At 42.0% G+C, this 51812-nt stretch carries 42 protein-coding genes, 1 tRNA gene and 3 pseudogenes; 23 read left to right on the top strand and 23 right to left on the bottom strand.

Annotated features, from left to right (window positions below; all coding sequences use genetic code 11):
• Positions 1–244 precede the first annotated feature (244 nt).
• Positions 245–334: pseudogene (locus tag ACM0OX_RS20760) on the top strand (nicotinate-nucleotide diphosphorylase (carboxylating)); the annotation flags it as partial.
• Between the two features lie 266 nt (positions 335–600).
• Here the strand turns inward: ACM0OX_RS20760 and ACM0OX_RS20755 are convergent.
• Together ACM0OX_RS20755 and ACM0OX_RS20750 are read right to left on the bottom strand one after the other, a co-directional pair.
• The gene (locus ACM0OX_RS20755) at positions 601–975 is read right to left on the bottom strand and encodes a response regulator (protein WP_414516884.1); all 375 of its coding nucleotides are present in this window, start codon (positions 973–975) and stop codon (positions 601–603) included.
• A gap of 106 nt (positions 976–1081) precedes the next feature.
• Positions 1082–2641 carry an ATP-binding protein gene (locus ACM0OX_RS20750; protein ID WP_414516883.1) on the bottom strand — a complete coding sequence of 520 codons (1560 nt, stop codon included), beginning with the start codon at positions 2639–2641 and terminating at the stop codon, positions 1082–1084.
• A 182-nt stretch (positions 2642–2823) separates the two neighbouring features.
• Between ACM0OX_RS20750 and ACM0OX_RS20745 the strand changes: the two genes are divergently transcribed.
• From ACM0OX_RS20745 to ACM0OX_RS20725, 5 genes and pseudogenes are all read left to right on the top strand, one after another.
• Complete coding sequence (locus tag ACM0OX_RS20745; protein ID WP_414516882.1) at positions 2824–3276, top strand: cupin domain-containing protein; 453 nt, start codon at positions 2824–2826, stop codon at positions 3274–3276.
• Positions 3277–3383: 107 nt separating this feature from the next.
• On the top strand, positions 3384–3941 hold the full coding sequence (locus ACM0OX_RS20740; RefSeq protein ID WP_414516881.1) for a hypothetical protein: 558 nt from the start codon (positions 3384–3386) through the stop codon (positions 3939–3941).
• A 294-nt stretch (positions 3942–4235) separates the two neighbouring features.
• A complete protein-coding gene (locus ACM0OX_RS20735; protein WP_414516880.1) occupies positions 4236–4718 on the top strand; it encodes a hypothetical protein in 483 nt (160 codons plus the stop codon).
• Positions 4719–4931: 213 nt separating this feature from the next.
• Positions 4932–5177 (top strand): annotated as a pseudogene (locus ACM0OX_RS20730) (IS630 family transposase); the annotation flags it as partial.
• Between the two features lie 53 nt (positions 5178–5230).
• The gene (locus ACM0OX_RS20725; protein WP_414516879.1) at positions 5231–6415 is read left to right on the top strand and encodes an anion transporter; all 1185 of its coding nucleotides are present in this window, start codon (positions 5231–5233) and stop codon (positions 6413–6415) included.
• Positions 6416–6592: 177 nt separating this feature from the next.
• On the opposite strand, the gene ACM0OX_RS20720 is transcribed toward ACM0OX_RS20725, so the two are convergent.
• Genes ACM0OX_RS20720 through ACM0OX_RS20710 form a run of 3 tightly spaced genes read right to left on the bottom strand, consistent with a single transcriptional unit; the run spans position 6593 to position 9557 of the window.
• On the bottom strand, positions 6593–6820 hold the full coding sequence (locus tag ACM0OX_RS20720; RefSeq protein ID WP_414516878.1) for a hypothetical protein: 228 nt from the start codon (positions 6818–6820) through the stop codon (positions 6593–6595).
• A gap of 25 nt (positions 6821–6845) precedes the next feature.
• Positions 6846–8246, bottom strand: coding sequence for an RNA polymerase subunit sigma-54 (locus ACM0OX_RS20715; RefSeq protein WP_414516877.1), 1401 nt, complete (start codon positions 8244–8246; stop codon positions 6846–6848).
• A gap of 54 nt (positions 8247–8300) precedes the next feature.
• Positions 8301–9557 carry a sigma-54-dependent transcriptional regulator gene (locus ACM0OX_RS20710; protein ID WP_414516876.1) on the bottom strand — a complete coding sequence of 419 codons (1257 nt, stop codon included), beginning with the start codon at positions 9555–9557 and terminating at the stop codon, positions 8301–8303.
• A gap of 74 nt (positions 9558–9631) precedes the next feature.
• Between ACM0OX_RS20710 and ACM0OX_RS20705 the strand changes: the two genes are divergently transcribed.
• On the top strand, positions 9632–10135 hold the full coding sequence (locus ACM0OX_RS20705) for a hypothetical protein (RefSeq protein WP_414516875.1): 504 nt from the start codon (positions 9632–9634) through the stop codon (positions 10133–10135).
• Between the two features lie 178 nt (positions 10136–10313).
• On the opposite strand, the gene metK is transcribed toward ACM0OX_RS20705, so the two are convergent.
• A complete protein-coding gene (metK, locus tag ACM0OX_RS20700; protein ID WP_335200899.1) occupies positions 10314–11588 on the bottom strand; it encodes a methionine adenosyltransferase in 1275 nt (424 codons plus the stop codon).
• A 262-nt stretch (positions 11589–11850) separates the two neighbouring features.
• A complete protein-coding gene (locus ACM0OX_RS20695) occupies positions 11851–12855 on the bottom strand; it encodes a phosphoribulokinase (RefSeq protein WP_292734934.1) in 1005 nt (334 codons plus the stop codon).
• A gap of 1226 nt (positions 12856–14081) precedes the next feature.
• On the opposite strand from ACM0OX_RS20695, the gene petH reads away from it, so the two are divergent.
• Both petH and ACM0OX_RS20685 read left to right on the top strand, forming a co-directional pair.
• Complete coding sequence (gene petH / locus ACM0OX_RS20690; protein ID WP_414516886.1) at positions 14082–15428, top strand: ferredoxin--NADP reductase; 1347 nt, start codon at positions 14082–14084, stop codon at positions 15426–15428.
• Positions 15429–15656: 228 nt separating this feature from the next.
• A complete protein-coding gene (locus tag ACM0OX_RS20685) occupies positions 15657–16943 on the top strand; it encodes a homoserine dehydrogenase (protein WP_414516874.1) in 1287 nt (428 codons plus the stop codon).
• 574 nt (positions 16944–17517) lie between these two features.
• Here ACM0OX_RS20685 and ACM0OX_RS20680 read toward each other — a convergent pair.
• The 7 genes from ACM0OX_RS20680 to ACM0OX_RS20650 all read right to left on the bottom strand — a co-directional run bounded on the left by ACM0OX_RS20680 (position 17518) and on the right by ACM0OX_RS20650 (position 25464).
• A complete protein-coding gene (locus ACM0OX_RS20680) occupies positions 17518–17940 on the bottom strand; it encodes a hypothetical protein (RefSeq protein ID WP_414516873.1) in 423 nt (140 codons plus the stop codon).
• A gap of 300 nt (positions 17941–18240) precedes the next feature.
• Positions 18241–18312: transfer RNA gene (locus tag ACM0OX_RS20675), tRNA-Lys, on the bottom strand.
• A 63-nt stretch (positions 18313–18375) separates the two neighbouring features.
• On the bottom strand, positions 18376–20625 hold the full coding sequence (locus ACM0OX_RS20670) for a GAF domain-containing protein (RefSeq protein ID WP_414516872.1): 2250 nt from the start codon (positions 20623–20625) through the stop codon (positions 18376–18378).
• A 344-nt stretch (positions 20626–20969) separates the two neighbouring features.
• Entirely contained in the window at positions 20970–21533 is a 564-nt protein-coding gene (locus ACM0OX_RS20665; protein WP_414516871.1) for a hypothetical protein, read from the bottom strand.
• A complete protein-coding gene (locus ACM0OX_RS20660) occupies positions 21533–22771 on the bottom strand; it encodes a glycoside hydrolase family 10 protein (protein WP_414516870.1) in 1239 nt (412 codons plus the stop codon). The genes ACM0OX_RS20665 and ACM0OX_RS20660 overlap by 1 nt, the downstream gene beginning before the upstream one ends.
• A 271-nt stretch (positions 22772–23042) precedes the next feature.
• Positions 23043–24515, bottom strand: coding sequence for a glycolate oxidase subunit GlcD (gene glcD, locus ACM0OX_RS20655; RefSeq protein WP_414516869.1), 1473 nt, complete (start codon positions 24513–24515; stop codon positions 23043–23045).
• A gap of 94 nt (positions 24516–24609) precedes the next feature.
• On the bottom strand, positions 24610–25464 hold the full coding sequence (locus ACM0OX_RS20650; protein ID WP_414516868.1) for a WG repeat-containing protein: 855 nt from the start codon (positions 25462–25464) through the stop codon (positions 24610–24612).
• Between the two features lie 171 nt (positions 25465–25635).
• Between ACM0OX_RS20650 and ACM0OX_RS20645 the strand changes: the two genes are divergently transcribed.
• Positions 25636–26340, top strand: coding sequence for a Uma2 family endonuclease (locus tag ACM0OX_RS20645; protein WP_414516867.1), 705 nt, complete (start codon positions 25636–25638; stop codon positions 26338–26340).
• A 55-nt stretch (positions 26341–26395) separates the two neighbouring features.
• On the opposite strand, the gene miaA is transcribed toward ACM0OX_RS20645, so the two are convergent.
• Positions 26396–27301: a tRNA (adenosine(37)-N6)-dimethylallyltransferase MiaA gene (miaA, locus tag ACM0OX_RS20640; RefSeq protein ID WP_414516866.1), complete on the bottom strand. Its 906-nt coding sequence runs from the start codon at positions 27299–27301 to the stop codon at positions 26396–26398.
• A gap of 215 nt (positions 27302–27516) precedes the next feature.
• Between miaA and gyrB the strand changes: the two genes are divergently transcribed.
• The 3 genes from gyrB to rpoD all read left to right on the top strand — a co-directional run bounded on the left by gyrB (position 27517) and on the right by rpoD (position 33148).
• A complete protein-coding gene (gene gyrB, locus ACM0OX_RS20635; protein ID WP_414516865.1) occupies positions 27517–29454 on the top strand; it encodes a DNA topoisomerase (ATP-hydrolyzing) subunit B in 1938 nt (645 codons plus the stop codon).
• Positions 29455–29824: 370 nt separating this feature from the next.
• Positions 29825–30454 carry a fasciclin domain-containing protein gene (locus tag ACM0OX_RS20630; protein WP_414516864.1) on the top strand — a complete coding sequence of 210 codons (630 nt, stop codon included), beginning with the start codon at positions 29825–29827 and terminating at the stop codon, positions 30452–30454.
• Positions 30455–31978: 1524 nt separating this feature from the next.
• Positions 31979–33148 carry an RNA polymerase sigma factor RpoD gene (rpoD, locus tag ACM0OX_RS20625; protein ID WP_094353188.1) on the top strand — a complete coding sequence of 390 codons (1170 nt, stop codon included), beginning with the start codon at positions 31979–31981 and terminating at the stop codon, positions 33146–33148.
• Between the two features lie 123 nt (positions 33149–33271).
• Here rpoD and ACM0OX_RS20620 read toward each other — a convergent pair whose 3' ends face one another.
• Together ACM0OX_RS20620 and gyrA are read right to left on the bottom strand one after the other, a co-directional pair.
• Positions 33272–33457 carry a chlorophyll a/b-binding protein gene (locus tag ACM0OX_RS20620; protein WP_334896117.1) on the bottom strand — a complete coding sequence of 62 codons (186 nt, stop codon included), beginning with the start codon at positions 33455–33457 and terminating at the stop codon, positions 33272–33274.
• 459 nt (positions 33458–33916) lie between these two features.
• The gene (gene gyrA / locus ACM0OX_RS20615; protein WP_414516863.1) at positions 33917–36403 is read right to left on the bottom strand and encodes a DNA gyrase subunit A; all 2487 of its coding nucleotides are present in this window, start codon (positions 36401–36403) and stop codon (positions 33917–33919) included.
• A gap of 285 nt (positions 36404–36688) precedes the next feature.
• Here gyrA and ACM0OX_RS20610 point away from each other — a divergent pair, with 285 nt between their 5' ends.
• Complete coding sequence (locus tag ACM0OX_RS20610) at positions 36689–37093, top strand: response regulator (protein WP_289796406.1); 405 nt, start codon at positions 36689–36691, stop codon at positions 37091–37093.
• Between the two features lie 190 nt (positions 37094–37283).
• Here the strand turns inward: ACM0OX_RS20610 and ACM0OX_RS20605 are convergent, their stop codons facing one another.
• The gene (locus ACM0OX_RS20605) at positions 37284–38177 is read right to left on the bottom strand and encodes a tetratricopeptide repeat protein (RefSeq protein ID WP_335187172.1); all 894 of its coding nucleotides are present in this window, start codon (positions 38175–38177) and stop codon (positions 37284–37286) included.
• Positions 38178–38601: 424 nt separating this feature from the next.
• On the opposite strand from ACM0OX_RS20605, the gene ACM0OX_RS20600 reads away from it, so the two are divergent.
• The 6 genes from ACM0OX_RS20600 (at position 38602) to ACM0OX_RS20575 (ending at position 45001) form a co-directional block, all read left to right on the top strand.
• Complete coding sequence (locus ACM0OX_RS20600; RefSeq protein ID WP_414516862.1) at positions 38602–39159, top strand: hypothetical protein; 558 nt, start codon at positions 38602–38604, stop codon at positions 39157–39159.
• Between the two features lie 101 nt (positions 39160–39260).
• Positions 39261–40880 (top strand): efflux RND transporter periplasmic adaptor subunit, encoded by a 1620-nt coding sequence (locus tag ACM0OX_RS20595; protein ID WP_414516885.1) that lies wholly within the window; start codon positions 39261–39263, stop codon positions 40878–40880.
• 22 nt (positions 40881–40902) lie between these two features.
• Positions 40903–42183: an ABC transporter permease gene (locus ACM0OX_RS20590; protein WP_414516861.1), complete on the top strand. Its 1281-nt coding sequence runs from the start codon at positions 40903–40905 to the stop codon at positions 42181–42183.
• A gap of 174 nt (positions 42184–42357) precedes the next feature.
• Entirely contained in the window at positions 42358–42636 is a 279-nt protein-coding gene (locus tag ACM0OX_RS20585; protein ID WP_414516860.1) for a hypothetical protein, read from the top strand.
• A gap of 163 nt (positions 42637–42799) precedes the next feature.
• A complete protein-coding gene (locus ACM0OX_RS20580; protein WP_414516859.1) occupies positions 42800–43471 on the top strand; it encodes an ABC transporter ATP-binding protein in 672 nt (223 codons plus the stop codon).
• 117 nt (positions 43472–43588) lie between these two features.
• Entirely contained in the window at positions 43589–45001 is a 1413-nt protein-coding gene (locus tag ACM0OX_RS20575) for a TolC family protein (protein ID WP_414516858.1), read from the top strand.
• Positions 45002–45270: 269 nt separating this feature from the next.
• Here the strand turns inward: ACM0OX_RS20575 and ACM0OX_RS20570 are convergent, their stop codons facing one another.
• Positions 45271–47535 carry a cation:proton antiporter gene (locus tag ACM0OX_RS20570; RefSeq protein WP_414516857.1) on the bottom strand — a complete coding sequence of 755 codons (2265 nt, stop codon included), beginning with the start codon at positions 47533–47535 and terminating at the stop codon, positions 45271–45273.
• A gap of 177 nt (positions 47536–47712) precedes the next feature.
• The gene (locus tag ACM0OX_RS20565) at positions 47713–48531 is read right to left on the bottom strand and encodes a class I SAM-dependent methyltransferase (RefSeq protein WP_414516856.1); all 819 of its coding nucleotides are present in this window, start codon (positions 48529–48531) and stop codon (positions 47713–47715) included.
• A 6-nt stretch (positions 48532–48537) separates the two neighbouring features.
• On the opposite strand from ACM0OX_RS20565, the gene ACM0OX_RS20560 reads away from it, so the two are divergent.
• Both ACM0OX_RS20560 and ACM0OX_RS20555 read left to right on the top strand, forming a co-directional pair.
• Entirely contained in the window at positions 48538–49287 is a 750-nt protein-coding gene (locus ACM0OX_RS20560; RefSeq protein WP_414516855.1) for a class I SAM-dependent methyltransferase, read from the top strand.
• Between the two features lie 75 nt (positions 49288–49362).
• Positions 49363–49635: pseudogene (locus ACM0OX_RS20555) on the top strand (Uma2 family endonuclease); the annotation flags it as partial.
• Positions 49636–49645: 10 nt separating this feature from the next.
• Here the strand turns inward: ACM0OX_RS20555 and ACM0OX_RS20550 are convergent.
• The 3 genes from ACM0OX_RS20550 to ACM0OX_RS20540 all read right to left on the bottom strand — a co-directional run bounded on the left by ACM0OX_RS20550 (position 49646) and on the right by ACM0OX_RS20540 (position 51117).
• On the bottom strand, positions 49646–49942 hold the full coding sequence (locus ACM0OX_RS20550; RefSeq protein WP_414516854.1) for a hypothetical protein: 297 nt from the start codon (positions 49940–49942) through the stop codon (positions 49646–49648).
• 93 nt (positions 49943–50035) lie between these two features.
• Complete coding sequence (locus ACM0OX_RS20545; RefSeq protein WP_414516853.1) at positions 50036–50614, bottom strand: Uma2 family endonuclease; 579 nt, start codon at positions 50612–50614, stop codon at positions 50036–50038.
• Between the two features lie 35 nt (positions 50615–50649).
• Complete coding sequence (locus tag ACM0OX_RS20540; RefSeq protein WP_334896145.1) at positions 50650–51117, bottom strand: VOC family protein; 468 nt, start codon at positions 51115–51117, stop codon at positions 50650–50652.
• 75 nt (positions 51118–51192) lie between these two features.
• Here ACM0OX_RS20540 and ACM0OX_RS20535 point away from each other — a divergent pair, with 75 nt between their 5' ends.
• Positions 51193–51666, top strand: a complete 474-nt coding sequence (locus ACM0OX_RS20535) for a DUF4385 domain-containing protein (protein WP_414516852.1) — start codon at positions 51193–51195, stop codon at positions 51664–51666.
• The last annotated feature ends 146 nt before the right edge of the window (positions 51667–51812 follow it).

Below are 51812 nucleotides of genomic sequence, written 5' to 3'. Positions count from 1 at the left end.
CGCAATACACTTGCTGTATAATCGCTTTCAAACTATAATATTTTCAAGGTTCGGTATCCCTGTAAGCGTCGCTATTAAGCTCTCCGCTTCAGGCACTTATTCAATATAGCGAACCCACTTCATTGTGTCAACTATTTTTTCCAAAATAACTTGGGACTTCTTCTGCATCATTATCAAAGCCTTGGAAACTAAGGGGTTTAGGCTATAGTATTGCTGGAAGTCTCTAAGGAAGCATTTTAAAGTTGTGAGCTATTCTGCTGTTTTGCCGCCAAGGCTAGTTTTAGATCCTCTGTTGCGTAGCTGGTTGCTGGAGGATGTTGGTCGGGGCGATCGCTTTCCTAGCGCTTAAATATTTAAATATATTGATAGATCAATTCCTTTGCGCTTCAGTCTAAACAGATGCTATCCAACGCCCAATACATATATATAGAGTAAATGGTCTGATATCCCAAGTGGGTGGGTATGAGAGAAGTAATGCCATTACTTAGCGTGGCGATATCATTGATATCAGACTGTGCATTCGGAATGGCCCGATCGTAAATATTTTTCTCTGCTACCCCCGATTATCGATGGGATACTAAATAAATATCTATTTGATTATCAGCCCCAGCCTAATGCTTCACTGATTTGTGCTGCTAGTTTCAAGGGACGGAAAGGCTTGGCAAAGACAGCAGCTACATCTAAGTCAGTAAAGCTTTCTTGATCGGACTCCTGGACTTTGGCAGTTAGTAAAATTACTGGAATTGACTTAGTGATGGGGTTAGCCTTCAATAGTTGCAGAGTGGCGCGCCCATCCATATCAGGCATCATCATATCTAGTAAAATTACATCAAGCTTAGAGTTGACAGCTACATTCAACGCTTCTCGACCAGAGCAAGCTGTCAATACGTTCCAACCAGCACCCATTTCTAATCCCAATTTTGCGATCGCCTGCACATCCTCTTCATCATCAACAATCAAGATATTTCTGCTCATATTGTCACTCTCGCATGATATGTGATGCTGATTAGCTTGATTAGTCTTCAGCTATTCTAGAATGCAATCGGGCAGAAGTAGGGGAGATTTGGGTAATTAAAGGTTGCTATTGAGAGTCTACTAAAGGTAACAGTACATAAAAGGTGCTACCTTTGCCTAAAATGCTCTGAACCCAGATTTTACCATTATGTTGCTGTATGATATCTCGGCAAATAGCAAGTCCTAAACCTGTTCCTCCTTTGTTGCGGGAGTCAGATGCATCTACCTGCTGAAAACGCTCGAAGATTATTTGCAATTTATCTTCAGGAATTCCTCGCCCTTCATCTTGGATCGTAATTAAAAGGAAGTTGGATGATGAAGGCTGATTTTCTTCAGACTCAACGCCTCTAGATTCTGAGAGAGTGGCGCTTATCCACACTGTGTCACCTGGTTCAGAAAACTTAATCGCGTTGCTCAGTAAATTGGTGAGGGTTTGCAGGAGGCGATCGGGATCTGCCCAAAGTTCTACTGCTACGGGATTTATAATCAGTCTGACTTGTAATTTATCTGCCATTGCTTGCATCGCTTCCGTTGCCGTAATTAGCAAGTCTGCGGCGTTGCACTTCGCTTTTCGGGTGAGGATTTTGCCCGATTTCATCCGCTCTAAATCGAGAATATCGTTCACTAAACGAATCAGGCGTTCAGTATTAGTTGTGGCAATGCTGAGGACTTTTTGTCCCTGTTCAGTTAGAGTTCCCAGTTGTCCTGAACTCAATAAATCTAATGCTCCCATTGTGGAAGTTAAAGGTGTACGCAACTCATGGCTGACTAAAGAGATAAATTCGTTTTCTAGGCGTTTGCGTTCGGTAATGTCATTGGCAATTAATAAAGCACATAGCACTCCACCTAAGTCAATTAACTCGAGAGATATCAGTATGGTTTTGAGTTCTCCAGACTTAGTAGAAAATTCAAATTCTAGATTGTACAGTGAGCCAGTTTCCGGCAGAAGTTGAATTGTTTGAGCGATCGCGGCTGTGTTTTTACCTAAATTCAGTCCGGTAGCAGTATCTCCAATTACTTCCTCTAAACAGTAGCCGCTCATCTTCAAGAAACTGGGATTGACATCAATAAAACGAGCTTCCGAAACTGTAGCGATCGCAATTGGGTTGGGACTAGAGCGAAAAACTTTAGCAAACTTCTCTTCTGCTTTGGCGCGTTCAGAAATTTCCTGCTGCAACCGCTCATTTTGGGCTTGGAGTTGTCGTTGCAGTTTCCAAATGGTCAAGTGATTTTCAATTCTTGCTAAAACCTCTTCTAGCTGGAAAGGCTTAGTAATGTAGTCCACACCACCAACTGTAAAGGCTTTTACCTTATCTAGCACATCACCCAAAGCACTGATAAAAATTACCGGAATTTCACGGGTGCGATCGTTTGCCTTCAGGTGTTGGCAGACTTCATAGCCATTCATCTCAGGCATATTCACATCCAACAAAATTAGGTCGGGAGGAACTGCATTTGCTCCCCGTAAACCCGTAGAACCTTTAGTTACACTCCTAACTTTATATCCCTGTTCCGTCAACATGGCAGATAGGAGATTCAGGTTTTCTGGCGTGTCATCAATCACCAGTATGTCTGCTTTGGGGAAGTTAAGTGACTCTTTAGGCATGGAAATATCGACTTTAGCCACAATAGGCTACTAATTGTTTTTAGAGATTTTAACCTTAGTTCAATGTCTTAATAATCAGTTACAGAAAAAATAGCAATTACCAATTTTTCTCCCCTAGTTCTCTCCGATTAATTTCTAATGTTAAAAACATCAAATCAAGTTTGTAAGTCACTTATTAAATTACACAACAAGGAGTAACTTGTATGCAAAGTGCAACCATGCATAAACCAACTATTCTTGCATCAGGAGAAGGGAATCAATTTTCAGTTATTGGTGCACAGTTCACAACAAAAGTAACCGGAGAAGAGACTAATCAAGCGTGGACAATTTATGAAATTACAGATACAGAGGAAAATGGTCCACCACTTCATACTCACCCTTGGGAAGAGGCGTTTTATATTCTAGAAGGTGAAATAGACATCCAAATTGGTACAGAAACAATTTTGGCATCACCAGGCTTTTTCGTTAACATTCCTCACAATACACCACACGGCTTTAAGATTCTTTCTGCTACTGCGAAATTTCTGGTTTTAATTTCACCCAAAGGCGCGAAAAAGTTTTATGAAGAAATGAGTCAAGTAGCAGATAGTACATCGCTAAATATGGAAAAAGTACAGCCTGTTTTGAACAAATATGGATTGCAGTTTATTGCATGAAATTTTGCTTTGGGTGGATTTGAGCGCACATTTGTGTACCCTTACACGCAGAGTTCACGTTGTAAATCGCTCTCGTTGATAAATCAATCTATTTCTACAAAAATTCGATGTACTCAATAACCAACAAGCAACTCTATTCCATACCAAAAACTGTCCGCTTTTTCGCTACTACTGCCCTGAGTTTGGGTTTCACCGCTAGCCTTGTTTTTTACCCAAGCGCGAGTCAGGCAGGTAACGATAATGGAGTGCCTGCTGAACTCCAGGGCGAGTGGCGGTACGGTCGAATCTCGTCCATCCAATACCAAGACAGTTACACAGGGCAGTCAGCAGCACCAAATGGCTCTAGCGACCAATTCCAACTTGCATCTAATGGAAACTACAAGCGAAATAGGCTGATTCAAATCAACACCTACAACTGTGCGTCCAATCTCTTCATAGAGGAAAAAGGCAAAGTTAAGATTGAGGCTCAACGTCTTACTTTTCAACCCAGCGACAGCACATCCAAAGGGCAAATCTGCAATAGCGGGCGCACCTACTCCAGCCGCAATACAGCAAAGCCTGAGACTTACCAATGGTCGATTGAGATGAATGATTATGGACAGCAAGTTTTAGTACTTGAGACTGCCGATGGTAAGGGTCGCGCTCATTATGGACGACCTCAATAAGCTAATGAGCATTCAATTTGCATAGGGAGCATCCACTTTTGGAAGAAACACCGGGCGATTGGAAATCGCGGCTACACAAACTCTCGTCCGCCTACGCGGACTCTCTGAAACCCGCGCAGGCGGGTTTAGTTTGTATAGCCCCAGACTTCTAGTCTGAGGGCGATCCGCCAAAAGTGGATGCTCCCTTTGCATAGAACCCAATACGCTGAAGTTAAGAATTTTTTCTTTCCCTTACCTCCCCTAGTTCTACCCGATTGTTTTCTAATCTACAAGATATCGAACTGAGGTTATTCTATGATTCACCATATTTCAATTGCTGTTAGAAACCCTAGTCATGTTGCTCAAGTTCTGGGGGAAATCTTAAAAGCGCAAGCTGTTCCCTTTCCTCCTAACCCAGGAAGTTATATGGTTATACCTTTTGATGAATACGGTACAGCCATTGAACTTTATCCTTTAGGTTCTCAAATAGAACCTGGTGAAGGTGATGAAGAATGCGTATTTGTACATACTGCTATTACTGCCAGTTATACAGATATTCATGCAGCTATCTCTGTACCAATTAGTCAGCAAGAAATTGAAAAAATTGGTGTGCGTGAAGGTTGGCGTATAGTGCGCTGTAACCGTGATTCTTTCTTTGATGTGATTGAGTTCTGGGTGGAAAATAGATTAATGATTGAATTGCTAACACCAGAAATGGCATCTCAATATTTGAAATTTGCTACCCAGCAAGAAAATCTGAAATATTTTTTGGCAGAACCAGCTTTAGCTACAACTTGAGAAACATTTATTGCAATCCTATTTTATTTGTAAGAATTGTAAATCGTAGAACCCCAACTTGTTTGATAAGTTGGGGATTTTATCGACTATAGCAATCCTGAATGATTCGTGAGAAAATACTGAAAAAGAATATTAGTAATATTTGCGACTAAAGAAGGGTAGTAGTAATGTGGATGCGATCGCTAACAGAGTTTATCGAAAAGAGCCAAGATAGATTATTTAGACTCGTTAAATAGCCATCTCGAATCTGAACAGTGGTTGATAACTTGTGAACGTTTTGCTCCAAATGCACCACAACCAAATCCTGTAGAGGATATTTGGTTACAGGCGAAAAGATTAATTCGAGAGTTTTATTTTTTCTGTCATTCTTTCTCTGTAGTCAAGGCTTTATTTGAGCTATCAGTAAGCTGTCAAATTTTTGACTTTCCAAAGCTCCACGAATATGGTGTTTTCTCATGAATCATTTAGGATTGCTATAGAAAGGCATCACCTCAAAATAATCTAGCGAAATCATGATTGTTTTCAGATACATGATCATTGGGCTGACTTATATCGGTTTGGGTTTAGGATATCTCCCCGGTTTGCGGATGAACCGAGCCAGTATTGCTTTAGTTGGTGCATCTTTGCTGATGGCATTTGGGGTATTAGACCTCAAAGAAGCATGGCAAGCGATAGACTATAAAACGCTGATTTTCCTGTTTGGCATGATGGTAATCAGCACAAATTTAGCTTACGCTGGTTTTTTCCAACTAACTCTTGATACAGTTACACACTTTACTCGTAGCCCTTTGGGTTTGCTAATTGTTTTAACTTTCGGCAGTGGAATTCTCTCGGCTTTTTTTCTAAACGATACCATCGCTCTAATTTTGACTCCTTTGGTTCTCGGTTTAACCCAAACTTTGAACCTGAATCCGATTCCTTACTTACTTGCCTTGGCGGGAGCAACTAATCTGGGTTCAGTAGCTACCTTAAGTGGTAATCCGCAAAATATTTTGATTGGTTCCTTCTCTGGTATCAGCTATCTCGATTTTGCGAAAGCATTGACTCCCATCGCATTAGTAAGTTTGTTAATCCAAATTGGGTTACTGTGGTGGCTTTATCCTGATGTGCGTTCTACTAAATCTTGTCCGAGTGTAACCCCCGTGCGTTACCGCATATTTAAACCGTTGCTGAATAAAAGCCTATTGATAACAGGAGGACTATTAATTGCATTTTTAATTGGGATACCTCCAGCCCAAGCAACACTTATAGCTGCTGGTTTACTGTTTATTACTAGGCGAATCAAACCGCAACGAGTTTTAAATAAAGTAGATTGGGATTTACTGGTGATGTTTTCTGGGCTATTTGTTGTGACTGCTGGAGTAGAAAAATTAGGAATATTGAATTTATTTAGCGGTTTAGTTTATACTCCTCTGAACATATTAGGAATTACTGCTCTGCTTTCAAATTTAGTTTCTAATGTTCCAGCCGTATTATTACTACAACATTTAATTCCCCATCCAGACACTAAAACCTGGTTACTATTAGCAGCAGGATCTACCTTAGCAGGTAATCTAACTTTGTTAGGTTCAGTTGCCAATTTAATTGTTGCTGAGGCTGTTACAAAACTTGGTTATCAATTGTCATTCTGGGAACATCTGCGTTTTGGTCTACCGTTAACTGTCGTGACTCTTATCCTGGCTTATTTTTGGATTTAGGGACTTCCAAATAAAAAAATACTCAAAAAACCGGCGAAAAAACTCTCTCCTTCCAATACGGTTCGGATAAGGTTTTTTGATAACACGCCGCTAATTGCAAAGACGCGATAAATCGCCGTCTCTTTCCTTAACCCAAGCGTATTGCCTTAGTCATTAGTCATTCGTCAACAATCAAACTTAAAATTTCAGGCTCAAAGCCGCAAGGTTCAAGCTCAAAGCCGCAACGTTCAAGCTCAAAGGTGCAACTTCGAGGCTAAAAGGCTCAACGTTCAGGTTCAAAGGCTCAACGTTCAGGCTCAAAGGCTCAACGTTCAGGTTCAAAGGTGCAACTTCGAGGCTCAAAGGTGCAACTTCGAGGCTCAAAGGTGCAACTTCGAGGCTAAAAGGCGCAACGTTCAGGTTCAAAGGCTCAACGTTCAGGCTAAAAGGCTCAACTTTGATATTTCAAGAGACTTCCTTGCTTCCTGCTCTTGCTTCCCATCTTTTTATCAGTCAACTTGCGGTGATGTGATGACTTTATCCCAGCAATTTTACGGTATTTTGTGACTGTTCTGCGAGTGATTGGGAGACAAAATCGGATTTTCAAAAGCTGGGCTAATTGTTCATCAGTATAAGGATTGGCGGGTGATTCTTCTGCAATTAACTGTATTAGCATCTCTTGGATTTGTTGAGGAGTACGTCCGCCTACTCCTACAGGAACACATAGTGAATGCAACGGAATTATCTGACTGTTTTGGTTACAAACTAATATATACCGTCCCCGCACAATCCGACTGACTGTAGAGTTACTAAGTCCTACCGATTGAGCTACTAATTGCTGAGGGGTAGACACTAAGTCTAATTTATCCCGACTCTGCAAAAAAGCTTGCTGTCGCTCAACTAAAAATTTCCCAACTTTAAGCAGATTTTCTTGCCATTGTTGCAAAGCTGTGAGTAAATTTCTAGCTTTTTGTAATAATGCTTCTAGTTGTTGGGTATCTCGCCTTGATTTTGGTGATTCCTGGAAAAGCTTAATGGCTTCGGAATTCAGACAAAAACGTTGTTTGACTTCATAGGCTAAAGAAATTTGCCAACTTCCAGCTATTAGCTCAACTTTTAAATCAGGGGTGACGATGGGAGCATCGCTACCACCGAAGTTTCTGGCGGGACGGGGTTCTAATTCTTGAATCTCATGAATAGCATCGGTGAGTTTCTCGATGTCAACATTAAAATATTGATGATTCTGGTGCAGTTTTTGCAATATTGATTGACAATTGTGCTTTGAATTGGAAGAATTCCCAATACAATTTGCTATGTCTTCTAAATAATTTTGAACTAGTAGAAAAGCTAGACTTTCAGGTTGGGTTTTGAGTTGTACTAACAGACATTCTTGTAGGGAGCGCGTACCAATTCCAGGTGGATCTAAACTTTGCAGGATAGGTACAACAGCTTCTAATTCTTTGGCACTCCAGATACTACCATCTGCCCAAACTTCTGGAGTTTCTTCTAAGTAACCGGAGTTGGACAACCACTGAGTTAGATAGCTTAAGGCTTCACGTTGTCTGGATGGGATTGATAAAGCTGATATTTGTCCAAAAAGATGATCGCTTAAACTTAATTCCTGGGCGATGGGACTATAGCAATTCGGTAGAATATCGTCTAAAAGTGCTTCGCTTTTTTGGAAATCAGAATTTTCTATAAATGGATTGTGTTTACATTCTTCTCGAAGATGATCGAATATTCGTTTTCCATCCCACGCTAAGAAGCGAACTAAGTACTGTAGGGTTGGGTAAATAACGGTTTGAGTTTCTAGGTGTGTTTCTAGTGTAGATGCTGAGTTTAAGGAATTCATGATACGAACCGCAGAGGCGCAGAGGACACAGAGAGTAGGAAAAATGGTTAAGTGCTATAAATTCCATTGTTTCTTTTTTTGCTCAAAGCTTTCGACGGAAATTCCTAATGCTTTGTGGGGTTGTTGGGGATAAAGTGCTAAAGCATGGCGAATAAAGTTTATTTCTAACTGAGCGATCGCTTGTTCTAAGTTCAAATTCATCTGATGTTCTTGATTAAATATGAGATGTTCTGGAAGAATGGTTCTTCCTCCAGAAAAAACTGCTGCTCTCTCTAAAGTATTTTGCAGTTCTCGTACATTTCCTGGCCAAGCGTAATCTCTGAGTTTTTCTAGGGCGGTTGAGGTGATTGCTAAATTTTTAATTCCGTTTCTTAGAGCAATAGAACTTAGAAAATGTTGGGTAAGTTGTTCTAAATCTTCGGGGCGATCGCGCAAAGGTGGCAGTTCAATTCGTACTACGTTAAAGCGATAGTATAGGTCTTCTCGAAACTGATTGAGGCGAACTAATTGCTCTAAGTTCCGATTGGTGGCAGCTAAAATGCGGACATCTACAGTTTTGGTTTGGTTACTACCCAAACGCTCGAAGGATTTATCTTGTAATACTCGCAACAATTTCCCTTGAATTATCTGGCTCAATTCTCCGACTTCATCCAGAAAAATTGTGCCGCCATTGGCTTGTTCAAAACGACCAATTCGCAAGTGATTAGCTCCAGTGAAAGCTCCTTTTTCGTGACCAAATAATTCTGCTTCTAATAAATGTTCTGGGAGGGCTGCACAGTTCACTTTTACTAAAGGGCCGCGACTGCGAGGGCTAGCATTATGCAGTGTGGAAGCGACTAACTCTTTGCCCGTACCTGATTCGCCGACAATCAAAACTGTGGTGTTTCCTTGGGCAAGTCTACCAATGAGTTTAAAAACTTCTGCCATTTTAGGCGATCGCCCCAACAGTTCTTCTGGCTGTCCGAGATTTTGGATATTTGCTTCACCAATTTGCTCGGCTGATGCTTGGGAATGAGCTAAAGCTTTTTGCGCCAAGTTAACTAAATCTTCTAAATCGAAGGGTTTAGTTAAGTAATCATAGGCTCCCAATTGCATAGCTTCAATGGCTGTACGACTTGTACCATAAGCTGTCATCACAATGACTGGCAGTTCAAATAGAGTCTTACTACCTAAAGCTTTTAAAACAGCATTACCCTGAGTTTTGGGCATTTTCAAATCCAGAAATACTAAGTCAGGACGAGATGTGATATCTTGTTGAATCATCTTTAGTCCTTGTTCTCCGTCTCCCGCCTCTACAACGGCGGATCCCACCAGAATTACCCCCCACAGCGGGAACCACTTTCACTGGAGAGGTAAAACAGTATCTTCTCAACCCTGAAGGTAAAGTGGATGGGCTATTACTCAATAATGGGCTACAGGTGAAATTTCCTCCCCAGATGGCGGACAGTTTAGTGGGAATAATTACCCCAAACACGAAAGTGAGCATTTTTGGCAATCCCGGCTTTTCTACTCGCTTTGGACAGGAAGTGAGAGCCAAAAAAATCACCAATTCTCAAACTGGACAGACTTTAGTCGAACAACCTCCCACAACCGCGCCCCAACCCCCCAACTTAAACAACTACAGTACCTTATCTGCGGAGGGAACTGCTCAGAATTGGTTGGTGGGACATCGAGGAGAAATTAACGGCGTTATTATCTCTAATGGCACAATTGTCAAATTCCCGCCCCATGTAGGCGAACAGCTAGCCAGTATGGCGAACATCGGAAACACAATTCAAGCCAAAGGATTCGGCACTCGCAATCGTTACGGACAGATTTTAGAAGCTACGGCATTGTCAGTTAATGGGCAATCTGTATCTTTGCAACCAAAAGCCATCACCAGCCCGTAACACCATTGACAAAAATCTTTGCAACAGATGAATCTGCTGTCGGGGTGTTTAGCTTGACAAAGTAGTAGTTTTACTTTTGGATCTGAAGGTGGCTAGCAAAAAATGAGGGTATTGCTAACTTGTTAAGTTGCCAATACCCTCACGTAGATAAACTAAGTTTTTGTAGTAGCCTATAAGTCTAAGTCAGTGCCTGAGCAACCACTGCCGAAAGTGACTCATTCGCTGCTTGCTTCAACAATTCGGCTTTATCGGTCTGTTCCCAAGGCAAGTCCAAATCAGCCCGCCCAAAATGACCGTAAGCCGCGACGTCCTGATAAAAACGTCCGCCTCGTTCACTTGGTAAGTTCCGTAAGTTGAAGGTATGGATAATCCCTGCTGGACGTAGTTCAAAGTGTTTGTTGATTAATTCCAGTAAGGTTTCTTCATCCACTTTGCCAGTACCAAAGGTATCTACGAGGATACTTGTTGGTCGTGCTACACCAATAGCATAAGATAGCTGGATTTCAACTTTTTCTGCCAACCCAGCGGCGACAATATTTTTAGCTACATAGCGAGCCGCATAAGCAGCAGAACGGTCTACTTTCGTGGGGTCTTTGCCAGAAAAAGCGCCGCCACCATGTCGTGAATAGCCACCATAGGTATCAACGATTATTTTCCGTCCTGTCAGACCAGAGTCTCCTTGAGGGCCACCAACGACAAATTTGCCAGTGGGGTTGACTAAAAAACGTGTTTCCTCATTAGGTTTAACGTCAATGTCGCCAAAAACAGGTTCGACCACTGCTGACCAGAGGTCTTGTTTAATTTTGGCTTGTACCGCCGCTTCATCCGTAATTTCCCCAATACTGGCTGTATGCTGGGTGGAAATTAGAATCGTATCAATACCTACGGGGCGTCCATCTTCGTAGACTACAGTTACTTGGGTTTTACCGTCAGGACGCAGGTATGACAGTTCACCTGTTTTACGGACTGCTGCCAATCGGCGAGCAATGCGGTGGGCGAGACTGATGGGTAAGGGCATCAGTTCTGGTGTTTCGTTGCTGGCAAAACCAAACATTATACCTTGATCGCCCGCACCAATTTTATCGAATAGCTCATCACTATCTTGCTGGCGGGTTTCTTGGGCGGTGTTAACGCCTTGGGCAATATCTGGTGATTGTTCGTCTATAGCTAGCAGAACGCTGGTGCTGTTAGCAGAAAAGCCATTGTCAGCATTGGTATAACCAATTTCGGCAATTTTTTTTCGGGCGAGATTGACGAAATTTACGTTAGCTTTGGTGGTTATTTCACCAGTGATTAGCACCAAACCAGTATTAACTACGACTTCAGCGGCGACACGACTGCTAGGGTCTTGTGTCAATAGGGCATCCAGAATAGTATCAGAAATCTGATCGCAGATTTTATCTGGATGACCTTCGGTGACTGACTCAGAGGTAAATAGATATCGACGAGACAAAGGAAATTCCTCCATCGAGAGTTTTTTCGTTGACTAAATGTAGGTATTTAGTTCAACTACTAATTTCTGAAATCATAACAATATTTATACTTCAGTCGTTAGTATCTTCTTGATATTGATAAAAACCACTAACTATAAGGTAAATATCCGTAAGTAAGATAAATGTATGCTAATTATTTTGCAGCTAAAATGTATTTAATAACACAAAAAAAAGGGGGCACCCGGAAGCGTCCCCATAAGCTTTGACACAAACACTGCTGCTTTAAACCTGAATCGCTAACTTTGCTTCCGTAGCTGTCAACCGCTCATAAGCAGCACGCATCTTCAAACCTGTAAGAACTTGGAAGAAACCAGTTCCATTATTGGAACCTGGATACTCGCGGTGCTGGAGTAACAAGTGAGTCAATTCACCCTGATATTTGGTGGATGTATTGCTGAGATGGGTTTCGATATAAATGACTTCTTCCAAGTTGTCAAATTGACCATCAACCTCTAGTACTGAGACATAGCGGCCGTAGTAAACATCTGAACCGTAGTACAGTTGCATACCAGGATAAGAACAGGTCAGCTTGCGTCCACAGGGAGTCCAATTAATTGTTGACCCTTCATCAAATAGGTAAGTTGGATCGAAGCCTTCCTTACCTTCCCGCTGGAGCATACGTACCCGTAAGACTCTACGTTCGGTGTCGTTTTTGATCAAGTTTGTGGGCAATACCTGGAGAACCACATCAGCAAATTCTCTTTGTGGTTCGATAAATTTTTCAAAGTCAGGTTTGCGGGAATTGATTTGTGCTAACACATCTTCGTAGCGATGACCGCGTTCAGCCATATCTCGCTGGATTTTCCAGGCAATTTTGACCTCATCGCTAATGTCAAAATAAACACTGAAGTCGATTAGCGATCGCACCCGCTCATCATATAAAGGATGCAGCCCTTCAACAACTATAATGTGATTCGGCTCTATCCGCTCTGGCGGATCGATCAAGCCGGTTTCGTGGTTGTAAATCGGCTTATCAATCGCTTGACCACTTTTGAGCGCTTTTATTTGCTCATACATCAGGTCAAAATTGTTCGCCCTGGGGTCTAGCGCCGTTATCCCCGTTTCTTTGCGCTGTTTGCGATCCAAGGAGTGATAGTCATCCAAGCAGATGACTGTCATTAAATCTTCACCAAACAAATCTATCAAACGACGCAAAAACGTAGATTTACCGCAACCAGAGTCTCCGGCTACTCCAATCAGTACCACGCGTTCCGGCTTACTTGTCATAAATCTCCTCTAAAATACTAAAGTTGTGTCAATAATTTTTCACACAGCAGATTCTGAAGCCAGGAGTTTACCCCTTTGGTTTATCCTGCGTTCTTGCTACCTAGCACATCTATAAGACACCAAGCGGGTAAACAACAAAGTAATTAAGTTGCTACTCGTCGGACTAGCCTGAATGTTGGTGCCGGTAAGTATTTAATCCTAGTGATATATTTGATTTTAACAGAAGGGGGTATCCCATACAAGATTGCTGTCAAGAAGAATTTAGCCTGGTTCCTCAATCATTTTTTTCTTAGTTTAGTTGTTAATTTAAAAATGGGGATCGGCACTGCCCATCAGCGTTGCACCTTTATCAGTCTGCTACTTGTGACTCTATAGAATCAAGACTACAAAGTATAATTTATTATTGCCGCAAAATTGCCGCAAATTTTCTAATGTTCCTAAATTGTAATTTCTGCTCGACAATACTTAATATATTCAAAGCAAAAATCTATCCAACGAATGAGGAAATAACTTGCATTACCCAAATTCTTGGCTGTAAATTTATGAATATGCTCATATAGAAGCGTTGACGTTATGGCAAAGTACTGATGCAAGGTTGACAGATTTTTCACATCAAGTGAAACTAATTACAGTTGCTTAAATTATGATTGTCTATCTCGTGATATTTGTGGCTGGAGTTGTCCTAGTTATGTAATTGTCCATAGATAGGTAATGAAGATAGCTAACAACATTCTAGAAGAGTAGTAGATTTGGAGAAGTAAAACCAATCGGAAGAAAACCTTCCTTTCTTGGCATTCTCCGATTTCAACCCCTGGAGTAAGCAAGCACAAGGGAAGCTTTTGGAGGTAAACTGAGCGGTAGCTTCCACCGCTCAGTTTACCTCCAAGAATATCTGCTATTGTGAGATTTTGAGTTGCTCATAGGGTACTAAAGTAAAAAGCTATCCCCCTGATGGGGTTGGTAGTTAACGAAAAAAAGATTAAATTGATTCATTATTAACATTCTCCACAAGACTTATCCTTTACCTTAGAAGGTGAACAGGTGTGTTTTTTGCTATGCCTGCATGTCTTTGGTGAGTGTACTTAGCAAGGCATTAATTTAATGATGCCGTTTTTCCTTCTTTCTCCAGTTTTGTGAAACGAAAATCCGGTAAACTAAAGCTGGCATGGGATGGGAATAGTTTTTTTTGAAAAACGGTTAAGTAAATTATCGGAGTGGTAGAACGAATGTACAATCAAGGTGCTGTTGAGGGTGCTGCCAACACAGAATTAGGTAGCCGCATCTTCCTTTATGAAGTAGTGGGTTTGCGTCAGAGTGAAGAAACCGATCAAACTAACTACCCAATTCGGAAAAGTGGCAGTGTGTTCATCAGAGTGCCTTACAACCGCATGAATCAAGAAATGCGACGTATCACTCGTCTAGGCGGCACAATTGTTAGCATCCAGCCTGTAACTGCTCTAGAGCCAGTTAATGGTAAAGCCTCACTTGGGAGTGCTACAAGCGTTGTCAGCGAGTTAGCTACATCTGGGGAAACTGCTAACACTGAAGGGAATGGTAAAGCCACACCTGTAAATACTCATAGTGAAACCAAAGGTTTTGCTAAACCACCAGCTGAAGAACAGCTCAAGAATAAGGACAAGAAAGGCAACACCATGACTCAAGCGAAAGCCAAAAAAGACCACGGTGACGTTCCTGTTAACACTTACCGTCCCAATGCTCCGTTTATTGGCAAAGTAATATCTAATGAACCGCTAGTCAAAGAAGGTGGTATTGGTATTGTTCAACACCTCAAATTTGACATTTCTGCCGGGGATTTGAAGTATATAGAAGGTCAAAGTATTGGGATTATTCCACCAGGATTAGACAAGAACGGCAAGCCAGAAAAACTTAGACTCTATTCCATCGCCTCAACTCGTCATGGCGATGATGTGGATGATAAGACAGTATCACTGTGCGTCCGCCAATTAGAATATAAGCACCCAGAAACTGGCGAAACAGTCTATGGTGTTTGCTCTACACACCTGTGTTTCCTAGAACCAGGAGCAGATGTAAAAATTACAGGGCCTGTGGGTAAGGAAATGTTGTTACCCGATGACCCTGATGCTAATGTCATCATGATGGCAACCGGAACAGGTATTGCTCCCATGCGAGCTTATCTGTGGCGTCAGTTTAAAGATGCGGAAAGAGCAGCTAACCCAGAATACCAATTTAAAGGATTCTCTTGGCTAATATTTGGTGTTCCAACAACTCCAAACCTTTTATATAAGGAAGAACTGGAAGAAATTGAACAAAAATATCCTGATAACTTCCGCCTCACTCCTGCCATTAGCCGGGAACAAAAAAATCCTCAAGGCGGTAGAATGTACATCCAAGACCGCGTAGCAGAACATGCTGATGAATTGTGGCAGTTGATTAAGAATGAAAAAACCCACACCTACATCTGCGGTTTGCGAGGTATGGAAGAAGGTATTGATGCAGCCTTAACTACTGCTGCTGCTAAGGAAGGTGTAACCTGGAGTGATTACCAGAAGCAACTCAAGAAAGCTCATCGCTGGCACGTAGAAACTTATTAATTTGGTCATTAGTCATTAGTCATTAGTCATTGGTCATTAGTCACTTGTACTGAGCGACTCGTGCCGAGCATCTCGACTCCGCTCGATAGAACCGGAGCCGAGGTAAGTCGAAGTATTAGTTTTAGACAAAGAACGAACGACGAAGGACAAATGACAAAGGAAGCAGGATAATCAGTAGGTAGGGCAAACGCTCTACCTACAATTGTTATTGGTGAAATTGGGTGCAAAATGGGTGTGAAACTAGGAATACTGGGATTAGGCACCGTGGGAACGGGAACAGTGCAGTTGTTGCAAGATAGTGCTGGGCGTCACCCATTGTTGCAAGAGATAGAAATTTATCGGGTGGGAGTGCGATCGCTAGATAAACCCCGTGCAGTAGAATTGTCTACGGAAGTATTAACAACAGATTTAGAATCAATTGTCAACGATCCGGCGGTAGATATAGTTGTCGAGGTGATGGGTGGATTGGAGCCGGCGCGATCGCTCATTCTCAAAGCTTTAAGTAATGGTAAGCATGTAGTCACCGCCAATAAAGCAGCGATCGCCCGCTTCGGAGCGGAAATTTTCACAACTGCCAATCAAGCAGGCGTATACGTGATGCTAGAAGCCGCAGTGGGTGGTGGTATTCCGGTGATTCAACCCCTAAAGCAATCTTTAAGTGTTAACCGAATTCATACTGTAACGGGTATTGTTAACGGTACAACAAACTACATCCTGACACGGATGCAAACAGAAGGCAGCAACTTCAATGATGTCTTAGCTGATGCCCAGCGTTTGGGTTATGCTGAAGCTGACCCCACCGCTGATGTGGATGGCTTAGACGCAGCCGATAAAATTGCCATCCTGGCATCATTAGGCTTTGGTGGACGCATCAACCTACAAGATGTTTATACTGAGGGCATTCGGCAAGTGAGCAAAACAGATATTGCCTACGCCGAAAAATTGGGATTTGTGATTAAATTGTTAGCGATCGCTAAACGTGATACTCCCTCATCTCCCCTTTCTGTTAGAGTTCACCCTACTTTAGTGCCTCAAGCTCACCCTTTGGCTAGCATCAACGGCGTTTACAATGCCATTCTTGTCGAAGGAGAACCCATCGGGCAAGTAATGTTTTTTGGCCCTGGTGCTGGTGCTGGTGCAACCGCCAGTGCCGTAACATCAGATATTTTGAATTTAGTTGCTGTCCTCAAAACCAATACAGCAGTTGCAAATCCATTATTAACTTGTGGACATCAGGAATATTGCCAAATTGCACCGATGGCAGAATTAATAACTCGGTTTTACGCCCGTTTCCTCACGAATGACCAACCTGGAGTTATCGGTAAATTGGGGACTTGCTTTGGTAATTATGGCGTTAGCTTAGAGTCAATTGTCCAAACTGGCTTTCAAGGGGAACTTGCAGAGATTGTGGTTGTTACCCATGATGTGCGGGAAGGTAATTTTCGGCAAGCTTTAGCAGAAATTCAGGATTTGTCAGCGATCGAAAGCATTCCCAGCTTACTACGTGTACTTTGAGATTAGTCGGGAGCCAATACTGTTCGGTTAATGCAATAGACGCGATGAATCGTCGTCTCTACAATAATCAGTCTTTCGTCTTGACGGCGATTTATTGCATCTTTGTGATCTAGAATTTTCATCAAAAACCCTTAACCGAACCGTATTGAGTCGAGAGTAAGGCTCGTTAAGTCGGCCCTAAGAAAAACAGTTGAAATGTTGACATTGTTAATCTCGTTGACCATAACTTTAGTATCGGCTGAGACCATCTACAAGCACTAATCTATAAAAGATTCAGCGATAACTGGGCTTTGTCCTTCCAGCTTGTAATAACGACTAAACATAATCTCCATTTTGTCACATTACCGCCACAACCCTGATTCCTGGGTACTTATAGCTTATTTTGTCTACATTAGCGATTAGGGAACCTGCATTTCTAACGAAAAATAAGGTTTCTAGCTATTAGTCATTAGCCTTAATTATCTTCCAGTTTCTGGCTAGCCAATAAAAACCCGCATCTTAAGAAAGAATGCGGGTTGATCATAGATTAATTTTGAGTGTTAATTGGTGACGGATAGAGGAGGGCAAACTACTTTCATAAATTTTCTTTAAGGTGATAAGGATTACCGCCTAAATGCTTGTACAAACTTTTTAAAAAATCTTGATCTAAATCTTTTAAAAGTTTATGAATGTATTGGTCAAAACTTCCTAGTTTCATTTTGTCATAAATCACTAAGTTACCATCATCTTTTTTATCATAGAAGTGAGGAGTAATGTTTCCAGGCTCGCTGTATTCAAATTTTATAAATTCAGATACAAGTTTTTTTACCTCTTCTATACTAAAATTATGCGTTTTACCAATTTCTTCAATCTTTAATAATCCTGATTCTGACTTGTTTTTATATTCACGAGATATTTTCTTTAGCTCTTCTCTAGCTTGCAAATTGCCACTAGATGAATCTGTAGAAATAGAATCTAAATAATTTGTAAACTTATTCACTTCTTTGTTTTCAAGCATCACAAATACTAAAACAGCAACTACTTTTTCAAGTTAGTTCTATTGAAACAAATTACACAGAGTAAAACCACTGAAAGTTGGGTCTATGTAATTAATAATGTTTTCTGACCGCAAAAAGTGGAATCTGAAGATTTTAATCGCCCATTAGATACACTAGACATTTGCACAGGGGGCGTTTTTATTTAAATTAGTCAAACATTTAGTGGCGTTTATCCTTAAGCAATGAGGCTTTCAGAGATTGCCGCAAACTCAATTTAGGCAAGACTTAGGCAAGGGTAAATTTTGAAGGGCTGAAGAGAGTGGGTGACGAGGGAATCGAACCCGCAACCAATAGATTAAGAGTCTACTGCTCTACCGTTGAGCTAGTCACCCACACGAATAACAATCGTAGCACAACTTCTGACAATTTAGCTAGTGCTATGCCCAAAAAAGGAATTAAAAGGGGAATTTGACAGTGAAGGTGGTTTGGCCTGCTGCACTCTCTACATAAATTGAGCCGCCTAAATGTCTGACCATTTTCTGCACTAATGCCAATTCCAGCCCCGTGCCGCTATGTTTCCAAGGATCGTGTTTGGAAAGGTGATAGAAAGGTTCAAAAATCCGCGAGAGTTCATTGCTGGTAAGCTCTATTCCCGAATTGGTAATATTAAGCTCGACTGTATCCCCAATCAACTGAGCAGAGACTGCGATCGCTTCCCCAGCTGGGGTGTATTTGCAGGCATGGTTGAGCAGTTCGGTGACAATCCGCTCCAAATCAGTGATATCTGTCTCCAAAGGGGGCAGCGCCCGATCTACAGTCAGGTTTAACTGCTGTCGCTGGCAGTTGGTGAGGTCTCGAAAAGACTCGATAATCGGGTGAAGCCAGCTTTGAAAGTCAATGGCAATCAAGGTTGGGGGATCGGGTTCGGCTTCGAGATATGTGAGGGTGAGTAAATCGTTAATTAACTTGCTTTCTCGCCCACACTCGTTATGCAGAATCTGCAAGAGTTGCGGCACTATTTCTATCTCTGATATTTCTGCTGGTGTGAGGACACTTTCGAGAGTTTGGACTGCAAGGCTAATGCTGGTTATTGGTGTCCGCAGTTCTTGGGATAGAGTTCTGAGAAATTGGTTTTTGAGCCGATCGCTTTTTTCTAGTTCGTTTACCTGTGCCTGGTTTTGTTTGTAAAGCTGGGATTGACGAATGGCGATCGCACATTCATTTGCTACCTGCTGCATTAGCTCAATTTCAAATTCGTCAAAAGCCTCTTGTGATGGTCTTGTCAACCAAATATTTCCCAAAATTCCTTGAGGATCAAAAATTGGACAAGCCATCTGGGACATAACTAGCAACTTTGGTTCCCATCCCGGTACAATTTCCAAAAATTGCAATGGTTGTTTTTGCAACAGCGGCTGATAAACTTCAAGATGGTCTGCAATCTGTTTGGTTAATCCTTGACACTGCGACAAATCAATACTGTATTCGTAAGCAATAGTAACTAGAGTTTGACAGGTACTGTAGAGTTCAATTTGGCAACGTTCAAGGTTTAGTAACTTTGCTAATTCCTGGGTAAGTGTCTGCAATACCTGAGTTTGATCCAGACTGTCGCGGATTTGTTCTGTCATACGTCGCACCAAGGCTTCAAAGTTCCGCACCTGCTGCAACTTACTGATGTGCTTCTGTTTCTGTAACTCCATCTTGGCTTTGAGATCCTGGAGTTGCTGATGAAGTTCTGCCTGTTGGACTGCAATGCCGATTTGAGTTGTCAACTGCTTGAGCAAGTTAGTTTCTGTTTGCTGCCATTGACGCGATTCACGGCAATGCTGGGCAATCAATAGCCCCCACATATCTTGCTCTTGGAAAATCGGCACGACGAGATTGGCTCTTATCTGCAAAGATGTCAGGAAATCTATATGGCCAGGATGCAAGCCTGCTGCATAAATATCTTCGATAACTTGAATGCAACCTTGTCCGTGGTGTTCTGGATGTTTGCCACTGAAGCAGGGATCGGTGATGTTTTTGCCCAATAGGGGATCGCTTGTAACTACAGTTGATTCGGCAATGATTACTCCACTGCCATCAGTCTCGAAACGATAAATCAACACGCGATCGCAATTCAAAAACTGCCGCAGTTCAATTGTAGTCTGATGCAGAATTGTCTCTAATTCTACTGATTGGTGAATCCGTCCAGCGATCGCTTCTAGCAGTTGCTCTCGTTCAACCTGGAGTCCAACTGCTTGTTCTGCTTGCTTCACAGGGGTAATGTTAGTACTAGTACCAATCAATCGATAAACCTTGAAGTTAGCATCCTTTAGTGGGGTGAGAGTCGTACTCCACCAAGTGGGAACTCCTTGGAATTGCAAACATTGTTCGTAAGAAATAGTTGTGCCAAATTGCACGCAGTCCACATAATGTTGACGCACCTTTGCAGCATCAATAGCAGAGAGGATATCCTCTGGCTTTTTGCCCCGGAGATCGTCTGAGCGAATCCCTATCCACCGTTCATGAGTAGGATTAAGGGCCACATATTGAAAATCTCCATCCTCCAAAACATCAACTACAAATATTGATGCCTGTACAGAATCATACATGCTGAGTAGAAACTGCTCGCTACTACTTTTTTCATCTACTTCTGTGCCAAAAAGAATTTGAGGTGGCGATAATTTTGTCAACTCCATAGTTGATTCCACTGGATTTATATTCATGCGAGAGTCCCACTCTTGTATTACTGACTCTTCTAGGCGCTCTCTTGTCGTTAAGCTTGTAGTAGATGCACTTTAGCGCCTATAGCAAAGTATTGTCAGCTGTTGCTCATCGAAATTTTGATCTTTCTCTACTTCTTGTCAGAAATCTAGGAAAGCTAATAGGAGTCAGCTTAACAAAATCCTGCTTTTTGAAGGTGAAAATACATTTGCAGGTTAGGGCAAACTTACTGAAATTTTTTAACAGTTTTTCAAGATTGTTGCATATATCTAAATGCAAACTTCAGTATATATCAATTAATTTTATAATTCTTAATAAAAATGCGATCGCTCGCGTCTGTGACAACTTACAATCGCAATTTGTGAGCATTGATTCCCGTGAGGACACCAACCAGCAGCCAAGTGATGCCTAATCCGATGACTTCACCTAAAAATAACTGGCTTAAGTAGCGCCAGATTATTCCCACAGCAGAACCCACGGGGACAGCAACAGCCCAACTTGCCGCAGAGACAAATATCCATCGCCAAGCTAGAGGCTGGGGAATTGCTAACCATTGTGCTAATCCAATCCCCAAGCCGCCAAATGCTCCATAAACCGCCCCTGACAGGATTCTCACAGGAAGAATCTGAGTGCTAGGTACAATCCAACCCACCGCACCAATACCGATCGCAGTGATAATACTCCAACCCAAAAGACTTGACAAAATCCACCTGATACAAAATATAGGTTGTTTAAGTAGACAACCTTGAGGAAGTGCGATCGCAAATCCGCCGATAGCGGCCTCTACCACGCCAATATCTGGCTTTTCGCCGACTTCAATTAAGAGTAAACTCAATAAAAATCCGCCAAAAGTAGCTAAAGTCCACAGCAACGTAAAGCCAAATCTAGTATTTTTAGGCGCGAATGGCATCAAAGTTTCTTTGTTTGTAATAGTCTGACAGTTTTTGCATTAAACATCTCAAAAAAACCTTTGCGTCGCTGTTGGGGAGATTCCGGTACGATGTAACCCCACAGACTCTCCCAGTAGAAAAAGGAGATACCATCAAAATTGCGATCGCGCACTACCTGAACCTGTTCTCTAACTTGTGCCATTTTCACCGGATTACCTACCGTTCCTGTTGATATCCCAATACCTACAGGAATTAGACTTTGAGCCAATTTTATAGATGGAAGTTCTAGTTGAGCGATAAAAGACTTTTTATCATTTCGATACACCTGCAAAATTAACTCATTAACTAAACCTTTTTTTACCCAATTTTCCCAATCTTGCAAATAGTATTTATAAGCAAAAGCTTGATAATTGGGAGACAAAGATATTTTGATTTTGGGCTTAACTGCCTTCACAGCTTGATAGATTTCTGCCATGAAATCGGTAATTTTATCTGCCCGCCACCGCATCCATTCTGAGTTAAAAGGGTCATTAGGGGGACTTTTGCCTTGATGTTCTTGCTGGTAGAGTTGAATAGTGAAGCGATCGTAGCCGAACTGTACAGGCATCCCAAAATGGTCATCAAGTTGAATACCATCCACATCATAATCCCTGACTACTTCTAAAATTAACCCTTGAATAAATTCTTGTACTTGTGGATGTAAGGGATTCAACCAAGCTTGTTTAGTGATTAAAAGATTGTCGATTTCTTCTGGTGGGGCATCTTGAATAGAGTTAATACCTTCTTGTCCAATTGTCAACCAGTCAGGATAACGCCTTGCTAATTGTGAATAATGCGGCGTCATGAACCCGTATTCAAACCAGGGAATAACTCTCAAATCTTTATTTTTGGCAAGTGTTACTATTTTTGCTAAAACATCCTGTCCACCGTGCATGAAGTTAAGCAAAGGTTGAGTTTCTGATCCTGTTGTTATTTTGGCTACAGTACTCTTATAAAAAGTATGTCCTCGGTTCCAAACTACAGGATAAATCGTATTAAAGTTGAGAGTCGATAATTGATTTATGGCACGGTTAATACCCCAAGGGACAAATAGTACACCACTAGCAACATTAGTAAGCCAAACGCCGCGAATTTCTGTAGTTAAAGGACTGGTTTTTTGGGAATAAACTGGCAGTGAAGAGGGTAAAAAACCTGTTAAAGCAACTACTAATCCCAAACACAGCAAGTAAGCAACACAACGGCGAGCAACCCGATTCATTTGTAAGCGTGACCTAGTGCGATCGGAATATATATATAACTACAAAATAAAGTTGCAATCCTCCGGATGATGTAAAGAAATGATGATTCAGAACTCAGAATTCAGAACTCAGGAGTCAGAATAGTTGAAATAATACGGAGCCAGTTCTGGTCATGAATATACCTAACGATACCAAAACCTAATAAATTAGGACTTAAAACTCTAACTCTTACTCCTAACTTCTAATTCTTAACTCCTGACTCCTGAATTCTGACTCCTGAATTCTTTCTTATTAAAATCTTTCCACACCTTCAAATTGCTTGAGTGCCGATGCATTTGCTGCTTCACCACAAGTCCGTGGTGTGGGGAATATCTTTTCAGGATTTGCTAACCCTTTAGGATTAAAAACTTGCCGCACCCATTGCATAGTTTCTAAATCAACTTGGCTAAACATCTGTGGCATATAGCACCTTTTCTCTGCTCCGATGCCATGTTCACCAGAAATACTACCACCGACTTGGACACAAAGTTTAAGAATTTTCCCACCCATTTCTTCTACTTGCTCTAACGCTCCATGCACAGAATTATCATAAAGAATTAGCGGATGAAGATTGCCATCCCCAGCATGAAATACATTAGCAACCCGATAACCATATTGTTTACTTAATGCCTCAATTTCATGCAAAACATAAGGTAACTGAGTCCTGGGAATTACACCATCTTGTACATAATAATCTGGACTTAAATGCCCAGCCGCAGCAAAAGCCGCTTTACGTCCTTTCCATAATTTCAACCGAGTTTCTGGGTCAGTAGCAGAAGTGACATTCCGCGCACCGTTCTTTTTACAAATTTCAGTAACTCGCTGCTTATTTCCTGCAACTTCCACTTCTAAACCATCAATTTCTATTAGTAAAATAGCAGTAGCATCGCGGGGATAACAATTCGTTGCGACAACATCTTCAACTGCATTGATGCTAAAGTTATCCATCATTTCCATACCACCAGGAATAATTCCGGCGCTGATGATGTCAGAAACAGTTGCTCCCGCAGCTTCAATGCTAGTAAAATCTGCCAACAGCACACAAATTGATTCTGCACTTTTAAGAATTCGCAAAGTAATTTCTGTGGCAATTCCTAAAGTACCTTCGGAACCAACAAAAACACCTGTTAAATCATAACCAGGCATTTCCGGGATTTGTCCGCCTAAATCGATAATTTCCCCTTCCGGCGTGACAATTTTTAGTCCTAAAACGTGGTTAGTAGTAACACCGTATTTAAGACAATGTACGCCACCAGAATTTTCGGCAATGTTGCCCCCAATAGAGCAGATAATTTGACTAGAAGGGTCAGGGGCATAGTAAAATCCAGCACCACTAACAGCTTGTGTTACCCAACTATTAATCACCCCTGGTTGTACAACTGTCCGTTGATTTTCTAAATCAATGCTGAGGATTTGCCGCATTAACGAGGTGACAATTAAAACTGAATCTTCTACTGGTAAAGCGCCACCAGATAGACCAGTACCAGAGCCGCGTGCTATGAACGGTATAGAATATTGATTGCATATCTTCACCACTTGGGCAACTTGTTCTGTAGTTCTCGGTAAAACCACCACAGCCGGACGTTGGCGATAACCAGTTAAACCATCGCATTCATAGGTAATAAGTTCTTCGCGGCGTTGTACCACACCATTTTTGCCAAGAACAGCCTCGAATGCTTTGAGAATGGGTTTCCAGTTGCGTTGTTTTTTATCTTGGGTAAGCATAGTTTTTTAAAGTTCAAGGTAGATGTTGCAGGCTGCTTAGTATAGCTGTAATTACTATATTTTAAATTCTATCTTCTTCCTCTGTTGTAAGTTCTTACTTCTCATCTCTTAATTCTTTTTTTAATGATGTATCTATCTCTATATCTTTTAAAAAATTAGAGTTGGGAGAATTGACTATTTGACCTGTATGGTCAATATATTTATGATTTTTGCCAATTCTGACTCGTGCTTGCCCTTTAAAAAACTTGTCAGCACCATCAAACTGAGGAGAGATTATTACCTGCCCTGATAAGTCAATATAGCCCCATTTATAGGCAATTTTAACTGCTGCCAAGCATTCCGAAAATCTATCTACGTAATCAAAATTAAATGGTATAATAATTTGTCCTGATAAATCTATGTAGCCGTATTTCTTGCCAATCTTTACTCGTGCTAGACCTTGGGAAAAGCTCTCAGCCCAATCAAATTGACAGTTGATAACTATTTGCCCTAATGAATTGATATAGCCCCACTTATAGTCAATCTTTATAAGTGCTAGACCTTCTGCAAACTGCCAAGCCTGAGTAAATTTAGGAGGTATGATTATTTGCCCTTTCTTATCTTTATATCCATACTTTTCACTATTCTTGAATCGCTCTAAACCTAATACAACGTGTTCCACTTCTTGAAACTGAAACGGAATCGTGACAATCTCTCTATTAACACTTTTGTTGCTAACTTCAAATCGCGTTACCTCATGAGACAATCTTTCAGGCTTATCAAATTGTGACTGAAGAATCATCGTCCCCATTTGGTCAATGTAGTCAACTTTATGACAAAGCTTTACTTGTGCTATTCCATTGAAAAATTTTCCAGCCTCATCAAACAGAGGTGGAATAACTACTTGTCCTTTTTGATTTTTGTAGCCCCACTTGCCCCTCTCTTGGAATGGCCTCAAGCCGTTGGTCATTTAGTTTGCCTACCTTTTATTTTCGTACTGACACAAACCTCTTATTGTCAATAATGGCACAATCATCTCTTAAAGCCAAAAATAGTGGACACACTATTTTTGGCTAACTTGCATCCTCTCATCCCCAATCAATTAACCTAGAAATAACGCTCTCAAATACTGGATAAAATCATGGTTCAGCAAGTTCTAATCAATGATGATGATTACTATGTGCCAGATGCTAACCAGCTAGTCACTGAAAATGAAACTTTAGATAATTTTGCTACTTCCAAACAGAAACGCCTTTTAATTAGTTCTCTTTACAGTTCTTTACAGCAGCAAGGTTTTTTAGCAGCAGCTAATGTCGGTATTTACCATACAGATGAACAACCCGCAATTGTTCCCGATATCTTCCTCAGCTTCGATGTTCAAGTACCTCAAAATTGGTGGGAAAAACAAAATCGTTGTTATATGGTTTGGCGTTTTGGCAAACCTCCAGAAGTTGTCCTCGAAATTGTCTCTAATAAAGAAGGTGATGAACTTGGCAAAAAGCTGAAAATTTATGAGCAAATGCGGGCTAGTTACTACATCGTATATGACCAGAATCAGCAATTAGGAGAAAAACTACTACGCGTTTATGAACTTAGAGGAAGGCGCTACTTTGAAACTTCAGAAAATTGGTTAGAACAAGTTGGTTTAGGTGTGACTTTGTGGGAAGGGAAATTTGAAGATAGACAAGATACTTGGTTACGCTGGTGCTACCAAGATGGTACTGTTTTGCTGACTGGAGATGAACGCGCCGAACAGGAACGAGAACGTGCCGAACAAGCAGAACAACGTACCCAATTACTAGCAGATAGGCTACGGGCTATGGGCGTAGATCCCGACACTCTATAGGACATTTACTGTAAATGCGCAAAGTTTTTTGCGTCTTTGCATGAGTTTATAATTCTCACGAACTTGTGCAACTTATAAACTCATTTATCCGATGCCAAACCTTCTCTAATAAATCTGGATCATTAGCATCAAACCATTGAATTTGTGGATATGCTCGAAACCAAGTGCGTTGTCGCTTGGCAAATTGTCGCGTATGCAAAATTGTTAATTCTTTCGCTTCATCCAAGGAAATATCCCCAGCCAAGTATTGCTTAATTTCTTGATAGCCCAAAGTATTCAATAAAGACAAATCAGCGCCATACTTTTGACAAAGATACTCCACCTCAGCAACCAAACCATTTGCTACCATCTGTTGAGTACGCTGTTGAATCCGAGCATCCAATTTTTCAACATCGCAATCTAAACCAATTTGCAGAATTGGATAATCGGGTGGATTCTCGCCTTGCTGTTCTGAAATGGGATGACCAGTGACATAATATACCTCTAAGGCTCTTAAAGTTCGTACTGAATCATTGCCATGAATCTTTTGTGCGGCAACTGGATCGACTTGTTGTAAAATTGCGTAGAGTTGTGGTTGTCCTAGAGATTCAAGCTGCGATCGCAATTCCGTTTGTGGTGCAACTCTCGGAATTTTCATCCCTTGAACAATAGAACGGATGTATAAACCAGTGCCACCAACTAGAAAAAGTGGTGTAACACCAACAGAAGCAATTAAAGCTTGTGTTTGTTCCTGGTAGTCTGCTACTGTCATCATGTCTGTTGGATCGCAGATATCTATTAGATAGTGCGGCACAAATTTTTGTTCAGCCACAGTTGGTTTCGCCGTTCCAATATCAAATTCACGATAAACTTGACGAGAATCAGCACTAAGAATTGCAGAACCCAACCGCCCTGCCAAAGCCAAAGCCAAACCCGATTTCCCCGTTGCTGTCGCCCCACAAATCACAATTAATTTAGTCATTAGTCATTTGTCATTAGTCATTTGTAATTGGTCAAGATTTAGAAATTCTTTACCCTGCCTCCCCTGCCCCTCTTCCACGGTACTGCAACCCCAGTATAAACTTCTCTTTAAAATGCCCTACAGACGCCAGCAAGGCTTTTGTGTTACAATTTTGGAGTGTTTTTACTTTTATTTGCCTTTCGGCGATTTCAACCTCACGCATCAGGAGAGTTTACATGACGAGCAGTTACAGTGCCGATCAGATTCAAGTTCTGGAAGGTCTGGAAGCCGTCCGCAAAAGACCAGGAATGTACATTGGTACCACTGGGCCGCGAGGACTCCACCATTTAGTTTACGAGGTGGTGGACAATTCAATCGATGAGGCTTTGGCGGGTCATTGCACTCATATAGAAGTGGATATCAACGCTGATGGTTCGGTGACTGTAACAGATGATGGTCGCGGTATTCCCGTCGATACTCACTCGCGTACCGGAAAATCGGCTTTGGAAACCGTAATGACGGTGCTGCACGCCGGCGGTAAGTTTGGCGGCGGTGGTTACAAAGTTTCTGGAGGATTGCACGGGGTTGGTATTTCTGTTGTTAATGCCCTCTCTGAGGTTGTAGAAGTTACAGTTTGGCGAGATAAAAAGGTTCATCTCCAACGCTATGAACGCGGTATCCCAGTTACCGAACTGCAAACCAAGCCTTACAAAGAAGCTAGAACTGGAACTTCTGTCACCTTTAAGCCAGATACTCAAATCTTTACAACAAGCATTGAGTTTGATTACATCACTTTATCAGGTCGCCTACGGGAATTGGCGTATCTGAATGCAGGTGTCAAAATTACCTTTACTGACAACCGTTTAGAACTACTAAAAAGCGATACACCGAAAGTAGAATCCTACAATTACAAGGGTGGCATTAAAGAATATATCGCGTACATGAACCGCGAGAAGCAACCACTGCATGAAGAAATTATCTATGTGCAGGGGGAACGGAACAACGTACAAGTGGAAGTTTCATTACAGTGGTGTACTGATGCTTATACGGATAATGTGCTAGGTTTTGCTAATAATATTCGCACAGTGGATGGTGGTACGCACTTAGAAGGGTTGAAGGCGGTTTTGACTCGGACATTAAATGCGATCGCCCGCAAGCGCAATAAAATTAAAGAGAATGAACCTAACCTCAGTGGCGAACACGTCCGCGAAGGTTTGACAGCCGTAATTTCCGTTAAAGTCCCCGACCCAGAATTTGAAGGACAAACCAAGACTAAACTCGGTAATACCGAAGTTCGAGGAATTGTCGATTCTTTGGTAGGAGAAGTCCTTACCGAGTACTTAGAGTTTCATCCTGCCATAGCAGACTCAATTTTAGATAAAGCTATCCAAGCTTTCAAGGCCGCAGAAGCAGCCCGTCATGCGCGGGAATTAGTTCGCCGCAAATCGGTACTAGAATCTTCGCCATTACCTGGTAAATTGGCAGATTGTAGTTCTCGTGACCCTAGCGAATCTGAGATATTCATTGTGGAAGGGGATTCAGCAGGTGGGAGTGCAAAACAAGGACGCGATCGCCGCACTCAAGCTATCTTGCCTCTACGTGGTAAAATTCTTAACATTGAAAAAACCGACGACGCTAAAATCTATAAAAATAACGAAGTTCAATCGTTAATTACAGCCCTTGGTTTAGGTGTTAAAGGCGATGAATTTGATTCTACTCAACTGCGCTATCACCGCATAGTCATTATGACGGATGCTGACGTAGATGGAGCGCACATCCGTACTTTGTTGTTAACATTCTTCTATCGATATCAACGGGCACTCATCGAACAAGGCTTTATTTATATTGCTTGTCCCCCACTGTTTAAAGTAGAACGGGGACGTAATCATGAGTATTGCTATAGCGATCGCGAAAAAAATCAAGCGATCGCCAAATTCCCTGCTAACGCCAACTACACCATCCAACGCTTCAAAGGTTTGGGTGAAATGATGCCACAACAACTCTGGGATACCACCATGAACCCAGAAACTCGTAAAATGAAGCAAGTCGAAATTGAGGATGCCGCCGAAGCCGATCGCATCTTTACAATTTTAATGGGCGATCGGGTCGCACCCAGACGAGAATTCATCGAAACCTATGGCTCTAAACTCAACTTCACCGATCTAGATATCTAATCTCAACAGTCCTAAATCATTCGTAAAAAACAAGATCCCCGATTTTTCCAAGAAGTCGGGGATCTTTAACTTTGAAATATTGCTTGATCGTGCCAATTTTAGATTTTAGATTGAGGATTTTTTAATCCAAAATCCAAAATCGTCAATCCAAAATCAGTTGACATTCCTGCAACAGATTTTGCTAAAGAATTTATATCCAAAATTTCTGTAAAAACTACCTCTTTTGGGTGATGACAAGCTATGTAATTTATAAACTTATTGTATTAACATTTTTGATACCACAAATTATGTCGTTAGATGAGTGACTATATCCACAAATTCATTAACTATTGTTAATAATTCCTTATTTAACTGGATTCTACACAAAGCTATGAAAGCGAGCAAAGGCATAGTAGGAAAAGCATTGTTCAATATTATTAGCATCGGTAGCTTAGTTGCTCTGTCTGCCTGCGCTCAACCTGTTGCAGAAACTCCTACAGCAACTGTCCCTTCAACAACTGTCCCGCCCGTCACACCAACTCCTACTGCCACTATTGCCACTCAAAATTTAGCAGAATTGGCAAAGTCAGCAGCTAGTCAAGGACAGTTCAAAACTCTCATCCAAGCAGTGCAAGCTGCCGGATTAACTGAACAATTGGCTGCACCAGGCCCTTATACAGTATTTGCACCTACTGATGCTGCGTTCTCTGCTTTACCAAAAGCCACTCTAGACCAACTCTTACAACCAGCAAACAAACAACAATTAGTCAAGCTTTTGTCCTACCACGTCATACCTGGGGGAATTACCTCCCAGCAATTGATATCTGGAGAAGTTAAAACAGTTGAGGGTAGTCCCGTTAAAATCACAGTCGATCGTGCCAGCAACTCAATCACAGTCAACAACGCTAAAGTGCGTCAGCCAGATATCCCAGCTAGCAACGGCATTGTTCATGTAGTTGACCAGGTGCTTCTGCCACCTAATTTCTCTGCAAGTCTAAACACCACCCCAACACCACGGTAGTTCAGCAAAGTTCATAGTCTCCAGTTTTCAACTTTGAAAGCCACCGTGACTTTGAACTAGTTGCTAACAATCAATTAAAAATTTAAGTTGAATTATCACTTGTGTGACAAGTAAATACTACAAAAAATACAAATATTCCAAATTTATCGCTTGTCAAACCATATAATTTGCCGATTGTCAAGATTGTCGAAACAATCAATGCTCGATTGTTAGCAAAACTACCAACTTTATTGGAAAGTTAGTTCAGATAATACTCTTTGCTCTGACTCGCTGATTAATTTGAACCACCAGCTAGAAACACATTTGTTATGCTTTAAGAAAATAACTGAATATCATCTATCCAACAGCAATTAATAAGTATTTTGAGGATTTCTCATCATAAGATGACAGAAACTTACCGAAATAAAAGTATTGAAATTTACAATTGATTTACGTAAAAAAGCTTTGTAACTAAATCATCAGGTAATTTGCTGGGTTCTCTGTGTTCGAGGTAATAGCTGTTGGAAATACACACCATAAGGCTGAAAACTTGTTAATATCTTCATGTAGTGCCGTGGCGATCGCGATCGTATCGTATGTATCTAATGTACTTTTGCCTAAGATAAGACGATATTGGCAAGTTCACAGTACAAATTGTTTTTGAATTGATTAAAATATCCTTGTATACAATAAAAAAAGTTTGTCAAGTTTCATAAGGCTGAAATCGCCACAGTGCGCTAACGTGTGAATAAGACCGAATTAGTAAACCTAAATTGATCTCCGATCGGGTCGATTCTGCCACCGCCTCAACTCCTCAGTTAAGGTAGTTAGTACGCAGAAGGTTAACTGCTTTCAGGCAAGCACCACCACCGTTGTTGTATTTACCCAAGGACAAGACCCGTTTTAGTCTAAGGGATGCTTAATTTATGAAGGAAATGTAAAAATGGGTAGGTTAAGACGAATAGTCTGAGTTAACATCAAATGCACTCTTTCTCAGTAATTAATGTTGTGTAAAATACATGAAATTCGGCAGGAGCAAGCGTACTTACTTCGTAATGTAATAAGAGCGTCACTGCAATTCCGAAAAGTGGAGAAAAAATTTCCGGGTACAAATCCCGTTTTCAATGTCTTTTTGGTGAAAGTAGCTAAAAGTTACTTAATGAATTCATGATTAATACACAAAAAGAGTGCAATTTCTGTGAAACAGGCTACAATCGGAAGAGTCTTTATACGAAAATCTGCCAACAGTCTGAACTCATTTGTATAGAGTGGCAATTTTTTTGATAAAGGCAAGTATTTTTTTTGACCAGTTAGTTGAAAGCAATATGTGATAGCAACACATATAACATTTACTAAAGTGAGCAAGTCACCTTTAGCATTTGCTTGAACTAAAGTAAAAACCCTCCTACCGGAGGTGTAAAACTTCCGAAAATATCTCTGGCAAATCTGCCAAAAAACTTATTTTCGGTTGGCAATTGGCTCGTTTAAAAGAGCCGTAAACACATCTTGAGTAATTGATTCTGCAAGGAGCATGAGGAACGCGGCATGAACCAGGCTAACAACGTACTCGAAAGCATATATCAGCCTGACCTAGAAATAATGAATCAGCCTGAGCTCGAGTTAGAAGAACTCTTAATAGACGATGAAGAGGACTTGCTGATCATCGATGAAGGTGACGAGGAATTTTTAGAGCCTCAGTCTGATGAGGACGACGCAAAGTCTGGAAAAGCCGCTAAATCGCGTCGTCGGACACAAAGCAAGAAAAAGCACTATACCGAAGATTCAATTCGGCTTTACTTGCAAGAGATTGGTAGAATTCGTCTGTTGCGGGCAGACGAAGAAATTGAATTGGCGCGGAAAATAGCCGATTTACTGGAATTAGAGAGAGTCCGCGAAAGACTCTGCGAGCAATTAGATCGCGATCCTCGAGATAGTGAATGGGCAGAAGCAGTACAACTGCCACTACCAGCCTTTCGTTATCGCCTCCATGTTGGTCGTCGGGCGAAAGACAAGATGGTGCAATCTAACCTCCGTCTTGTAGTTTCAATTGCCAAGAAATACATGAATCGTGGTTTGTCGTTCCAGGACTTAATTCAGGAAGGCAGTCTCGGTTTGATTCGTGCCGCTGAAAAGTTTGACCACGAAAAAGGTTATAAGTTTTCTACATACGCTACATGGTGGATTCGTCAAGCAATTACCCGTGCGATCGCAGATCAATCCCGCACAATTCGTCTTCCAGTTCACCTTTACGAAACCATTTCTCGGATTAAGAAAACTACCAAGTTACTATCTCAAGAAATGGGTCGCAAACCCACTGAAGAAGAAATCGCTACTCGCATGGAAATGACCATTGAGAAGTTGCGGTTCATTGCGAAATCTGCCCAGTTACCTATCTCATTAGAAACGCCTATTGGTAAAGAAGAAGATTCTCGATTGGGCGATTTTATTGAATCCGATGGTGAGACACCAGAAGACCAAGTTTCCAAAAATCTTCTGCGCGAAGACCTTGAAAAAGTCCTCGACAGTCTCAGCCCACGCGAACGCGATGTTCTCAGACTGCGTTACGGCTTGGATGATGGTCGGATGAAAACCCTTGAGGAAATCGGCCAGATTTTCAACGTCACCCGCGAACGAATTCGTCAAATTGAGGCGAAAGCACTCCGCAAGTTACGCCACCCAAATCGTAACAGCGTTCTCAAGGAATATATTCGGTAGTCATTAGTCATTGGTCATTAGTGAATAAACAAATGACAACTGACAAATGACAAAAAAATAAAACCTGGTAGTGAATTAGCACTCCAGGTTTTTTTATTTATAGGTCATCTTGGATATTAAAACTTATAGGATGCCCCAAAAATGTAGGAAGCCCTGACCAGAAAAAATCTCAACTAAAACGGCTGCTGAAAAGCCAATCATTGCCAAGCGACCATTCCAAACTTCTGCTTGTGGAGTAAAGCCCCAGCGCCAAGCGTTGCGATCTTCAATTACGGGAGTAGTGACTTTTGTTGTACTTGCATTTGTCATGGTTAGAACTCCAAATTCAATTTTTAAGGTTTATTGCCTTATGTAAACTAATATAACAAATATTTTCAGAAAGGCAACATTTTTTATACTTTTGTTTCCATAGCTTGACATAAATAGAAATAGCTATTTATACAGATTCAAGCATCTGCCTTCAGTGAGATTTACTGAGGTAGAAAAAATGTTATCTAGATTTCTACTGTCATAGATAATCTGAGTTTTATTGATATTAATTATCAAGTGATTCTTTTGTATTGCTTGATTTTCAATATAGTTTATTATTTGAAATTAAAAATTATTGATAATTAATAGAGATATTGGAGTCAAAATACTGCCCAGAACCCCGACTTCTTCAAGAAATCGGGGTTGATACTGTTCGGTTAAGGTAAGAGACGCGATGAATCGCCGTCTCTACAATAATCAGTCTGTCGGAAACTGGGAACGAGATCAGCCCTACATAATTTACGATCGCACTTCGGCCACGGTGATGATTTTTTCATCGCGGTTGAGTTGGAGGATGCTTTCACCTTTGACATCTCTCCCTAAGAGCGGCACTGTTTCCACAGGTATTCGCACTACCCGCTCTTTATTCGTCACTAAAGCGACCTCGCCAGATGCGATCGCCATAACCATACCAGCTAAATTGTCAGTTTTGCTAGCAAATTTCAGCGCTTGCGTCCCCAAATCACCGCGATTAGCCGCTCTCAACTGACTCGCAGCCATCCGCTTGGCATATCCTTCTTGAGTAACTAAGAGTAATTGGTCATCTTTACCGACAGTGACACAGCCAACCATTTGCTGATTTTTCAATAGTCGAAATGCTTGTAAACCCATCGCTGTGCGTCCCATGACCGGTAATTGTTCATCATTGACTGCAAAGCGCAACATTCGTCCACCGGAACTAGCTAAAATCAGATGCGCCCCTGGAGCGGTGAATTGGGTAAATGACAATTCATCATCATCTTTGAGCTTCAAAATCGTGATGCCGCGCCGAGTCAGGTTAGCAAATTCTCCCAGAGAAAGACGCTTAATTCTTCCCTGTTTTGTTAGAAGAATCATCTGCCTAGTTTCGAGATTTTCTGGCAGCAAAAAGCGGCTGACTACAGCTTCTTGAGCGCCTTGAGCAGTACTACTGAGCATAGTAATCAAAGGTTTTCCCCGTGGAGAACGCCCAGTCGTTGGGGGAATTTCTCCCACATTCACCGGGTAGACTTTGCCGCCACCAGTTAGTATTAGCAAGTCTTTCCCTGTATCGGTCAACACCGTTTGGATAATAAAGTCATTATCGTGTAGACCATTTTCAGCTTTTGACTTTCTCCCAGATGGCTGAGTGCGGCGGACATAACCCCGTTGGGTAAATTCTAAAATCGCTTCCTCTACTGGTTCAGAAGATTTAAATTCCTCCTCCTCTGCCCCTCTGCCCTTTTGCTCCTCCGCCCTAGACTTCTGCTCCTCTCCAATTTTCGTCCGCCGGGGATCGTTGTACTTGCGCTTGAGCGATCGCAAATCTTTTTTCAGCGCCTTCAATAATTCCCGGCGATCGTTGAGTAATTGCTCCAATAAACTAATTTGTTCGCTGATTTGCTCAAATTCCTGCTGCAAATTTTGCTGTTCTAAACTAGTGAGGCGACGCAACGGCATAGCCAGAATTGCATCTCCTTGTACCTCACTCAAATCTAGTTGGCTACAAAGATTAATTTTTGCTGTACTCCCATCGGGAGCTTGGCGCAAAATTTGAATTACCTCATCCAAATTAGACAGCGCTTTCAGCAAACCTTCCACCAAATGCACGCGACTTTGAGCCTTACCCAACTCGTAATTGTAGCGACGGTTCAGCGTCTCTTCTCGGAATTTCAAAAATTCCTGCAACAGTTGACGCAAACTTAACTGGCGGGGTTGTCCATCCACGATTGCGAGGAGAATGGCCCCAAAAGTCATCTGTAAAGCAGTTTGGTGATATAAATGCTGGAGAACTTCTTGGGGATTGGTATCGCGTTTGAGTTCAATTACCACCCGCATCCCTTCGCGATCGCTCTCATCCCGAAGATCGGAAATTCCTTGCAAGCGTCCTTGATTTACTAAGTCCGCTACCTTCTCAATCCAGGCAGCCTTATTCACTTGATAAGGCAATTCTGTAATGATAATTGCCGTCCGTCGCTTGCTTCCCCTCGCGGCTGGAATTTCCTCCAGAGTTGCAACTCCCCGCAGCAGAATTCCACCTTTACCTGTGGTATATGCTTCCCGAATTCCCGTCTCACCAATTATTTCCCCACCAGTGGGAAAATCTGGCCCTGGAATTAGCTCAAATAATTTTTCATCTGGCAAATCTGGGTTGTCGATTAAGGCAATTAACCCATCGACAACTTCCCCCAAATTGTGAGGTGGTACATTTGTCGCCATTCCTACGGCAATACCAGAACAGCCATTGAGCAACAGAAACGGCAGCTGAGCAGGTAACACCGTTGGTTCTTGCTGGGAATTATCAAAGTTCCCGACAAATTCCACAGTTTCTTCGCCGATTTCTGTCAGCATTCCCTCATGGCTGATGGGTGCGAGGCGCGTTTCTGTGTAGCGCATCGCCGCTGGCGGGTCATTATCGACACTGCCAAAGTTACCGTGTCCTGCTAGCAAGGGATAGCGGCTAGAAAAATCCTGCACTAGCCTGACTAAAGCATCGTAAACTGATTGGTCGCCGTGGGGATGGTATTTACCCAACACATCACCCACTACACGGGCACATTTTCGATAGGGTCTATCTGGTACTAAACCGAGTTCGTGCATTGCATACAAAATACGCCGATGCACTGGTTTTAAGCCATCACGCACGTCTGGTAGCGCTCGCCCGACAATCACGCTCATGGCATATTCTAGATAAGACCGTTGCATCTCGGTGTGCAGGGCTGTTGGAATTACCTGTCCCGTTGAGAGAAGGTTTAACTGTTTTGCCATGAGTTTTTTCCCTGAAATTTAACTACACAAAAGCCGATGGAACTCAACACTGCGGCAACCACAGCATAACGGATGAAATGAGATTCATAACAAAATTTTGATAGTCACAGAAGAAAAAGCAGTAGTATCATCCTTGATGACGAAGATGTACATTGACTATTAAAAAGGATGCACACGAGTATAATCTACATAAACTTAGTAGCCATGATACTTACCATGATTGCAAATCTTTAATTTTGTATTCTGGAATTCTTGAATCTCCTCACCTCTATAACTAAAATTCTCATGAAAACTGTTTTAATTGTTGAAGACGATCTAATTAATGCTCGTGTTTTTTCCAAAATTTTGTCCAAGCGTGGCGGCTTGGGTGTGAAACACACTGAAAATGTGGAAGAAGTCATCAAAATTGCCCAATCAGGAGAAGCCGATTTGATTTTGATGGATGTTTCTCTCTCCAGAAGTGTTTACCAAGGCAAGTCTGTTGATGGAATCAAGATTACACAAATGTTAAAATCCGATCCAAAAACAGCAAACTTACCTGTGATTCTGGTGACAGCACATGCTATGGAAGGCGATCGCGAGAACTTTCTCAAGCAAAGCGGTGCTGATGGCTACATTTCTAAGCCAGTTGTTGACCATCAACAGTTCGTTGACCAAATCATCGCACTTCTACCCACAGACGAAAACTGAGAATTAAAGACTTATTTCAGGAATACTCGCCCGCAAATGTTTTGGGCGACTAGTTCCTGTATTTATCTAGTATAGATGTACTACGAAAAGGTACTATTAGGCAAGTGGGGAATGGAGAATAGGGAATAGGGAATAGGAAAAAAAATTACCTCTTTCCCCTCTGCTCCCCTGCTCCCCTGCTCCCCTGCTCTTATTGAGTAGGCTGTTTTCTAGGCGTAGGCGCTGATGATGAGTTTTCTCGTTGCTGTATGGCTGCTTGAATACGGGGTAATTCTAGGAATTTTTTCGTATCAGACAGTAGACGATCGCCCCAGAGATTTTCTTTGAGGAAATTCAAATTAGCATAGCGCGAATCGATACGGAGTGCAGCTTCTCCCAAGGTTAGTCCTTGTTGGCGCTCGCCTTTAGTATACAGTGCCACGGCTAAGGCCAATAAAGGTTCTGCGGCTTGTTTGTCAAGGGTTACAGCAGATTGCCATCGCTTAATCGCTTCGGGGATATTACCCTGTTCGTAGTTGATTAAGCCAATGTTGTTGAGCGCCGGCCAGAATTTTTTATCTTGGGAGACGGCTTTATCGTACTGGGCGATCGCATCTGGCAATTTACCCATCAGATAGTAAGCATTACCCAAATCAAATAACCCCTCTGGATCGTTGGGTTTTAACTTCAAACCATCTTGATAATTGACAACAGCAGCCTGGTAATTTTTCTGCTGAAAATTCGCTGAACCTAAAGCAAAGAGAATATCACCATTTTTGGGGTTGAGAGATTGCGCTTTTTTCAGACTAGCGATCGCCCCGTCAAACTCTTTCGTTTGCAGTTGCAATCCACCTAACAGCAACCACACTTTATCATTCCCCGGAGCCAGTTGACTAGCCAGCCGCGCTCGTGGCAAAGCTAAGTCAACCTGTTGAAACTGAGCTAGTTGAGCCGCCTCTTGTGCCAAGCTCAACCCCTGCTTTTCTAATTTTGTCGCATCTAGTTGCAGTGTATGGGGTATTAATGCCTGCGCGTTAGCGGCTTTTGGCATACTCCATAAACTACAGACCATTAAAAGAGAAATCAAACGAACATGTTTAGGCACACTACCGCCTTTAAGCCACTAATCAAAGAATCTTTCAGCTAGCTTAAACGATCTGCGCTCTTGACGGTAGCAAAATCTTACCAATCTTGGGGAAAGGGATGCGGGGAGTAGGGAATAGGGTGGAGGTTACAGGGTACAGATTATTCCCTGTCACCTGTCACCTATCACCTCTACCCTAATCCCAATGTCGAATGCATAATGCTCATTAAAAAAATTGGTGACTTTGGTCATACATCAGTCTGGAATTACTAATGACTTTGGTCATACATCAGTTTGGATGTTTTGACCGATAATTATTATGTATGAATTTATACGATGAGGTAAATATTAAACACTTTGATATCAAAAAAAAGCAACTGTCTAAGATTGCTTAATTCATATCTCAGCAGAATAGAACTTTACTTGTAAATAAGGAGTCAATTTCATGTTGAAACCAAACCGGATATCGATAGTATTAGCTGCTGCTGCCCTGATAATTGTTCCTACTCTCTTGACTGCGCCTGCAAATGCTGAGACAAAAGCCTACGTTGGTGGCGATCGCGATCGAGATTGGAACCGCGACGGCAGATCCAATTCTAGAGAAGTCAGAAACTCTAGAGACAGGGATAATAATTGGAACCGTGACGGCAGACCCAATTCTAGAGAAGTCAGAAACTCTAGAGACAGGGATAATAATTGGAACCGCGATGGCAGACCCTATCCTGTAGAAGTCAGAAACCCTAGAGATCGGGATAATTGGAACCGTGACAACCAATTTAATGGCAGAGTAGTCAGACTTGGTAATGGTGATATCAGATATCCCAATGGGCAAATTATTCCTTCTAGATCCATAGTCAGACTGCGCGATCGAGATTATTACAGACTTCCTAACGGGGATATTCTGCTTCCCAATCAGGAAATTGTTCCTGCTGGGAGATTAGTGAGAGTGCGTGATGATTACTTCAGACTTCCTAGTGGATTGGTACTGCAAATAAACCTTTAAAACCCTAAAAGCTCAAAATCATTGTCAGTATTAGGCTACCAGGCTATAGTTTTAGCCGTGAATAAGTAGCTCGGTAGCCGTTCCTTATAGACAAAATGGATATGAAAATTGATACACCAAATACCGTAGATTCATCATCAGTTTTAGTTCCAGAGGTAAAGAAAAAAAAGGGCAGACGTAATTGGCTCTCTTGGCTAATTGCTCTTTGCCTTTTGGGTGGAATTGGCTATGCCGTTTATTACCAAGTAACGGTTGTTTCCCGTCAAGAAGCCAGCCGCCGGGTGCTGACAAGACCTGTACAAAGGCAGACCTTAACAATTACAGTTTCAGCCAACGGAACGGTGAAGCCTGAGCGGTCAATCAACCTCAGCCCGAAAAATTCCGGTATCTTGAAAAGGCTGCTGGCGAAAGAAGGAGATATCGTCAAACAAGGACAGATTGTCGCTTACATGGATGATTCCAACCTCCGGGGGCAACTTACCTCTGCTCAAGGACAATTGGCACAAGCCGAGGCGAATTTGCAAAAAGCGATCGCAGGTAATCGTCCTCAAGATATTGCCCAATCGCAAGGAGCATTAGACGAAGCCGAAGCGAATCTGCAAAAGGTACAAGCAGGGAATCGCTCTCAAGATATTGGCCAAGCACAGGCACGCTTGCAAAGCGCTCAAGCTGCCCTCCGCCAAGCAGAAGATGATTTTGTTCGCAATCAGCAACTTTACAATGCAGGCGGTATTTCCCTTCAGACTCTAAACCAAAACCGCTCCAATCGTGACAGCGCCCAAGCTAATGTAAATGAAGCACAGCAAGCACTGGGGCTGCAAAAAGCTGGGTCGCGTCCAGAAGATGTTGAGCAAGCACGAGCTGTAGTGAAGCAAAGACAGCAAGCTTTGGCACTTTTGAAAGCTGGAACGCGCCAAGAAGATATTAATGCAGCCCGTGCCCAGGTAACATCGGCTCGTGGTTCGCTGCAAAACATCCAAGCCGAAATCAATGACACGATCATTCGCGCCCCCTTTGATGGTGTGGTGACAAAGAAGTTTGCCGATCCAGGTGCTTTCGTGACACCTACAACTGCCAGTAGTGAAGTAGCTTCTTCTTCTTCTTCTTCAATCTTGTCTCTAGCTTCTACAAATGAAGTTGTCGCCAATTTAGCGGAAACAAATATTTCCAAAATCAGCCTTGGTCAAAAAGTCTCGATTAAAGCAGATGCCTACCCAGGAAAAACCTTTGAAGGTAAAGTCAGCCAAATTGCTGCCCAAGCAATAGTCGAGCAAAACGTCACCAGTTTTGAAGTGAGAGTATCACTTTCAGACCCTCAAAGACTACTGCGGTCTGGGATGAATGCGGAAGTAGATTTTCAAGTCGGTCAAGTTCAAAATGTTTTAGTAGTGCCAACAGCCTCAGTGGTACGCCAAGAAAATGCCACAGGCGTATTTGTGCCAGGAAAAAATAACAGACCTGTGTTCACTCGCATCGAGACTGGCGTCACCGCGAATAACTTTACCGAAGTTAAGTCTGGATTGACCGGAGACGAAAGGGTGCTGCTCAGTTTCCCACCAGGATCGCGTCCGCAATCAACACCAAGAGGAGGAGTTTTCCCTGGTCTAGGTGGAGGTGGAGGAGCCGGAGGTGGAGGCGGAAGAGGAGCAGGTGGCGGCGGAGGTCGTTCCGGCGGCGGTTCAGGTGGTGGTGGTCGTTCTCAAGGCGGTGGTTCCCCTTAAAGTTAGTTTTAAATAGAACATTATGTTTAAGAGATTTAAGGGCTTTTACAAAGTTAAAAATACCCGCACAGTACCATTGCTGGAAATATTGACAATGGCGGCAGAGACTCTGTGGAGTAACAAATTACGCACAGGTCTAACTATGTTGGGCGTGATTATTGGGATTTCTTCAGTGATTGCCATTACTTCTGTCGGTCAAGGGGTGCAAAAGGGGGTTGAGCAACAGATACAAGCATTGGGTACAGATGTGATCCAAATCTTGGCGGGTGCGGCAAGAAGCGGGAATGTCCGTCAAGGAGTAGGTTCTAGCAGTACCTTGACCTGGGAAGATGCGAAAGCGATCGCTACACAAGCGCCATCAGCACAGATGGTTTCTGCTTATCTCCAACGGACTGCTCAAGTTGTCTATGCAGGACAGAACACCTCAACAACCATTTATGGCACTGATTTGAACTACCCAGAAGTCAGAAATACTCACCCCCAACAAGGGAGATATTTTACTCAGCAAGAACTAGATACTGCCGCACAGTTTGCCATTCTTGGCCCTACAGTTCAAAAAACACTCTTTGCACAGGGTGAAAATCCGATCGGCGAGAAAATTCGGATTCAAGGAGAGGCTTACGAAGTGATTGGGGTGATGGAACCTAAAGGCGCTCAGGGGCCGATGGATCGAGATGACCAGATTTTTATTCCTCTAACTAGTATGTCGAAAAGACTGGTTGGGAACAATGCTCTGGTAGGTGTTTCTGTAAATGGAATTTTAGTCAAAGGCGCTAATCAGGAAGAGTTAGAAGCCGCTCAGTTTCAAGTTACCAATCTTTTACGGCTGCGTCATAACATTTATCCGCCACAAGCTGATGATTTTCGGCTGACTAATCAAGCTGATATTGTTAGTACCTTTACTAGTATTGTGGGTTTATTTACAGTCATGGTGGTAGCGATCGCTGGAATTTCTTTAGTGGTTGGTGGCATTGGTATTGCTAACATTATGCTAGTTTCTGTGGTCGAGCGGACGCGGGAAATTGGGATTCGCAAAGCCGTAGGAGCAACTAATTCAGCCATTCTCAATCAATTTTTAGCCGAAGCGATCGTGATTTCCATTGTCGGCGGAGGTATTGGTATGGCGACTGGCGTTTTATTAGCCTTTGTGGCTGCAAACGTCTTCAAATTCCCGTTTGTAATTTCTTTCTTGTCGATCGTTGCTGGCTTTGCACTCTCGTTAACTGTTGGCTTAATCGCTGGGGTAATTCCAGCACGGAACGCCGCAAAATTAGATCCAATCACCGCTTTACGTAGTGACTAAATAATTAAAACTTGAAAATTTCAAAATTAAAAGCTTCTCTTAAAACAGGTGAATATATGCAACTTGAACTAGACCATATCTTTGTCTGTGTTGAACCAGAAGCACCACCAGCAGATTTGCTAACTGCTTTTGGACTCACAGATCGCAACCAATAGTGACAATTTATCAGAACCATTGATTTTCATTTCACCCACAACTCAAAAACCCACAAATTATCCGTTAGAACGGCGACCTTTTTTAGTTCATAAAGTTGGATTCAAAGAAATTACAGCATTAAAAATTACCTTACCCGGTGTGCAAAACTTTTCTGATGAAGTTAGAACGCTAATTGAGCTTGGATTGGTGCAATTTTCATATGGCAGTTTTTACCAACTAGAAATAGAGTTTGATAACGCCAAAAAAGTTAATTCACAAGAATTTGATTCGCAACTACCAATTTTAATTAGATGGTGATTATGGGATTGAATTACAGTAACTAAATTATATTTACTGTAACATTGTAGATGATTTGCAAATATCTGGTGACAAAATTTAAATTATTCGCAGGTTATACAGTCAATCTAGCTTTTTGAAAATTCATAAACAACAACTAATAAGTTATTAATTTGAAATCAATATGCCAACAATGATTTGGATGGAATCTATTACTAAAACCTATCACTTGGGAGAAGTTAGTGTTCCAATACTCAAGGGAATTCAACTATCTATTGAAGAAGGAGAATATGTCTCAATTATGGGTGCGTCAGGTTCGGGTAAATCTACACTCATGAATATTTTGGGATGTCTGGATCGTCCGACAACTGGAGACTATATTTTTGAAGGCAGAAACCTGACGACTTTTGATGATGATGAATTAGCCTATATTCGTAACCAAAGGATCGGTTTTGTCTTCCAACAATTTAACCTATTGGCGCGGGCGACAGCGTTGGAAAATGTTATGTTGCCAATGGTTTACGCTAACTTACCCAAGCCAAAACGCCGGGAAAGGGCATTAGAAGCTTTAGAAAAGGTAGGATTAGGGGGACGCATCGCTAACCGCCCCAGTCAACTCTCTGGGGGACAACAACAACGAGTAGCGATCGCTCGTGCTTTGGTCAATCGACCTGCATTAGTTTTGGCAGATGAGCCAACAGGAGCTTTAGATACTGAAACTTCCCATGAGGTGATGAATTTACTGACTGAACTTAATAACCAAGGGATCACCATTGTGATTGTCACTCATGAACCTGATATTGCTGCTCAAACCCAAAGGATTATCCGAGTTCAGGATGGTTTGATTGTCGGCTAATTTGTTAAGATCAACCCTTTGAGGGGGAATTTAAGATTTAAATCTCTGTAGGTCAATCAGAATGAAAACTTTTGATTATATCCTCAAAAGAACCTAATTAGTTACTATATCTAGATTATGAATTTCAGCTTATTATTCGTGCATTTTACCTGGGTTACTGTCGCATTCGCGATTCTTCTTCCAAATGCAGCAAGTGCAGCAACTCCGCCAAAAGCACAGAATTCTTCAAGCTCTGTACAAGTTCCCGATCGCCTCAACCCCAATCCCAATCCTCTGCAATTTCCGACGAAACCGGAGGAAGTAAGGATTCAGGGAACTGTGCCAATCAGTTTGGCACAAGCTTTAGAACTCGCAAAACGCAACAATCGAGACTTACAGGTAGCTATATTACAGCTAGAAAGCAGTCGCTCGGCGCTACGCGAGTCTCAAGCTGCCTTATTTCCTACTCTTGGTATTAACAGTAGTGTGACTAATAGTGGTAATGGTTTTAATAACAATTCATCTCAAGCCAGCACCTCTTTTAATGGTTCAGCACAACTGAATTATAATCTCTATACTTCTGGGAACACACTAGCGACTATCCGAGCCGCAGAGGAACAGCTACGGATAGATGAATTAAATGTTGAAAGTCAGTCTTTGACAATTAGGTTAAATGCCACCACTCAATACTACGATTTGCAACAAGCAGATGAGCAAGTCAGAATTAATCGGTCTGCTGTGCAAAATGCCCAGGCTAGTTTGCAGGATACTCAAGCTAGAGAACAGGCTGGAGTGGGGACGCGGTTCGATGTGCTGCAAGCTCAGGTGAATTTAGCAAACGCCCAACAACAACTTACTAATGCGATCTCACAACAGCAAATTGCCCGTCGTCAGCTTGCCACGTTGTTAAGTTTATCGCAGTCAGCTGAGATCAGTGCCTCAGATCCCGTACAGTTAGCGGGTCTTTGGCAGCAGACGGTAGAACAAAGTATTGTCCAAGCGTTTCAAAATCGTCCAGAGTTGCAACAGTATTTGGCACAACGTAATATTTCTGAGCAACAGCGACGACAGGCACTTTCACAGCTTGGGCCGCAAGTTAGTTTGGTAGGAAACTACAATCTGCTAGATCGGTATAACGATGGCGCGAGCATTACTGATGGCTATTCAGTGGGACTTCAAGGAAATCTAACGGTGTTTGATGGGGGAGCAGCAAGAGCAAGGGCGGCTCAGTCGAAAGCTAATATTGCGATCGCAGAGACTCAATTTGCTAACCAGCGCGACCTAATTCGCTTTGATGTCGAACAGTACTATGCTCAATTGCAATCCAATTTAAATAATGTGCAGACTTCTAGTGTGGCCTTAAATCAAGCCAGGGAAGCTCTGAATTTAGCAAGATTGAGGTTTCAAGCTGGTGTGGGCACTCAAACAGAGGTAATTGATGCTGAAAATGACCTAACAAGAGCAGAAGGTAATCGCGTCGCAGCTATTTTAGATTACAATCGCGCTCTAGCTAATTTACAAAGATCGGTAACATCTAGAGCTTCGCGCTAAGACCAAATCATTAGATATCTGTTGAAATTAAATATGCGTTATCCAGAACCCTTGTAGAGACATAGCACTGCTACTGTCTCTACATTCTTTTTTACTGCAATGTCTATTAAATTAATGTATAGTTGATTGCTCAAAGCTTTGAAGCAACTGGGTTTATACTCACTACTCAGCACTCAACACTTTTTTTAGTGGTGGGGGTTGAGTTTTTTTGAGAACTCTCATCACTCATCACTCATCACTCATCACTCATTACTCATTACTCAGCACTCTTAAGGTACAGTAATTACCGCTACTGGACAATGAGCTTTACTCAGTATTACATCGACTCTATGACCGAAGAAAACGCGACCCGTAACCATGCGGATATTACTCCCTAAAATAATTAGGTCAACTTCCTGGGTTTTGGCAAACTTGAGGATTTCTTTTTCTGGGCTAGTTCCTTGAAGAATATAGGTTTTGACATCAGCACCCAGATTGCGGGAAATTGCTGCTTGCTGTTCGAGCATATCGTGAGCAATTTCCTTCACTGGAGCTAGCGATCGCTGTTCGTAAAGAATATACTCAACCTGTGGCAAATTAATCACGTTAACGATCATCACTAATGCCCCGGTTTGAGCTGCGATCGTACTTGCCATCTCTACAGCATTTTTACTATATTCTGTCCCCACCGTTGGCACCAGAATCTTTTTCAGCTGTTGTTGAGGTATTTTACATATCTCGCCTTTCGGTTGCGGTAGATGGGACTTCACCACCATTGTTGCACAAGGTGCTTCTTGGACAACCCGATCGACAAGCAAATTAAACAATGCTTTCTGGGGGCGGATCTGTTCCGAAGCTCCCAGTACAATCAAGTCATAGTTTTTGTTCGCTTCATTCAAAATTACCTCCGCTTTATTACGCCCCGACTCCGTTTTTGTTTGCAAGGTGGTATCAGCAGGTAGTTGCATTTCCTCAGTGACAGCAGCTAGAGCTTGCTCGGCAGCAGTATCTTTAACCTGGGTTGCCTCCATCCGGCGGGCTTTGCTTTGAGGTTGCTTATCACTCAGGGCATATAGAGATGTAACTTCTATCGAGTTTTGGTGAGCCATGTAACCGACTAGTTGCGCCGCCAGTTGGATGTTGGGGCCACCACTAGTAGGTATTAAGATACGGTGAATCTGCTTGATAAAGCTGCGGCTATCCTGTTCTTCTTGTTCCAAACGTCGAGCTTCCTCTTCACCCATAACCACTTTTGATAAAGTCCAGCGCAGCAGGGGTGGAGCCATTAGGGAAGTGACGATCGCTACCATGACAATAATCGAGTACATCTGGGGATTCAGCACTCCCAAAGATAAACCAATAGTGGCAACAACAATTTCCATCGCCCCGCGAGCATTCATCCCGGAACCCATTGCCAAACCTTCCCAATGACTCAAGCCGCCGACACGAGAACCAAGGTAAGCACCTGTAAATTTGCCCACACAAGCGACAGCGAGAACAATCAAGCCAAATATCAACGTCTGAGGGACTAACAGAGCGAGTAAATTAACTTTCAAGCCTGCTGAAGCAAAGAAAATTGGCGCTAGGAAGGCTGCTGTAAAGACTTCTAACATGTGCCCAGCTTCATTGCTAAAGCGACGGGATTGACCTGCTAGAATCCCCATTACGAAAGCACCTAATGCTGCTTCTAGACCTAATGCGTGGGTAAGTGCTGCTGCCGAGAGCGCAAGAATCAGCACAACCGACATACTTGCGGCAATTCCACCAACATAGTCATCAACCCAGCGCAAAATCTGGTCTACAATGGTACGCCCAATTGTAAAGGCGATCGCTAAAAATAATATAGCCGCGCTCACAGAATGGAAAATTGTCCCCAGGTCAAATTTGCCGCTACTAGCTAAACCCGAAACCACAGAAAGTAAAATCCAGCCGATGGTGTCGTCAGTCATCCCAGCAGCTAAGGTGACTTGACCAATGTCACGGCGAATCAGGTTTAAGTCCATCAACACTTTAGCAATTACTGGTACTGCTGAAATACTCATTGCTGTGGCGATAAACAGACTGAACACTAGTCGCTTTTCTGGGTCGGCTAAAAAACTATCTGGCAATAACCAGCCCAGGCCAAATCCGGTGATAAAGGGGACAATAATTCCGCCCAGTGAAATCAACAGAGCCGTTTTACCCTTACGCAGAATCAGCTTGAGATCCGTCTCTAACCCAGTCACAATCAGCAAAAATAACACGCCTAACCAAGAAATCACCGAAAGTAAATTAGACTGTTCTTGACTTTTGGGAAAGATGTGCGCCTGTAAATCTGGAAGGAGCAAACCAAATAGAGAAGGGCCAAGCAGCACACCCGCCAGTAATTCTCCAACAACAGGTGGTAGGTTAATCCGGCGCATCAACTCACCTAATCCCCGCGCGACGAGAAGCAATAGTGACAGTTGCACTAGCACCAACAGCAGCTCGTGATGACCGAGAGGTTTAATTAAACCGTCACCTGTTGCTTTCTGGGCAGCGAGTACAGGCACTAATATTAGGGACAGGTTTTGCATATAAGCGTCCAAAGGTTGGATTACAAATTTTTCAAGGGGCTGTTCAAGTAAATCCTGAAAATGTTTACTTGCACATCGGTCTAGGAGATTAAACTGTCATTGTCATTATTAATCGCAAGATTATCAGCTGCGATCGCCCTAAGCTATCAGGTAAGAAACAAAGCTTTGCTCATTCACTTATTTTCGAGCGCGAACAAACAACTTTGTAGTATCTTCCCAAATACCTCGATCGGTTGCTAGTTTCTCAATTTCAGCTTTGTACTCAACTTGCAATTGATTTAATTGTTCTGGTGATAATTTGGAGAACAGAGGATTACCTTTAAAATTTATATTAATTACTGTCATCGATAATCTGTTATCACTAAGAGTGCGATAACGTCCTGATGGCTCAATCTTAATTTCGATATCTCTAAAACCTACCCGATCGAGTAAATTCCGACATTTTTCTGGAGTCCCAATTGGTTCAAGGATATGTGGTAGCGATACACCCAAAACTATAGTGCAGATCCTCTGCTGAAGAGAGGCCATAAAAGCAGTTTCGGGAGGACAAGTAAATGCTACAAATCCTCCGGGTTTCAAGAAACGATACCACTTTTGCAAAATAGCAAGTATATCAGGAAAAAGTACAATTGCCTCACAGCAAAAGACAACATCAAAACTACTCTCACTAAAGTTGAAATATTCTACATCCGCCTCAATTAACTCGATATTTTGTAATTTTGCTGCGGCAATTTTTTGTCTTGCTTGATGCAACATTCCAGGGGTCATGTCAATCCCAATCACGGAGCCATCTGAACCAACTTTTTCAGCTGCGGGTATCGCAACTAAACCTGTTCCAGTCGCCACATCAAGGATTTTCTGCCCCGAATGTAGGGGAACAAATTCAAGTAGAAGCTTGGCTTCTAAAGGATGGCGAGTATCTTTTTCATGGTCATAAGTCGTTCTACTACCATAAAATTCTTTTAGTTGCTGCTTATAACTATCCAGATCGGTCATAACCAAATGTCAAAATTTATCCACTTTATAGTACCTCTTGTTGCGATCTTGAGTTGTTCGCTGCTGAACCCAGCCCTGACAGCACAAGCCGCGTCTTCATCCACCACTGTTTACGAACAACGGATAATCCACAGTCCAGATGGTATTGGTAAATATTACATGGGGCGCGAAATTGCCCAAGTTATGGGATACACTGGCGCTGGCTGGCTAGAACGTCCCAGTCGAGAGAGAGAGGAACAGCCAAGTAAGGTAGTCAGTGTCCTCAATCTCAAACCTAATGATGTGGTGGCGGATATTGGCGCTGGTACAGGTTACTTAAGCTTTCGCATCGCGCCGTTATTAACAGCAGGTAAGGTGTTGGCTGTAGATGTTCAACCAGAAATGTTGGAAATTATTGAGTTATTCAAAAAAGAGAAAAATATCACTAATGTTGAGCCTGTTTTAGCCACTTTTACTGACCCCAACTTACCATCTGAAAGTATCGATTTAGCCTTAATGGTGGATGCTTATCATGAACTTGAGTATCCCCAAGAGGTGATGCAAGGAATTGTGAAAGCACTTAAACCAGGTGGGAAGGTGGTGCTGGTTGAGTATCGGGGTGAAAATCCTTTTATCACGATTAAACGTCTGCACAAGATGACTCAAAAGCAAGTCCGCAAAGAAATGCAAGCTGTTGGTTTGGTTTGGCGGGAAACTAAAAACTCGTTACCTCAACAGCATTTAATGGTGTTTGAGAAACCCAACACTAATTCGTAATTCGTAATTCATAATTCGTAATTAAGGTGTCAAGCCATAATAATAAAGTAAGACTCCTTGCCAGAGCAGAAAATCATGGTCAACCTATCATTCAAGCAGCGAATTCCTCATTTAGAAAATGGCGATCGCCTGACTCGCTACGAATTTGAGCGACGCTATCAAGCAATGCCCCGTCATCAAAAGGCAGAATTAATTGAAGGGGTTGTATATTTGGCATCCCCATTACGCTTTGAAAGTCATGCTGAACCACATGGTCATCTAATCGGCTGGTTGTGGACTTACCAAATTGCCACTCCTGGTGTGAGATTGGGAATTGAGCCAACAGTCCGCTTAGATCGAGACGATGACTATTTTGGCATCAGTCTATTTTTTGGGGAATGAGACTGGCGCTTTTGGTTGCACTATCCCAAACAATCCAGTTAAGAGAATTATCTAAATCATCGGGGCTGTTTGAAACTTTAAAATATAGCTTTTCTTCACGTTTTCTTTCAATGGCAAAGTCGGCATTTTGAGCATAAGCGACTATAAAACCTTTGTCTCGTAAACAATACATCGCCCAGGCTTTCAATGATTGCTTGTATGGTTCGTGTGGAATTGGTGGTTTTGCGATCGTGTCTTCAATTACTTTAAATATTTCCGTGATTTTAGCGGCCATAGTAAATTAAGTAGAGTTAGTTTGTTAAGAGCTAGGGCAGTAGTCAGGAGTGGAGCCAGAGACGCTGCTGAATTCTGACTTCTGAATTCTTCTTCAACTCCAAATTTTTGTCAGATTTAGTACAAAACCAGGTAAAACACTTTCTCCAGAAAGAGTTTGAGGTGATTTTAAAACTTCCACATTTTGTCCAGGACGATAAATTTCTACTTCCTGTTTTTTTCGATTTATTAGCCAACCTAAACGACACCCATTTGACATATACTCATACATTTTTTCTTGAACTTTTTTCAAAGTGTCAGATGGCGACATTATTTCAATTACAAAATCAGGACATAAAGGAATAAATTTTTCTCTTTGTTCTTTTGTCAAACTGTCCCAACGATATTTTTCAACCCAAGAAACATCAGGAGAACGATCGGCACCATTTGGTAAAGTAAATCCAGTGGAAGAATCAAAAACCTCGCCTAGTTGATTTTGTTCATTCCATGATGCTAATTGCAGAATTAAATTAACGTTACTTCTTCCAGTTTCTCCTCCCGTTGGTGGCATTATGATTAATTCTCCTTGGGCATTGCGTTCTAGTTGTAAATCGGGGTTTTCTTTACACAACTGATAAAACTGCTCTCTTGTCAGTTTAAGAATTGAATTAAGATTTAATGTCAGTGCTGTCATAGAAGTATTTCCCTTTTTTACTGACAAATAATTATTTAATGGACATCTGGATCGCAACGAATTTCAATCATAAAGCCATCTGGATCGTAAAAATACACTCCTCTACCAGTAGGACGAGTGACAGGGCCATGTGCGATCGCTATTTTATTTTCTCCGATCGCTGTCACCGCGCGATCGAATAACTGCGGATCGATGTCAAAAGCTAGATGGTAGGCTCTAGTGAAGGTCTTTTCTGGATTGGGATCTGGTGGTGATAATTCTGGTTCTCCAAATAAATCCAAAATTGTACCATCCGGGGTGATAAAGTTGGCTACTTTCCCAGATGCGACAAGTTCCACCAGGGTTGCGGGTACTTCGTCGCCTGTGAGTTCGTGCAAACCCAGGATTGTGCCATAAAAATAGCGCGAAGCTTGCATATCCTTGACGTTGAGGGCAATGTGATGCACTCTACGCAGACTTCCTGGCGCAATAACACTGTTTAGGGATTGGGTGCTAGATAGCATAATCAAATAAATCTCAATACTTAGATAGAAGTTGAACTTTTTTTTAAAGTTTACTATTCCTAATAAAAATCTATCATGGCTTTTGATTATTCTTTAGACTTTAAAAATATTGATTTTCGCCAACATCCTGAACTCTATCGCGTTGGGAAGGGTGAGCAAGGTGTACTTTTGGTTGAACCATACAAATCAGAAGTTCTTCCTTACTGGCGGTTCAAAACTCCTGATATTGCTAGAGAGTCGAGTGAAAAAATTTACGAGATTTTTCTTGATTATTTAGAGAAAGATGATTTTGTCGGTGCAGATATGGCACGGAAGTTTATCCAAATGGGTTATACTCGCTCTCGCCGTTATGCTAATCATAAAAGCGGCAGGAAGTATAAACAAAATTCGGAAGATTCAGGTTCCAAAAAAGAGATTCTTCCCTATGAAGTAGACCCAGTGAAAGCGGAATCGGCAGCAATATTTAAAGCCAAGTGGTTAGAAGCAAAGACAAATAAGAAATATCGAGAGCTTTTAGCCAAACATAAGCAGATGTATGAGCTAGAGTAAAGCACTATTAACTTTCAATTGAGCGGCTTTCGGAAAGTGTATTACGTGAATGAACCTTTTAGCTTCGTGAATGAACCTCTGAGCTTCGTTGATGAACCTTTTAGCTTCGTGAATGAACCTCTGAGCTTCGTTGATGAACCTTTTAG

Origin of the sequence: Nostoc sp. PCC 9305 (genome assembly GCF_963920915.1) — a bacterium.
Classification (GTDB): Bacteria; Cyanobacteriota; Cyanobacteriia; order Cyanobacteriales; family Nostocaceae; genus Nostoc.
The sequence above is the reverse complement of the archived record's forward strand: the minus strand, read 5'-3'. Positions and strand labels throughout refer to the sequence as shown.

Excerpts from the sequence above, each read along its gene's own strand:
- ACM0OX_RS20740 (WP_414516881.1), top strand. The coding sequence starts at position 3,384 with ATGTACTCAATAACCAACAAGCAACTCTATTCCATACCAAAAACTGTC.
- miaA (WP_414516866.1), bottom strand. The coding sequence starts at position 27,301 with ATGACTAAATTAATTGTGATTTGTGGGGCGACAGCAACGGGGAAATCG.
- ACM0OX_RS20565 (WP_414516856.1), bottom strand. The coding sequence starts at position 48,531 with ATGACCGATCTGGATAGTTATAAGCAGCAACTAAAAGAATTTTATGGT.
- ACM0OX_RS20755 (WP_414516884.1), bottom strand. The coding sequence starts at position 975 with ATGAGCAGAAATATCTTGATTGTTGATGATGAAGAGGATGTGCAGGCG.
- gyrB (WP_414516865.1), top strand. The coding sequence starts at position 27,517 with ATGACGAGCAGTTACAGTGCCGATCAGATTCAAGTTCTGGAAGGTCTG.
- ACM0OX_RS20545 (WP_414516853.1), bottom strand. The coding sequence starts at position 50,614 with ATGACAGCACTGACATTAAATCTTAATTCAATTCTTAAACTGACAAGA.
- ACM0OX_RS20600 (WP_414516862.1), top strand. The coding sequence starts at position 38,602 with ATGTTGAAACCAAACCGGATATCGATAGTATTAGCTGCTGCTGCCCTG.
- ACM0OX_RS20725 (WP_414516879.1), top strand. The coding sequence starts at position 5,231 with ATGATTGTTTTCAGATACATGATCATTGGGCTGACTTATATCGGTTTG.
- ACM0OX_RS20610 (WP_289796406.1), top strand. The coding sequence starts at position 36,689 with ATGAAAACTGTTTTAATTGTTGAAGACGATCTAATTAATGCTCGTGTT.
- glcD (WP_414516869.1), bottom strand. The coding sequence starts at position 24,515 with ATGCTTACCCAAGATAAAAAACAACGCAACTGGAAACCCATTCTCAAA.
- ACM0OX_RS20620 (WP_334896117.1), bottom strand. The coding sequence starts at position 33,457 with ATGACAAATGCAAGTACAACAAAAGTCACTACTCCCGTAATTGAAGAT.
- ACM0OX_RS20745 (WP_414516882.1), top strand. The coding sequence starts at position 2,824 with ATGCAAAGTGCAACCATGCATAAACCAACTATTCTTGCATCAGGAGAA.
- petH (WP_414516886.1), top strand. The coding sequence starts at position 14,082 with ATGTACAATCAAGGTGCTGTTGAGGGTGCTGCCAACACAGAATTAGGT.
- ACM0OX_RS20670 (WP_414516872.1), bottom strand. The coding sequence starts at position 20,625 with ATGAATATAAATCCAGTGGAATCAACTATGGAGTTGACAAAATTATCG.
- ACM0OX_RS20645 (WP_414516867.1), top strand. The coding sequence starts at position 25,636 with ATGGTTCAGCAAGTTCTAATCAATGATGATGATTACTATGTGCCAGAT.
- ACM0OX_RS20695 (WP_292734934.1), bottom strand. The coding sequence starts at position 12,855 with ATGACAAGTAAGCCGGAACGCGTGGTACTGATTGGAGTAGCCGGAGAC.
- ACM0OX_RS20660 (WP_414516870.1), bottom strand. The coding sequence starts at position 22,771 with ATGAATCGGGTTGCTCGCCGTTGTGTTGCTTACTTGCTGTGTTTGGGA.
- gyrA (WP_414516863.1), bottom strand. The coding sequence starts at position 36,403 with ATGGCAAAACAGTTAAACCTTCTCTCAACGGGACAGGTAATTCCAACA.
- ACM0OX_RS20685 (WP_414516874.1), top strand. The coding sequence starts at position 15,657 with ATGGGTGTGAAACTAGGAATACTGGGATTAGGCACCGTGGGAACGGGA.
- ACM0OX_RS20680 (WP_414516873.1), bottom strand. The coding sequence starts at position 17,940 with ATGCTTGAAAACAAAGAAGTGAATAAGTTTACAAATTATTTAGATTCT.
- ACM0OX_RS20715 (WP_414516877.1), bottom strand. The coding sequence starts at position 8,246 with ATGAATTCCTTAAACTCAGCATCTACACTAGAAACACACCTAGAAACT.
- ACM0OX_RS20735 (WP_414516880.1), top strand. The coding sequence starts at position 4,236 with ATGATTCACCATATTTCAATTGCTGTTAGAAACCCTAGTCATGTTGCT.
- ACM0OX_RS20650 (WP_414516868.1), bottom strand. The coding sequence starts at position 25,464 with ATGACCAACGGCTTGAGGCCATTCCAAGAGAGGGGCAAGTGGGGCTAC.
- ACM0OX_RS20550 (WP_414516854.1), bottom strand. The coding sequence starts at position 49,942 with ATGGCCGCTAAAATCACGGAAATATTTAAAGTAATTGAAGACACGATC.
- ACM0OX_RS20580 (WP_414516859.1), top strand. The coding sequence starts at position 42,800 with ATGCCAACAATGATTTGGATGGAATCTATTACTAAAACCTATCACTTG.
- ACM0OX_RS20540 (WP_334896145.1), bottom strand. The coding sequence starts at position 51,117 with ATGCTATCTAGCACCCAATCCCTAAACAGTGTTATTGCGCCAGGAAGT.
- ACM0OX_RS20630 (WP_414516864.1), top strand. The coding sequence starts at position 29,825 with ATGAAAGCGAGCAAAGGCATAGTAGGAAAAGCATTGTTCAATATTATT.
- rpoD (WP_094353188.1), top strand. The coding sequence starts at position 31,979 with ATGAACCAGGCTAACAACGTACTCGAAAGCATATATCAGCCTGACCTA.
- ACM0OX_RS20535 (WP_414516852.1), top strand. The coding sequence starts at position 51,193 with ATGGCTTTTGATTATTCTTTAGACTTTAAAAATATTGATTTTCGCCAA.
- ACM0OX_RS20590 (WP_414516861.1), top strand. The coding sequence starts at position 40,903 with ATGTTTAAGAGATTTAAGGGCTTTTACAAAGTTAAAAATACCCGCACA.
- ACM0OX_RS20560 (WP_414516855.1), top strand. The coding sequence starts at position 48,538 with ATGTCAAAATTTATCCACTTTATAGTACCTCTTGTTGCGATCTTGAGT.
- ACM0OX_RS20595 (WP_414516885.1), top strand. The coding sequence starts at position 39,261 with ATGAAAATTGATACACCAAATACCGTAGATTCATCATCAGTTTTAGTT.
- ACM0OX_RS20665 (WP_414516871.1), bottom strand. The coding sequence starts at position 21,533 with ATGCCATTCGCGCCTAAAAATACTAGATTTGGCTTTACGTTGCTGTGG.
- ACM0OX_RS20575 (WP_414516858.1), top strand. The coding sequence starts at position 43,589 with ATGAATTTCAGCTTATTATTCGTGCATTTTACCTGGGTTACTGTCGCA.
- ACM0OX_RS20570 (WP_414516857.1), bottom strand. The coding sequence starts at position 47,535 with ATGCAAAACCTGTCCCTAATATTAGTGCCTGTACTCGCTGCCCAGAAA.